This window comes from Streptomyces sp. DSM 15324 (assembly GCF_001514285.1).
Taxonomy (GTDB): domain Bacteria; phylum Actinomycetota; class Actinomycetes; order Streptomycetales; family Streptomycetaceae; genus Streptomyces.
On sequence record NZ_KQ949023.1, the window covers coordinates 1,284,125 to 1,340,457 of the forward strand.

50 protein-coding genes and 1 tRNA gene (2 of these 51 running past the window's edge) are annotated in these 56,333 nt (G+C 72.2%); 24 read left to right on the forward strand and 27 right to left on the reverse strand.

Features of this window, described 5'->3' with window-relative positions:
* The 6 genes from trpC to lgt form a co-directional block, all read left to right on the forward strand.
* Positions 1–806, forward strand: the 3' portion of a protein-coding gene (gene trpC / locus AQJ58_RS05650) for an indole-3-glycerol phosphate synthase TrpC (protein WP_067245299.1). The gene continues 4 nt to the left of window position 1, outside the view; 806 of the gene's 810 nt are visible here — the last part of the coding sequence; its start codon lies off the left edge, out of view; it ends in the stop codon at positions 804–806.
* A 33-nt stretch (positions 807–839) separates the two neighbouring features.
* The gene (gene trpM / locus AQJ58_RS45835) at positions 840–1,025 is read left to right on the forward strand and encodes a tryptophan biosynthesis modulator TrpM (RefSeq protein WP_420712137.1); all 186 of its coding nucleotides are present in this window, start codon (positions 840–842) and stop codon (positions 1,023–1,025) included.
* 78 nt (positions 1,026–1,103) lie between these two features.
* Positions 1,104–2,387, forward strand: a complete 1,284-nt coding sequence (gene trpB / locus AQJ58_RS05655) for a tryptophan synthase subunit beta (protein WP_067245302.1) — start codon at positions 1,104–1,106, stop codon at positions 2,385–2,387.
* Positions 2,384–3,202, forward strand: coding sequence for a tryptophan synthase subunit alpha (trpA, locus tag AQJ58_RS05660; RefSeq protein WP_067245305.1), 819 nt, complete (start codon positions 2,384–2,386; stop codon positions 3,200–3,202). The genes trpB and trpA overlap by 4 nt, the downstream gene beginning before the upstream one ends.
* A gap of 105 nt (positions 3,203–3,307) precedes the next feature.
* Entirely contained in the window at positions 3,308–4,084 is a 777-nt protein-coding gene (locus AQJ58_RS05665; protein ID WP_067245307.1) for a thioredoxin domain-containing protein, read from the forward strand.
* Positions 4,085–4,166: 82 nt separating this feature from the next.
* Entirely contained in the window at positions 4,167–5,153 is a 987-nt protein-coding gene (lgt, locus tag AQJ58_RS05670; RefSeq protein WP_079078703.1) for a prolipoprotein diacylglyceryl transferase, read from the forward strand.
* A gap of 72 nt (positions 5,154–5,225) precedes the next feature.
* On the opposite strand, the gene AQJ58_RS05675 is transcribed toward lgt, so the two are convergent.
* The 7 genes from AQJ58_RS05675 to AQJ58_RS05705 form a co-directional block, all read right to left on the reverse strand.
* Positions 5,226–6,056 (reverse strand): HpcH/HpaI aldolase/citrate lyase family protein, encoded by an 831-nt coding sequence (locus tag AQJ58_RS05675; RefSeq protein ID WP_067245311.1) that lies wholly within the window; start codon positions 6,054–6,056, stop codon positions 5,226–5,228.
* The gene (locus AQJ58_RS05680) at positions 6,053–7,261 is read right to left on the reverse strand and encodes a CaiB/BaiF CoA transferase family protein (RefSeq protein WP_067245312.1); all 1,209 of its coding nucleotides are present in this window, start codon (positions 7,259–7,261) and stop codon (positions 6,053–6,055) included. The genes AQJ58_RS05675 and AQJ58_RS05680 overlap by 4 nt, the downstream gene beginning before the upstream one ends.
* Positions 7,258–8,151, reverse strand: a complete 894-nt coding sequence (gene rbsK, locus AQJ58_RS05685; protein WP_067245313.1) for a ribokinase — start codon at positions 8,149–8,151, stop codon at positions 7,258–7,260. Before rbsK ends, AQJ58_RS05680 begins: the two co-directional genes overlap by 4 nt.
* A complete protein-coding gene (locus tag AQJ58_RS05690; RefSeq protein WP_067245315.1) occupies positions 8,148–9,521 on the reverse strand; it encodes an ADP-ribosylglycohydrolase family protein in 1,374 nt (457 codons plus the stop codon). The genes rbsK and AQJ58_RS05690 overlap by 4 nt, the downstream gene beginning before the upstream one ends.
* Positions 9,509–10,711: an ADP-ribosylglycohydrolase family protein gene (locus AQJ58_RS05695; protein ID WP_067245318.1), complete on the reverse strand. Its 1,203-nt coding sequence runs from the start codon at positions 10,709–10,711 to the stop codon at positions 9,509–9,511. The genes AQJ58_RS05690 and AQJ58_RS05695 overlap by 13 nt, the downstream gene beginning before the upstream one ends.
* An 8-nt stretch (positions 10,712–10,719) precedes the next feature.
* Positions 10,720–12,045, reverse strand: a complete 1,326-nt coding sequence (locus tag AQJ58_RS05700; RefSeq protein ID WP_079078705.1) for an ADP-ribosylglycohydrolase family protein — start codon at positions 12,043–12,045, stop codon at positions 10,720–10,722.
* A 443-nt stretch (positions 12,046–12,488) separates the two neighbouring features.
* Positions 12,489–13,535 carry an ADP-ribosylglycohydrolase family protein gene (locus AQJ58_RS05705; RefSeq protein WP_067245320.1) on the reverse strand — a complete coding sequence of 349 codons (1,047 nt, stop codon included), beginning with the start codon at positions 13,533–13,535 and terminating at the stop codon, positions 12,489–12,491.
* A gap of 319 nt (positions 13,536–13,854) precedes the next feature.
* Between AQJ58_RS05705 and AQJ58_RS05710 the strand changes: the two genes are divergently transcribed.
* The 3 genes from AQJ58_RS05710 to AQJ58_RS05720 all read left to right on the forward strand — a co-directional run bounded on the left by AQJ58_RS05710 (position 13,855) and on the right by AQJ58_RS05720 (position 21,004).
* Positions 13,855–14,586 (forward strand): VIT1/CCC1 transporter family protein, encoded by a 732-nt coding sequence (locus AQJ58_RS05710; protein WP_067245323.1) that lies wholly within the window; start codon positions 13,855–13,857, stop codon positions 14,584–14,586.
* A gap of 369 nt (positions 14,587–14,955) precedes the next feature.
* Positions 14,956–19,551, forward strand: coding sequence for a glutamate synthase large subunit (gltB, locus tag AQJ58_RS05715; protein ID WP_199844528.1), 4,596 nt, complete (start codon positions 14,956–14,958; stop codon positions 19,549–19,551).
* Positions 19,544–21,004 (forward strand): glutamate synthase subunit beta, encoded by a 1,461-nt coding sequence (locus tag AQJ58_RS05720; RefSeq protein ID WP_067245329.1) that lies wholly within the window; start codon positions 19,544–19,546, stop codon positions 21,002–21,004. Before gltB ends, AQJ58_RS05720 begins: the two co-directional genes overlap by 8 nt.
* A gap of 154 nt (positions 21,005–21,158) precedes the next feature.
* Here the strand turns inward: AQJ58_RS05720 and AQJ58_RS05725 are convergent, their stop codons facing one another.
* Positions 21,159–22,079, reverse strand: a complete 921-nt coding sequence (locus tag AQJ58_RS05725) for an ABC transporter ATP-binding protein (protein ID WP_420712131.1) — start codon at positions 22,077–22,079, stop codon at positions 21,159–21,161.
* Between AQJ58_RS05725 and AQJ58_RS05730 the strand changes: the two genes are divergently transcribed.
* Positions 21,973–22,641 carry an ABC transporter ATP-binding protein gene (locus tag AQJ58_RS05730; protein WP_420712138.1) on the forward strand — a complete coding sequence of 223 codons (669 nt, stop codon included), beginning with the start codon at positions 21,973–21,975 and terminating at the stop codon, positions 22,639–22,641. The two genes, AQJ58_RS05725 and AQJ58_RS05730, sit on opposite strands and share 107 nt — an antisense overlap.
* On the opposite strand, the gene AQJ58_RS05735 is transcribed toward AQJ58_RS05730, so the two are convergent.
* A complete protein-coding gene (locus AQJ58_RS05735) occupies positions 22,642–23,505 on the reverse strand; it encodes a rhomboid family intramembrane serine protease (RefSeq protein ID WP_067245331.1) in 864 nt (287 codons plus the stop codon).
* A gap of 77 nt (positions 23,506–23,582) precedes the next feature.
* Here AQJ58_RS05735 and AQJ58_RS05740 point away from each other — a divergent pair, with 77 nt between their 5' ends.
* Positions 23,583–24,305: a vWA domain-containing protein gene (locus AQJ58_RS05740; RefSeq protein WP_067245334.1), complete on the forward strand. Its 723-nt coding sequence runs from the start codon at positions 23,583–23,585 to the stop codon at positions 24,303–24,305.
* Between the two features lie 6 nt (positions 24,306–24,311).
* On the opposite strand, the gene AQJ58_RS05745 is transcribed toward AQJ58_RS05740, so the two are convergent.
* Positions 24,312–25,469 carry a GDSL-type esterase/lipase family protein gene (locus tag AQJ58_RS05745; protein WP_067245337.1) on the reverse strand — a complete coding sequence of 386 codons (1,158 nt, stop codon included), beginning with the start codon at positions 25,467–25,469 and terminating at the stop codon, positions 24,312–24,314.
* The gene (locus tag AQJ58_RS05750; RefSeq protein WP_067245340.1) at positions 25,466–26,035 is read right to left on the reverse strand and encodes a TetR/AcrR family transcriptional regulator; all 570 of its coding nucleotides are present in this window, start codon (positions 26,033–26,035) and stop codon (positions 25,466–25,468) included. The genes AQJ58_RS05745 and AQJ58_RS05750 overlap by 4 nt, the downstream gene beginning before the upstream one ends.
* 99 nt (positions 26,036–26,134) lie before the next feature.
* Between AQJ58_RS05750 and AQJ58_RS05755 the strand changes: the two genes are divergently transcribed.
* On the forward strand, positions 26,135–26,626 hold the full coding sequence (locus AQJ58_RS05755) for an FBP domain-containing protein (protein ID WP_067245342.1): 492 nt from the start codon (positions 26,135–26,137) through the stop codon (positions 26,624–26,626).
* Between the two features lie 3 nt (positions 26,627–26,629).
* Here the strand turns inward: AQJ58_RS05755 and AQJ58_RS05760 are convergent, their stop codons facing one another.
* Both AQJ58_RS05760 and AQJ58_RS05765 read right to left on the reverse strand, forming a co-directional pair.
* A complete protein-coding gene (locus tag AQJ58_RS05760; protein ID WP_067245344.1) occupies positions 26,630–27,577 on the reverse strand; it encodes an acyl-CoA dehydrogenase family protein in 948 nt (315 codons plus the stop codon).
* Complete coding sequence (locus tag AQJ58_RS05765) at positions 27,577–28,716, reverse strand: acyl-CoA dehydrogenase family protein (RefSeq protein WP_067245345.1); 1,140 nt, start codon at positions 28,714–28,716, stop codon at positions 27,577–27,579. The genes AQJ58_RS05760 and AQJ58_RS05765 overlap by 1 nt, the downstream gene beginning before the upstream one ends.
* A gap of 86 nt (positions 28,717–28,802) precedes the next feature.
* On the opposite strand from AQJ58_RS05765, the gene AQJ58_RS05770 reads away from it, so the two are divergent.
* The 3 genes from AQJ58_RS05770 to AQJ58_RS05780 are packed head-to-tail and all read left to right on the forward strand — an operon-like array spanning position 28,803 to position 31,393.
* On the forward strand, positions 28,803–29,591 hold the full coding sequence (locus tag AQJ58_RS05770; protein ID WP_067245348.1) for an SDR family oxidoreductase: 789 nt from the start codon (positions 28,803–28,805) through the stop codon (positions 29,589–29,591).
* 15 nt (positions 29,592–29,606) lie between these two features.
* Positions 29,607–30,218 (forward strand): TetR/AcrR family transcriptional regulator, encoded by a 612-nt coding sequence (locus AQJ58_RS05775; protein WP_067245350.1) that lies wholly within the window; start codon positions 29,607–29,609, stop codon positions 30,216–30,218.
* A gap of 17 nt (positions 30,219–30,235) precedes the next feature.
* The gene (locus tag AQJ58_RS05780) at positions 30,236–31,393 is read left to right on the forward strand and encodes an acetyl-CoA C-acetyltransferase (RefSeq protein WP_067245353.1); all 1,158 of its coding nucleotides are present in this window, start codon (positions 30,236–30,238) and stop codon (positions 31,391–31,393) included.
* Here the strand turns inward: AQJ58_RS05780 and AQJ58_RS05785 are convergent.
* Genes AQJ58_RS05785 through AQJ58_RS05800 form a run of 4 tightly spaced genes read right to left on the reverse strand, consistent with a single transcriptional unit; the run spans position 31,377 to position 34,716 of the window.
* Positions 31,377–32,426, reverse strand: coding sequence for an NAD(P)H-dependent flavin oxidoreductase (locus AQJ58_RS05785; RefSeq protein ID WP_067245356.1), 1,050 nt, complete (start codon positions 32,424–32,426; stop codon positions 31,377–31,379). The two genes, AQJ58_RS05780 and AQJ58_RS05785, sit on opposite strands and share 17 nt — an antisense overlap.
* Positions 32,426–33,139, reverse strand: a complete 714-nt coding sequence (locus AQJ58_RS05790; RefSeq protein ID WP_067245360.1) for a CoA-transferase subunit beta — start codon at positions 33,137–33,139, stop codon at positions 32,426–32,428. Before AQJ58_RS05790 ends, AQJ58_RS05785 begins: the two co-directional genes overlap by 1 nt.
* Positions 33,136–33,972 carry a CoA transferase subunit A gene (locus tag AQJ58_RS05795; RefSeq protein ID WP_067245365.1) on the reverse strand — a complete coding sequence of 279 codons (837 nt, stop codon included), beginning with the start codon at positions 33,970–33,972 and terminating at the stop codon, positions 33,136–33,138. Before AQJ58_RS05795 ends, AQJ58_RS05790 begins: the two co-directional genes overlap by 4 nt.
* Positions 33,973–34,716, reverse strand: a complete 744-nt coding sequence (locus AQJ58_RS05800; RefSeq protein WP_067245369.1) for an enoyl-CoA hydratase family protein — start codon at positions 34,714–34,716, stop codon at positions 33,973–33,975.
* A 54-nt stretch (positions 34,717–34,770) separates the two neighbouring features.
* Between AQJ58_RS05800 and AQJ58_RS05805 the strand changes: the two genes are divergently transcribed.
* Together AQJ58_RS05805 and AQJ58_RS05810 are read left to right on the forward strand one after the other, a co-directional pair.
* Complete coding sequence (locus AQJ58_RS05805; RefSeq protein ID WP_067245372.1) at positions 34,771–35,538, forward strand: SDR family oxidoreductase; 768 nt, start codon at positions 34,771–34,773, stop codon at positions 35,536–35,538.
* Position 35,539: 1 nt separating this feature from the next.
* Positions 35,540–36,445, forward strand: coding sequence for an SDR family oxidoreductase (locus tag AQJ58_RS05810; RefSeq protein ID WP_067245375.1), 906 nt, complete (start codon positions 35,540–35,542; stop codon positions 36,443–36,445).
* Between the two features lie 7 nt (positions 36,446–36,452).
* On the opposite strand, the gene AQJ58_RS05815 is transcribed toward AQJ58_RS05810, so the two are convergent.
* Positions 36,453–36,914, reverse strand: coding sequence for a MarR family winged helix-turn-helix transcriptional regulator (locus AQJ58_RS05815; protein WP_067245379.1), 462 nt, complete (start codon positions 36,912–36,914; stop codon positions 36,453–36,455).
* A gap of 119 nt (positions 36,915–37,033) precedes the next feature.
* Here AQJ58_RS05815 and AQJ58_RS05820 point away from each other — a divergent pair, with 119 nt between their 5' ends.
* On the forward strand, positions 37,034–38,467 hold the full coding sequence (locus AQJ58_RS05820) for an MFS transporter (protein ID WP_067245381.1): 1,434 nt from the start codon (positions 37,034–37,036) through the stop codon (positions 38,465–38,467).
* Positions 38,468–38,576: 109 nt separating this feature from the next.
* Here the strand turns inward: AQJ58_RS05820 and AQJ58_RS05825 are convergent, their stop codons facing one another.
* Complete coding sequence (locus AQJ58_RS05825) at positions 38,577–39,488, reverse strand: hypothetical protein (protein WP_067245383.1); 912 nt, start codon at positions 39,486–39,488, stop codon at positions 38,577–38,579.
* A gap of 85 nt (positions 39,489–39,573) precedes the next feature.
* On the opposite strand from AQJ58_RS05825, the gene AQJ58_RS05830 reads away from it, so the two are divergent.
* From AQJ58_RS05830 to AQJ58_RS05845, 4 genes are all read left to right on the forward strand, one after another.
* Complete coding sequence (locus tag AQJ58_RS05830) at positions 39,574–39,924, forward strand: chorismate mutase (protein ID WP_067245385.1); 351 nt, start codon at positions 39,574–39,576, stop codon at positions 39,922–39,924.
* A gap of 141 nt (positions 39,925–40,065) precedes the next feature.
* Entirely contained in the window at positions 40,066–42,549 is a 2,484-nt protein-coding gene (pepN, locus tag AQJ58_RS05835) for an aminopeptidase N (protein WP_067245845.1), read from the forward strand.
* Positions 42,550–42,680: 131 nt separating this feature from the next.
* Complete coding sequence (locus tag AQJ58_RS05840; protein WP_067245388.1) at positions 42,681–44,039, forward strand: pyridoxal phosphate-dependent decarboxylase family protein; 1,359 nt, start codon at positions 42,681–42,683, stop codon at positions 44,037–44,039.
* Positions 44,036–45,457, forward strand: coding sequence for a lysine N(6)-hydroxylase/L-ornithine N(5)-oxygenase family protein (locus AQJ58_RS05845; protein WP_067245391.1), 1,422 nt, complete (start codon positions 44,036–44,038; stop codon positions 45,455–45,457). Before AQJ58_RS05840 ends, AQJ58_RS05845 begins: the two co-directional genes overlap by 4 nt.
* Before the next feature lie 42 nt (positions 45,458–45,499).
* Here AQJ58_RS05845 and AQJ58_RS05850 read toward each other — a convergent pair whose 3' ends face one another.
* Positions 45,500–47,314: a bifunctional metallophosphatase/5'-nucleotidase gene (locus tag AQJ58_RS05850; RefSeq protein WP_067245394.1), complete on the reverse strand. Its 1,815-nt coding sequence runs from the start codon at positions 47,312–47,314 to the stop codon at positions 45,500–45,502.
* Between the two features lie 470 nt (positions 47,315–47,784).
* Between AQJ58_RS05850 and pyk the strand changes: the two genes are divergently transcribed.
* Positions 47,785–49,221 carry a pyruvate kinase gene (gene pyk, locus AQJ58_RS05855; RefSeq protein WP_067245396.1) on the forward strand — a complete coding sequence of 479 codons (1,437 nt, stop codon included), beginning with the start codon at positions 47,785–47,787 and terminating at the stop codon, positions 49,219–49,221.
* Positions 49,222–49,228: 7 nt separating this feature from the next.
* On the opposite strand, the gene AQJ58_RS05860 is transcribed toward pyk, so the two are convergent.
* Positions 49,229–49,984 (reverse strand): helix-turn-helix domain-containing protein, encoded by a 756-nt coding sequence (locus tag AQJ58_RS05860; protein ID WP_067245398.1) that lies wholly within the window; start codon positions 49,982–49,984, stop codon positions 49,229–49,231.
* A 105-nt stretch (positions 49,985–50,089) separates the two neighbouring features.
* Positions 50,090–50,162, reverse strand: a tRNA-Leu gene (locus AQJ58_RS05865).
* Between the two features lie 102 nt (positions 50,163–50,264).
* Between AQJ58_RS05865 and AQJ58_RS05870 the strand changes: the two genes are divergently transcribed.
* Positions 50,265–50,921 carry an ANTAR domain-containing response regulator gene (locus AQJ58_RS05870; RefSeq protein WP_067245400.1) on the forward strand — a complete coding sequence of 219 codons (657 nt, stop codon included), beginning with the start codon at positions 50,265–50,267 and terminating at the stop codon, positions 50,919–50,921.
* 109 nt (positions 50,922–51,030) lie between these two features.
* On the opposite strand, the gene AQJ58_RS05875 is transcribed toward AQJ58_RS05870, so the two are convergent.
* The 5 genes from AQJ58_RS05875 to AQJ58_RS05895 form a co-directional block, all read right to left on the reverse strand.
* The gene (locus AQJ58_RS05875) at positions 51,031–51,747 is read right to left on the reverse strand and encodes an ABC transporter ATP-binding protein (RefSeq protein ID WP_067245401.1); all 717 of its coding nucleotides are present in this window, start codon (positions 51,745–51,747) and stop codon (positions 51,031–51,033) included.
* Positions 51,744–52,670, reverse strand: coding sequence for an ABC transporter ATP-binding protein (locus AQJ58_RS05880; RefSeq protein WP_067245403.1), 927 nt, complete (start codon positions 52,668–52,670; stop codon positions 51,744–51,746). The genes AQJ58_RS05875 and AQJ58_RS05880 overlap by 4 nt, the downstream gene beginning before the upstream one ends.
* 5 nt (positions 52,671–52,675) lie before the next feature.
* Positions 52,676–54,499, reverse strand: a complete 1,824-nt coding sequence (locus tag AQJ58_RS05885) for a branched-chain amino acid ABC transporter permease (RefSeq protein WP_067245405.1) — start codon at positions 54,497–54,499, stop codon at positions 52,676–52,678.
* 5 nt (positions 54,500–54,504) lie between these two features.
* Positions 54,505–55,437 carry a branched-chain amino acid ABC transporter permease gene (locus AQJ58_RS05890; protein ID WP_067245408.1) on the reverse strand — a complete coding sequence of 311 codons (933 nt, stop codon included), beginning with the start codon at positions 55,435–55,437 and terminating at the stop codon, positions 54,505–54,507.
* Between the two features lie 112 nt (positions 55,438–55,549).
* Positions 55,550–56,333: the 3' portion of a branched-chain amino acid ABC transporter substrate-binding protein gene (locus AQJ58_RS05895; protein WP_067245410.1), read on the reverse strand. It continues 446 nt past the right edge of the window; 784 of the gene's 1,230 nt are visible here — the last part of the coding sequence; its start codon lies off the right edge, out of view; its stop codon occupies positions 55,550–55,552.

A 56,333-nucleotide genomic window follows, 5' to 3' on the forward strand; every position in this document is an offset into this window, starting at 1 on the left:
GTGTGCTCGACGAGATCATCGACGGAGTCCGTGCCGACCTCGCGGAGCGGCAGGCGCGCGTCAGCCTCGACGAGCTGAAGGAGCGCGCGGCCAAGGCGCCCGCCGCCAAGGACGGCGTCGCCGCGCTCAAGGGCGACGGCGTCAAGGTGATCTGCGAGGTGAAGCGCTCCAGCCCGTCCAAGGGCGCGCTGGCCGCCATCGCCGACCCGGCCGGCCTCGCCGCCGACTACGAGGCGGGCGGCGCGGCCGTCATCTCCGTCCTCACCGAGGAGCGCCGCTTCGGCGGGTCCCTCGCCGACCTGGACGCCGTCCGCGCGCGGGTGGACATCCCGGTCCTGCGCAAGGACTTCATCGTCACCTCGTACCAGCTCTGGGAGGCCCGGGCGCACGGCGCCGACCTCGCGCTGCTGATCGTGGCCGCCCTCGACCAGCCCGCCCTGGAGTCGCTGATCGAGCGCGCCGTCTCCATCGGCCTCACCCCGCTCGTCGAGGTGCACGACGAGGACGAGGTCGAGCGCGCGGTCGACGCGGGCGCCCGGATCATCGGCGTCAACGCGCGCAACCTGAAGACCCTGGAGGTCGACCGCTCCACCTTCGAGCGGGTCGCCCCCGAGATCCCCGACCACATCGTCAAGGTCGCCGAGTCCGGCGTCCGCGGCCCCCACGACCTGATCGCGTACGCCAACGCGGGCGCCGACGCGGTCCTGGTCGGGGAGTCCCTGGTGACCGGCCGCGACCCGAAGACGGCGGTGGCGGACCTGGTGGCGGCGGGCGAGCACCCCGCACTGCGCCACGGCCGGGGCTGATCACCCGCTAGGCTGACCCCGATGACTCCCACCATGACGACCGTGGACCGGTACGCCCGCCTCGCGCGCGGCTGCCGCCCGAGGGGCTGCCGAGCCCCGGCGAGGCGTGTCCACGGCCGCCGCGTGCGGTACGTCATCGGAGACGAACCGGGGCAGGTCAACGGACGTCGATGGCAGCGCCCCTCCAGGGGCGCGGGGAACTGCGCGACCAGCCACTGACGACCCGAGGCCGTCCGACCACCCCCGCCCCCACGGCGATTCGTGTTTCTCCACCCACACTCACCGTGAGGTATCCGCATGCCCAGCGACTTCTTCATTCCCGACCCCGAGGGGCAGGTCCCCACCGCCGAGGGCTACTTCGGCGCGTTCGGCGGCAAGTTCATCCCGGAGGCCCTCGTCGCCGCCGTGGACGAGGTGGCCGTCGAGTACGACAAGGCCAAGCACGACCCGGAGTTCGCCCGCGAACTCGACGACCTGCTGGTCCACTACACCGGCCGCCCCAGCTCGCTGACCGAGGTGCCCCGGTTCGCCGAGCACGCCGGCGGAGCGAGGATCTTCCTGAAGCGGGAGGACCTCAACCACACCGGCTCCCACAAGATCAACAACGTCCTCGGGCAGGCCCTGCTCACCAAGCGCATGGGCAAGACGAGGGTCATCGCCGAGACCGGCGCGGGCCAGCACGGCGTGGCCACCGCCACCGCCTGCGCCCTGTTCGGCCTCGAGTGCACGATCTACATGGGGGAGATCGACACCCGGCGCCAGGCCCTCAACGTCGCCCGTATGCGCATGCTCGGCGCCGAGGTCGTCGCGGTGAAGTCCGGCAGCCGCACCCTGAAGGACGCCATCAACGAGGCGTTCCGCGACTGGGTGGCCAACGTCGACCGCACCCACTACCTCTTCGGCACGGTCGCCGGTCCCCACCCCTTCCCGGCGATGGTCCGCGACTTCCACCGGGTCATCGGCGTCGAGGCCCGCCGCCAGCTGCTGGAGCGCGCCGGACGCCTCCCCGACGCGGCGATCGCCTGCGTCGGCGGCGGCTCCAACGCCATCGGCCTGTTCCACGCCTTCATCCCGGACGCCTCCGTCCGCCTGATCGGCTGCGAGCCGGCCGGCCACGGCGTGGAGACCGGCGAGCACGCGGCGACCCTCACCGCCGGCGAGCCCGGCATCCTGCACGGTTCGCGCTCCTACGTCCTCCAGGACGACGAGGGCCAGATCACCGAGCCGTACTCCATCTCGGCCGGCCTGGACTACCCGGGCATCGGCCCCGAGCACTCCTACCTCAAGGACAGCGGCCGCGGCGAGTACCGCGCGGTCACCGACGACGCCGCCATGCAGGCCCTGCGCCTGCTCTCGCGCACCGAGGGCATCATCCCGGCCATCGAGTCCGCGCACGCCCTCGCCGGCGCGCTGGAGGTCGGCAAGGAGCTGGGCGGGGACGGACTGATCGTCGTCAACCTGTCCGGCCGCGGCGACAAGGACATGGACACGGCCGCCCGCTACTTCGGGCTGTACGACACCGACGCCGAGGTCGCCGCCGACGCGGCCGACACCGCCGAGATCGAGGGGGACGCCCGGTGAGCGGGAACATCCAACTGCTGTCGGACACCCTCGCCGCCGCCAAGGCCGAGGGCCGTTCCGCGCTCATCGCCTACCTCCCGGCCGGGTTCCCGACCGTGGACGGCGGCATCGAGGCGATCAAGGCCGTCTTCGACGGCGGCGCGGACGTCGTCGAGGTCGGTCTGCCGCACAGCGACCCCGTCCTGGACGGCCCGGTCATCCAGACCGCCGACGACATCGCCCTGCGGGGCGGCGTCAGGATCGCGGACGTCATGCGCACGGTGAAGGAGGCCCACGAGGCCACCGGGAAGCCGGTGCTCGTCATGACGTACTGGAACCCCATCGACCGCTACGGCGTCGAGCGCTTCACCGCCGAACTCGCCGAGGCGGGCGGCGCCGGCTGCATCCTGCCCGACCTGCCGGTGCAGGAGGCGGGGCTGTGGAGGGAGCACGCCGAGAAGCACGGCCTCGCGACGGTGTTCGTCGTGGCGCCCAGCAGCAAGGACGAGCGGCTCGCGCGGATCACCGCGGCGGGCAGCGGCTTCGTCTACGCCGCCTCGCTGATGGGTGTCACCGGCACCCGTGAGTCGGTCGGCGCGCAGGCCCAGGACCTGGTCGAACGCACCCGGGCCACCGGCTCGGGCCTGCCGGTCTGCGTCGGCCTCGGCGTCTCCGACGCCCGCCAGGCCGCCGAGGTCGCGGGCTTCGCCGACGGGGTGATCGTCGGCTCGGCCTTCGTCAAGCGGATGCTGGACGCCCCCGACGACGCGGCCGGCGTCGAGGCCGTCCGCGCGCTCGCCGGTGAGCTGGCGAAGGGCGTGCGCGGACAGGCGTGACCGAGCGGGGCATGTGACAGAGCGGGACATTTCGCAGGGTTCACCCGTACGGGTGGACCTGGGACCGGGGAGGCGCAATGCGCCTCCCCGGTTCGTTCTGGGGGTGTGAGCGAGAAGAATCGTGAGGGAAAGCGCACCGCCCGGGAGCGGCTGGCGGTGGAGCGCGAGAAGCAGAAGGCCGCCGAGCGGCGGCGGCGCACACTGATCGTCGGCGCGAGCGTGGTCTGTGTGCTGGGCCTGGCCGCGGTGATCGGTGTCGTCGCGGCGAACTCCGGCAAGGACGAGGACAGTGCCAAGTCCGGCCCCGTCGTGGCGCCCTCGGGAGCCCAGGGCAAGGACGCCCTGGCGATCCCGGTCGGCAAGGACGACGCCAAGGCCACGCTCACGGTGTGGGAGGACTTCCGCTGCCCGGCCTGCAAGGCCTTCGAGACGGCGTACAGACCGACGATCCACGAACTGACCGGCGCCGGGAAGCTGCGCGTCGAGTACCACCTGGCCACCCTCATCGACGGCAACATGGGCGGCAGCGGCTCCCGCAACGCGGCCAACGCGGCGGCCTGCGCCCAGGACGCCGGGAAGTTCACGGCGTACCACGACGTGCTGTACGAGAACCAGCCGGTCGAAACGGACGACGCGTACAGCAAGAACGGCAAGCTGATCGAGCTGGCCGGAAAGGTCGACGGCCTCGACACGCCGGCGTTCCGCGCCTGTGTGGAGAAGGGCACGCACACCAGCTGGGTCGTGAAGTCCCACCAGGCCTTCCAGAGCGGCGGCTTCGGCGGCACGCCGACCGTGTTGTTCAACGGCAAGAACATCTACCAGGACCAGACGATGACACCGGCGAAGTTCAAGCGGATGGTGGAGGAGGCCAACCAGGGGTGAGCGTTTCTCACCGGTCCGTTATGGAGCCGTAGCCGGGCCGCCCGCCGTGTGCCCGGTGCGGCAGGGTAGCGTCGGACCTGCCATGGAACTTGCCTACATTCCCAGCCCGTCGCGCGGGGTGCTGTACCTCGGCCCCATTCCGCTGCGCGGCTACGCGTTCTGCATCATCATCGGCGTCTTCGTCGCGGTCTGGCTCGGCAACAAGCGCTGGCTCGCCCGGGGCGGGCGGGCCGGCACGGTGGCCGACATCGCGGTCTGGGCGGTGCCCTTCGGACTGGTCGGCGGCCGGCTCTACCACGTGATCACGGACTACGAGCTCTACTTCACCGAGGGCCGTGACTGGGTGGACTCCTTCAAGGTCTGGGAGGGCGGCCTCGGCATCTGGGGTGCGATCGCCCTGGGCGCGGTCGGCGCCTGGATCGGCTGCCGACGCCGGGGCATCGCCCTGCCCGCCTACGCCGACGCCATCGCTCCCGGCATCGCCCTCGCGCAGGCCATCGGCCGCTGGGGCAACTGGTTCAACCAGGAGCTCTACGGCAAGCCGACCGACCTGCCCTGGGCCCTGCACATCACGTCCTCCGTGGACGGCCGGGTGCCGGGGTACTACCACCCGACGTTCCTGTACGAGTCGCTGTGGTGCATCGGCGTCGCCCTCCTCGTCATCTGGGCGGACCGCCGCTTCACGCTGGGGCACGGCCGGGCGTTCGCGCTGTACGTCGCGGCGTACTGCGCGGGGCGCGGCTGGATCGAGTACATGCGCATCGACGACGCCCACCACATCCTGGGTGTCCGGCTCAACGTCTGGACCGCGATCGTCGTGGGCCTGCTCGCGGTGACGTACCTCGTGGTGTCGGCGAAGAAGCGGCCGGGGCGCGAAGAGATCGTGGAGCCCGGTGTCTCCGACGGCGAGGCCGGAGCCGACGGTGCGGCCGAGTCGGAGAACGAGCCGGAGGGCAAGGCCGGCGACAAGACCGAGGGCAAGACCGAGGCCGAAGAAAAGGCCGAGGAAAAGGCCGAGGACAAGGCCGGGGAAAAGGACGCGGCCGAGTCGGCGGGGAAGAAGAGCTGACGGCCGGTCCCACCGGTTCCACGACGACGAGGGCGCCCGGGTTTTCCGGGCGCCCTCGTCGTCGCACAGGGGCTAGATGCGGCCGGCCAGGGACAGGGTGCGCTGGGCCGCCGCCACCACCGCCGCGTCGATGAAGCGGCCGTCCGGCAGCGCCTGGGCGCCCTGTTCCGTCACCGCCGCCTTGACGATGGTCTCGGCCTCGTCCAGTTCCTGCTCGGTGGGCAGGTAGGCGCGCTCGATGATGGGGAGCTGGCGCGGGTGGATCGCGGCGCGCCCCAGGAAGCCGAGGGTGCGGCCGTGCGCGCAGGAGGCCGCGAGACCGTTGAGGTCCCGGGTGTCGGGGTGGACGGACTGCGGCGGCGGGGCGAGTCCCGCGGCGCGGGCGGCGACGACGACCCGGGAGCGGCACCAGTCGAGGCCCGCGTCGGCGCGGATGCCGAGGTCGGCCCGGAGGTCGGCCTCGCCGAGGGCGATGCCCCGCAGGGCCGGGTGCGCGCCGGCGATGGCGTAGGCGTGTTCGATGCCGAGGGCGCTCTCCAGCAGGGCGTACAGCGGGGGTGCGCCGCCGTCGGCCGGGGCGGTGTTCTCGGCGATACGGGCGATCTGGTGCGGGGCCGTCACCTTCGGCAGCCGCAGTCCCGCCACGCCGGGCAGCGCGGCCACCGCCTGGAGGTCGGCGGAGGCCAGCGGCCCGTCCAGGGCGTTCACCCGGACGTGCACCGGGACGGGCTGGGGTTCGGCGAGGCGTTCGGCGGTGGCCTTGCGGGCGTAGGCCTTGCGGTCGGGGGCGACCGCGTCCTCCAGGTCGATGATCACGACGTCGGCACCCGAGGCGAGGGCCTTGGTGACGGTGTGCGGGCGGTCCCCGGGGGCGTACAGCCAGGTCAGCGGGAACGGCGTCACAGCGCGCCCTCCGCTCGCAGCGCGGCCAGCTCGGCCGGGGTCAGGCCCAGCTGCGTGAGCACCTCGTCGGTGTCGGCGCCGTGCGGGCGGCCGGTCCAGCGGATCGCGCCTGGGGTCTCCGAGAGCCGGAACAGGACGTTCTGCATACGGATCCGGCCCAGTTCGGGGTCGTCCACGGCGATGACCGTGCCGAGGGCCTGGTACTGGGGGTCGTCCATCACGTCCCGTACGTCCTGGATCGGGGCGACGGCGGCCTCCGCCTTCTCGAAGGCGGCGAGCACCTCGGTGCGGGGGCGGGCCGCGATCCACGCGCCGACGGCCCGGTCGAGGACGTCGGCGTGCTCGGCCCGGCCGGCGCCCGTCGCGAACCACGGCTCGTCGATCAGCTCCGGGCGGCCGACCAGCCGCAGCACGCGCTCCGCGATCGACTGGGCCGAGGTGGAGACGGCGACCCAGGTGCCGTCGGCCGTGCGGTAGGTGTTGCGCGGGGCGTTGTTGGCGGAGCGGTTGCCGGTGCGCCGCTGGACGTATCCGAGCTGGTCGTACCAGAGGGGCTGCGGGCCGAGGACCGCCAGCATCGGCTCGATGATCGCCATGTCCACGACCTGGCCGTGCCCGGTGCGCTCCCGTGCGGCGAGGGCGGTCATGACGGCGTAGGCGGTGGCCAGGGCGGTGATGGAGTCGGCGAGGCCGAACGGCGGGAGTGTCGGCGGCGCGTCCGGCTCCCCGGTGATCGCGGCGAAGCCGCTCATCGCCTCGGCGAGGGTGCCGAAGCCGGGGCGGTGGGCGTACGGCCCGAACTGGCCGAAGGCGGTGACCCGGGCGAGGACCAGCCGGGGGTTGGCGGCGGACAGCTCCTCCCAGCCGAGGTCCCACTTCTCCAGGGTGCCCGGGCGGAAGTTCTCGATGATCACATCGGCGTCGGCGGCGAGCCGCAGCAGGGTGGCGCGGCCTCCGGGGGTGGAGAGGTTCAGGGTGATCGTGCGCTTGTTGCGGCCGAGGAGTTTCCACCACAGACCGATGCCGTCCTTGGCGGGGCCGTGGCCGCGGGACGGGTCGGGTTTCGCGGGGTGCTCCACCTTGACCACCTCCGCGCCGTAGTCGCCGAGCAGGGTGGCGGCGAGCGGGCCGGCGAAGAGGGTGGCGAGGTCGAGGACGCGCAGACCGTGCAGCGGCGGGAGGCTCCCGGTGGCGGTCCCGGTCACGACGCGTACTGCTTGTCGATCGCGGAGCGGTACGGCATCGACGCGGAGGCGCCCGGCCGCTGGACCGAGAGCGCGGCCGCCGCGGCCGCCCAGGCCAGGGCCTGACGGACGGGGCGTTCCTCGCCGAGGGCCACGGCGAGGGCGCCGACGAACGTGTCGCCCGCGCCGGTGGAGTCGACGGCGGCGACCTGCGGGGCGGGCACGGTGAGCGGCTCGGCGCCGCGTGCCGCGTGCAGGCAGCCGGCCGCGCCGAGGGTGATCACGACCTCCGGGACGAGCTCCAGCAGCGCGGTGGCGGCCTCGCGGGGGTCGGTGCGGCCGGTGAGCGCGGTCGCCTCGTGCTCGTTGGGGACCAGCAGGTCGGTGGCGGCGAGCAGTTCGGGCGGCAGCGGCTGGGCGGGGGCCGGGGTGAGGATCGTACGGACCCCGTGGGCGCGGGCCGCCCGGGCGCCCGCGACGACCGCGGGCAGCGGGATCTCCAACTGGAGCAGGAGGGCGTCGGCGGAGGCGATGAGGACCGCGTCGCCGGGGGCGAGATGGTCGACGGTGGCGTTGGCGCCGGGGACGACGACGATCGCGTTGCCGCCGTCGTCGTCGACGACGATGTGCGCGGTGCCGGAGGGGAACTCGACGGTGCGCAGGTGGTCGGTGTTCACACCCGAGTGTTCGAGGGTGGAGCGCAGCCGGGCGCCGAAGGAGTCGTTGCCGACCGCGCCGATCATCGAGACGGTGCCTCCGGCGTGCGCGGCGGCCAGCGCCTGGTTGGCGCCCTTGCCGCCGGGGATCGTACGGAACTCCCGTCCCGTCACGGTCTCCCCGCGCTGCGGGGCCTTCTCGACGTAGGTGACGAGATCCATGTTCGTGCTGCCGAGCACGACGATGTCGGTCATGGGCGGGATGCCTCCCGGTGGGTGAGGGACCAGGTCAGGTCGGCGAGGGCGTCGAAACCGATGCCGTCGAAGCCGGTGACGGAGGTGGCGAGGCGGTTCTTCAGGGGCGCCGTCCAGCGCGCGGGGAGGGCGGCGGGGTCGCCGGCGAGGAGGCCGGCGATGCTGCCCGCCGTCGCGCCGTTGGAGTCGGTGTCCAGGCCGCCGGACACCGCGCGGCAGATCGAGCCGGTGAAGTCGCCGTCGGCGTGGGTCAGGGCGGCTGCGATCAGGGCGGTGTTGGGGATCGCGTGGACCCAGTGCAGACCCTTGTGGGCGGTGTGGAGTTCGTCCACCACCGTGTCGAAGTCGCGGTGGGCCTGGGCGAGTTGGATCGCGTGCGTGACGGCCTTCGCGAGCCGGGAGCGGGGCGGGATTACCGTCAGGCCGGTGCGCAGACAGGCGTGGACGTCCGCGGTGCCGCCGGCGGCCGTGGCGAGGGCGGCCGCGGTGAACATGGCCGCGTAGACGCCGTTGGCCGTGTGGGTCAGGGTGGCGTCGCGGTGGGCCTGTTCCGCGGCGGCGGCCGGGTCGCCGGGGTTGGTCCAGCCGTGGACGTCCGCGCGGATGAGGGCGCCGATCCACTCGCGGAAAGGGTTGCGGTGGCGGGCGGTGTGCGGGGGTTCGACACCGCAGAGGAGGTTGCGGAAGGCGATGCGTTCGGCGGTGAAGGTGCGGCCGGGGGGCAACTCGTCGAGCCAGAGCGCCGCCACGTCGGTGGGGGTGAAGCGAGGGCCGTGGCGCTGGAGCAGGAGCAGGTTGAGAAGGGGGTAGTTGAGGTCGTCGTCCTCGGGCATGCCGTCGATGTTCTCGGCGAGGGAGGTGGCGGCGGAGCGGCGGTTCCAGGGGTGCTCGGCGAGGAGGTGCGGGGGGACTCCCTGGGCGGTGAAGTAGCCGGTGAGCGGCCAGTTCCCCGCCGACCTGGCGAGTTGGCGGATGGCGTCGAGGGGAAGTTTCTCCACGGGTTTGCCGAGGAGGCAGCCGACCGCCCGGCCGAGCCAGGAGGCCTCCAGGGCGGCCCGGGTGGGGGCGGGGCGGGCGGCCGTGGCCGGGCGGGGCCAGTCGCAGCTGTGCCGGACGGCGGTCAGGTCCGTCGGCTCGTCCTCGGCCAGCCTGCTCGGCAGGTCGGCGAGTTCGTCCAGCAGGTCCTCGGCCAGTTGGCGCAGGTAGCGGGACGGGCGCCGGGGGGAGGCTCCGGCCCGGTCGGGGGCCTCGGGGCCGCCCGCCGCCCGCCAGCGCGCGGCGACGGCCGACGGCTCGCGGCCGTCCTGGGCGGCCTGGCGCAGTTCGTGGCCCAGCAGGTCCTCCGGCTGGACCCAGGTCAGGCGGAGCATCCTCGGCCTCCGAGCAGGGTGGTGAAGGCCCTCTCGTGGGAGCGGCGGGCCCGGACGTCCTTCGCGAAGATCTCCCGGGCGACCCGGGCGAGGACGCGGGGCGGTTCCCGCAGGTCCAGCCGGCTCGCCTCCGCGACCTGCTTCGACCAGTCGTCGGGGACGGGGGAGCCGAGGGCGCCGGCGAGCGCGCCCGCCATGGTGGCGATGGAGTCGCAGTCCCGGCCGTAGTTGACCGCGCCGAGCACCGCGTGGCGGTAGTCGCCGTCGGCCACCAGCACCATGCCGAGGGCGACGGGGAGTTCCTCGATCGCGTGCAGACGGGAGGGGCGGCGGGCGCCCAGGGAGGGGGCGCGGTAGTCGGGGCCCACCGTGTCGTACGGGGCCACCGCCTCGCGCAGCGGGAGCAGCGCCGACTCGAAGTCCCGGTGCCGGGACGCCTCTTCGCAGACCTTCTCGATCGCGGTGCGCGTGCCGTCCTTGGCGAGGGCCAGGCAGGCGGTGACGACCGAGTCCGGGGTGGCGCCCGGGGCGCAGGCCGCCGCCACGGCCGCCGCGAAGACGCCCGCCGCCTCGCGGCCGTACGAGGACTGGTGCGCGCCCGCGATGTCCAGGGCCTCGGCGTACGCGCCCGCCGGGTTCGCCGCGTTGACCAGGCCGACCGGGGCCATGTACATCGCCGCCCCGCAGTTGACGATGTTGCCGGTGCCGGCCTCGCGGGGGTCCGCGTGGCCGTAGTGGAGCCTGGCCACCAGCCACTTCTCCGCCAGGAAGAGCCGGTGCAGGGGGAGGGTCTCGGCCTCCAGCTCCGGGATCCAGCGGGGGGTGGTCATCAGGTCCGGGACCAGGTGGTCGGTGATCGCGTAGGCGTCCAGGTGGTCGCGGACCCGGTCGTAGACCCTGATCAGGGCGTGGGTCATCAAGGTGTCGTCGGTGACGTGCCCGTCGCCCTTGTGGTACGGCGCGATCGGGCGGGCGGTGCGCCAGGCGTCGCCGTTCCAGGGGCCGACGACGCCGTGGACGCGGCCGCCGTGACGTTCCACGATCCGGTCGGGGGAGTAGCCCTCGACGGGGCCGCCCAGGGCGTCGCCGACCGCCGCGCCGACGAGCGCCCCGGTGATCCGTTCGTCCAGGTCGGCTTCCGGCAGGGCGCTTTCCGGGTCCCTGGCGGTTTCTGTTTCTTTGGGCGTCATGCCCCGAATCATCCTCCTGCTGGCGCCGGTTGTACGGCTTCCAGGAGTCCGGCGAGTTCCACCAGGTCGGTGCCCGTGAGGCGGGGGAGCGCGCAGCCGGAGAGGACACGGCAGGCGTCCCGCCAGGAGGCGGGGATCGCGTCCCTGCCGCCGAGGGCGCCCGCCAGCGCGCCCACGAGGGCGGGGGCGGAGTCGGCGACCCGGGACAGACAGGCCGCCGCCGGCACCGCTTCGCTGATCCGGCCCTGGGCGGCGCCCACCAGGGCCAGGGCCACCGGGACCGTCTCGGCGGCGGCGATGCCGTAGCTGTAGACGTGGTCGACGATCTCGTGTTCCAGGAGGGGGATCAGGGCGAAGGCGCTGTCGGCGCCCAGCGCGAGACGCAGGGCGTGGCGGGCGTTGCGGCCGATCTCGGTGTGCTCGGGGAGTTCGGCGAGGGCCGCGCTCGTGCAGGCCTCGGGGGGTGCGCCGGTCAGGGCGAGGGAGACGGCCGCGGCCATCGCGCGGGCGCCGTGCACGCCGTCGCCGTCCTGGGTGTAGCGGGCGTCGAACTCGGCCAGTTCGGCGGCGCGTCGGGGGTCGCCGGGGTGGGCGACGGCGAGGACGCAGGCGCGCATGCAGGCGGCGTCGTCGAAGTAGTGCGGGTTGTCGTGGCCGGTGGCGGGCGGCCGCAGACCGGCGGCGAGGTTGCCGAGGCCGGCGCGGACGGAGATGCGGGCGCGCAGCGGGAGGACGGCGGACTCGATCTCGGGGGCGCGGTCGGCCGCGGCGGCGACCTCGCAGGCGAGGGCGTTCCAGGTGAGGTCGATGGCGGCGCGCATCCGGCGTTCCCGGCTGAGGTCGCCGAGGGCGGTGTCGTCGCCGGCGCGCAGGACCGCCTCCGCGGCGAAGGCGGCCCATTCGGCGTCGTCGGAGGGGCCGAGGCGGAGGGGTTCGGGGGGCTGGTTGAGGGCGATGGGGACCGGGAGGGTGGTCGTCGCGTTGTGCTCGGCGAAGGTGTCGAGTTCGCGGGTGAGGCGGCGGGTCCAGTCGGGCATGCGGGCGGCGCGGTGGCGGGCGGCGGGCCAGCCGGCGGCGTCGCCTGCGGCCAGGCCGAGCAGGAGGCCGTGGACACGGGCCTCGGCTTCGCCGTCGGCCCGCCGTCTCCCACCCGCACGACCCGTGCGGCTCTCGTCGCCGGGTGCGGACGTCGCCGCGGTCTCCGCGCCGTCGGTCGACGGGTCGGCGGCGTCGGCCGCCGCCCGGGACCCTGTGGGCCCCGGCGGGGCGCCCCCGCCGCCGGCCCCCGCGGCCGCGCCCGGCTCCGCGACGACCACCCACGGCCCGACCGCCACCGTCTCGGTCGCCGCTGCTGCCGACGCCCCGCTCCCTGCCCTCGCAGTGGTCGCCGTCAGGCCTGCTCCCGTCCGCGTCGCCGCCCGCGTCCGGCCGGCCGCTCTGCCCGGTGCCGGGGGCAGGCCCGTCCCGGCCGACGCTGATCCTGTCGGCGCCGCCGAGTCCGTCCGGGGCCTCGCCGCTGTCTCCGTATCCGTATCCGTATCCGTATCCGTATCCGTCTCGGTCTTCGTCGCCTTCTCGGTCTCGGTCCCAGGTCGTGCGGGGGTCTCGGTCCGGGGCTCGGTCCCGACCCCTGTCTCGGTCCGGGCCTCCGCCCCGGCCCCAGCCCCCTTCCCCGGCCCCGTCCCCGCCCCCGCTGTCCCCGCGCCCTCCGTCGGTGGTTCGGTGTCGCCCGGGGGCCTTGCGGGTGGGGTGTCTTCGGTCCAGGGGGTCGGTGGGGTCATGTCGTCGCCTCCGATGCGGTGGGCTCGTGGATGCGGTGGAGGAGGTCGGTGACCGACTCCGGGGCCACCAGGTCCGCTCCCCATTTGCCGCCGTCGTCCGGGACGAGGAGTTCCGCCACGTCGAGGATGTGGTGGCCGGCCATGGCGGGCAGGCACGTGCCGCGGGCCGGGCCGATGGCCGCCGCCCAGGTGGTGGGGATCGCCGCGACGCCCCGGGTGGCGCCGGCGAGGGCGCCGGCCACCGCCGCCGTGGTGTCGGCGTCGCGGCCCATGTTGACGGCCGTCAGCACCGCTTCCGGGAAGTCGCCGTCCGCCGCCGCGTACGCGCCGAAGGCGAGGGCGACGGCCTCGGGGGCGAGGTCGGTCCAGGGGTAGCCGCCGATGACGACGGCGGAGCGCACCGCGCGCTCGCCCCGGTGCGCCACGGCCACCGCGCGGCGCAGGGAGCGGGCCGTCCAGGAGTCCTCGGGGACGACGGCGAGGGCGGCGGCGACCACCGCGGTCGTCGGCGCGCCCGCCATCGCCGCCGCCACGCCCGCGGCGACCGCCTGGCCGCCGTAGATGCCCTCGCCGTCGTGGCTCACCGAGCCGTCGACGGCGACGAGGCGGGCGGCCTCGGCGGGGCGGCCCGCCGCGAAGACGCCGAAGGGGGCCGCGCGCATGGCCAGCCCGTCGCTCCAGGCGTGGCGGTGCTGGGCGGAGATCGGGGCGGCCAGGCCCCGGCGCAGGTTCTCCAGCGTGCCGCGCTCGCTGAAGCCGGCGCCCCGGAAGGGGCCCTCGTCGCGGTCGGCGATCCACGCGTGCCAGGCGCTCTCGACGTGGGCCTGGGTCAGGGCCGAGCCGTGCCGGGCCAGCAGCAGTCCCGAGAAGATCGTGTACTCGGTGTCGTCCGTGCCGGCCGGCCGGTCGGTGACGTAACCCGTGATGCGGCCCCAGCGGGCCCGGATCTCGGAGGGCTTCAGGTTCTCGGCCGGCGCCCCGAGGGCGTCTCCGACGGCGAGGCCGAGCAGGGCGCCGCGGGCTCGTTCACGGATGGCTGGCATGCAGGGCCTCTCCGCCGCAGGCTCCGCACGGGCGCGGAACCGTTTGCGGATGTGTCCCACCATCGGCGGTTGACCCGAGCCTAGGATCCCCTCATATCACCCGGTCGACATTTGTGCGCGCTCCCGATCGAATGAGCGGTCGCTGGTAAAAGCGCAGGTTAGCCGAGCCTCTCCTTGCTGGCGAAGAGGAATGCGGGGGCGTACTTTGGCGTTGTCAGAAATTAGAATCTGTCCAAAGTTAGCTTTGGCTCACCTTGCTTTGGCTCACCTTGCTCCGGCTTCCGCTCACCTCGCTCCGCTCACCTTCCTGGGGGATTTCATGGCCGTCATCGACATCGAGGCACCGCTCCACGAGGCGCACCGCGACAACCACACGCACCGGGATGTGAACGGCGGCTGGCTGCGCCCCGCCGTCTTCGGCGCGATGGACGGCCTGGTCTCCAACCTCGCCCTCATGACCGGTGTCGCCGGCGGGGCCGTCGGTCAGCAGACCGTCGTACTGACCGGGCTGGCCGGGCTCGCCGCCGGCGCCTTCTCCATGGCCGCCGGCGAGTACACCTCCGTCGCCTCGCAGCGCGAACTCGTCGAGGCCGAGCTGGACGTCGAGCGCCGGGAGCTGCGCAAGCACCCCCAGGACGAGGAGGCGGAGCTCGCCGCCCTGTACGAGGCCCGGGGCGTTGACGCCGACCTCGCCCGCCAGGTCGCCGCGCAGCTCTCCCGCGATCCCGAGCAGGCCCTGGAGATCCACGCCCGCGAGGAGCTGGGCATCGACCCCTCGGACCTGCCCTCGCCGCTGGTCGCCGCGGTGTCCAGCTTCGGCTCCTTCGCGCTGGGCGCGCTGCTGCCCGTCCTGCCGTATCTGCTCGGTGCGAGCACCCTGTGGCCGGCCGTCCTGCTGGCGCTCTTCGGACTCTTCGCCTGCGGGGCGGTCGTGGCCCGGGTGACGGCCCGTACCTGGTGGTACAGCGGACTGCGGCAGCTCGCGCTCGGTGGCGCCGCGGCCGGTGTGACGTACGCCCTGGGCAGTTTGTTCGGAACGGCCGTAGGATAGTTCGACTGCTACTTATGCGTTGGGCCGCATAAGTAGCCGTTACTGACTGGTTTCGCGAGCTTAACCAGCGGGCATGAGCCGTAAGCGCTGTGGGCAATGACGCCTGCGGCGCACTCGCGGGGTGAACGACGTCGCTCTCCCCGCCCCCGGTCGACGGACACCGACCTGTCCGGTTCGATCCCCCCACTTTCCAGCCACGCGCACGGTACCCCCGCCGCAGGCCCGTGGCGTCCGCATGTTGGAACGGAGTATCCGGTTCCCGAGAACCGCTCCATCATGTAACCTGCACGAAATTTTGCGCACACGCAGAGGGCCAACGTCGTCCCTCGGCACGCAGACATGCCACTTGAGACGACGACGGGAGAGCCGATGCGTACGCCGCGCCAGCCGTCCCAGCATTCCGCGAATGGCCAGAACTGGTCCTTCATGGATGCTCGCCCTGCTGCGCAGGGTATGTACGACCCCCGCAACGAGCGCGACGCCTGTGGCGTCGGCTTCGTGGCCACCCTCACCGGTGAGGCGAGCCACACGCTGGTCGAGCAGGCGCTGACCGTTCTGCGCAACCTCGAGCACCGCGGCGCCACCGGCTCCGAGCCGGACTCCGGCGACGGCGCGGGCATCCTCACCCAGGTCCCCGACGCGTTCCTGCGCGAGGTCACCGGGTTCGAGCTGCCCGAGGCCGGTTCCTACGCCGTCGGCATCGCCTTCCTGCCCGAGCAGGGCACCCAGGAGATCGTCTCGCAGATCGAGACGATCGCCGCCGACGAGGGCCTGACCGTCCTCGGCTGGCGCGAGGTCCCCGTCGCCCCCGAACTGCTCGGCGCCACCGCCCGCTCGACGATGCCGGTCTTCCGGCAGATCTTCGTCACGGACGGCGCCAGCCGGGGCATCGCCCTCGACCGCAAGGCGTTCGTGCTCCGCAAGCGCGCCGAGCGCGAGGCCGGCGTGTACTTCCCGTCGCTCTCCGCCCGCACGATCGTCTACAAGGGCATGCTGACCACCGGCCAGCTCGAGCCCTTCTTCCCGGACCTGTCCGACCGCCGCTTCGCCTCGGCCGTCTCGCTCGTCCACTCGCGCTTCTCCACGAACACCTTCCCGTCGTGGCCGCTCGCGCACCCGTACCGCTTCGTCGCGCACAACGGTGAGATCAACACCGTCAAGGGCAACCGCAACTGGATGCGCGCCCGTGAGTCGCAGCTGGTCTCCGACCTGTTCGGCCCGCAGGAGAAGCTGGAGCGGATCTTCCCGATCGCCACGCCGGAAGCCTCCGACTCCGCCACCTTCGACGAGGTGCTGGAACTGCTCCACCTCGGTGGCCGCTCGCTGCCGCACTCCGTGCTGATGATGATCCCGGAGGCGTGGGAGAACCACGACTCCATGGACCCGGCCCGGCGCGCCTTCTACCAGTTCCACTCCACGATGATGGAGCCCTGGGACGGCCCGGCCTGTGTCACCTTCACCGACGGCACCCAGGTCGGCGCGGTCCTCGACCGCAACGGTCTGCGCCCCGGCCGCTACTGGGTCACCGACGACGGCCTCGTCGTCCTCGGCTCCGAGGTCGGCGTCCTCGACATCGACCCCGCCAAGGTCGTCCGCAAGGGCCGCCTGCAGCCCGGCAGGATGTTCCTCGTCGACACCGCCGAGCACCGCATCATCGAGGACGACGAGATCAAGGCGCAGCTCGCCGCCGAGGCCCCGTACGCCGAGTGGCTGGAGGCCGGCGAGATCGAGCTGGGCGACCTGCCCGAGCGTGAGCACATCGTGCACACCCACGCCTCGGTCACCCGCCGCCAGCAGACCTTCGGCTACACCGAGGAGGAGCTGCGCGTCATCCTCGCGCCGATGGCCAAGGCCGGCGCCGAGCCGATCGGCTCGATGGGCACCGACTCGCCGATCGCCGCGCTGTCCTCCCGCCCGCGCCTGCTCTTCGACTACTTCACCCAGCTGTTCGCCCAGGTCACCAACCCGCCGCTGGACGCGATCCGCGAGGAACTGGTCACCTCCCTGCGCTCGTCGCTGGGCCCCGAGGGCAACCTGCTGGAGCCGACGGCCGCCTCCTGCCGGTCGGTCACCCTGCCCTTCCCGGTGATCGACAACGACGAGCTGGCCAAGCTCATCCACATCAACGCCGACGGCGACATGCCCGGCTTCAAGGCCGCGACGCTCTCCGGCCTGTACCGGGTGCACGGCGGCGGTGACGCCCTCGCCGCGCGCATCGACGAGATCTGCGCCGAGGCCGACGCCGCCATCGACAACGGCGCCCGGCTGATCGTCCTGTCGGACCGCCACTCGGACGCCGAGCACGCCCCGATCCCCTCGCTGCTGCTCACCGCGGCCGTCCACCACCACCTCATCCGCACCAAGCAGCGCACCGAGGTGGGCCTGCTGGTGGAGGCCGGTGACGTCCGCGAGGTCCACCACGTGGCCCTGCTGATCGGTTTCGGCGCCGCCGCCGTCAACCCCTACCTGGCGATGGAGTCCGTCGAGGACCTGGTCCGCGCCGGCACCTTCCTGTCGGACATCGAGCCCGAGAAGGCCATCCGCAACCTGATCTACGCCCTCGGCAAGGGCGTCCTGAAGGTCATGTCCAAGATGGGCATCTCCACCGTCGCCTCCTACCGCGGCGCCCAGGTCTTCGAGGCCGTCGGCCTCGACGACGCCTTCGTGGAGAAGTACTTCAACGGCACCGCCACCAAGATCGGCGGCGTCGGCATCGACGTCGTCGCCAAGGAGGTCGCCGCCCGCCACGCCAAGGCCTACCCGGCCTCCGGCATCGCTCCCGCGCACCGCGCGCTGGAGATCGGCGGCGAGTACCAGTGGCGCCGCGAGGGCGAGCCGCACCTGTTCGACCCGGAGACGGTCTTCCGCCTCCAGCACTCCACCCGCTCGGGCAGCTTCGAGATCTTCAAGAAGTACACCGACCGGGTGAACGAGCAGTCCGAGCGCCTGATGACGCTCCGCGGCCTGTTCGGCTTCTCCTCCGACCGCCCCTCGATCCCCGTCGACGAGGTCGAGCCGGTCTCCGAGATCGTCAAGCGCTTCTCCACCGGCGCCATGTCGTACGGCTCCATCTCCAAGGAGGCGCACGAGACCCTCGCCATCGCCATGAACCAGCTGGGCGGCAAGTCCAACACCGGTGAGGGCGGCGAGGACCCGGAGCGCCTGTACGACCCGGCGCGCCGCTCCGCGATCAAGCAGGTGGCCTCCGGCCGCTTCGGTGTCACCAGCGAGTACCTGGTCAACGCGGACGACATCCAGATCAAGATGGCCCAGGGCGCCAAGCCCGGCGAGGGCGGCCAGCTGCCCGGCCACAAGGTCTACCCGTGGGTCGCCAAGACCCGGCACTCCACCCCGGGCGTCGGTCTGATCTCCCCGCCGCCGCACCACGACATCTACTCCATCGAAGACCTCGCCCAGCTGATCCACGACCTGAAGAACGCGAACCCGCAGGCGCGGATCCACGTGAAGCTGGTCTCCGAGGTCGGCGTCGGCACGGTCGCGGCGGGTGTGTCCAAGGCGCACGCGGACGTGGTGCTGATCTCCGGCCACGACGGCGGCACCGGTGCCTCCCCGCTGACCTCGCTGAAGCACGCGGGCGGCCCCTGGGAGCTCGGCCTCGCCGAGACCCAGCAGACCCTGCTGCTCAACGGTCTGCGCGACCGGATCGTCGTCCAGACCGACGGTCAGCTCAAGACCGGCCGTGACGTCGTCATCGCCGCGCTGCTCGGCGCCGAGGAGTTCGGTTTCGCGACCGCGCCGCTCGTCGTCTCCGGCTGCGTCATGATGCGCGTCTGCCACCTGGACACCTGCCCGGTCGGCATCGCCACCCAGAACCCGGTGCTGCGCGACCGCTTCGCCGGCAAGGCCGAGTACGTGGTGAACTTCTTCAGGTTCATCGCGCAGGAGGTCCGCGAGCTGCTGGCCGAGCTGGGCTTCCGCTCCATCGAGGAGGCCGTCGGCCACGCCGAGGTCCTCGACGTGCAGCGCGCCGTCGAGCACTGGAAGGCGCAGGGCCTCGACCTCGCCCCGCTGTTCTACGTGCCCGAGCTGCCCGAGGGCGCGGTGCTCCACCACGCCGTCGCCCAGGACCACGGCCTGGAGAAGGCGCTCGACAACGAGCTGATCAAGCTCGCCGCCGACGCGCTCGCCGCCTCCGACGCCACCGAGGCCCAGCCGGTGCGCGCCCAGATCAAGGTCCGCAACATCAACCGCACGGTCGGCACCATGCTCGGCCACGAGGTGACGAAGAAGTTCGGTGGCGCGGGCCTGCCCGACGACACCATCGACATCACCTTCACCGGCAGCGCGGGCCAGTCCTTCGGCGCCTTCCTCCCGCGCGGTGTCACCCTGCGCCTGGAGGGCGACGCCAACGACTACGTCGGCAAGGGCCTCTCCGGCGGCCGCGTCGTCGTCCGCCCCGACCGGGGCGCCGACCACCTCGCCGAGTACTCCACCATCGCGGGCAACACCATCGCCTACGGGGCCACCGGCGGCGAGCTGTTCCTGCGCGGCCGCACCGGTGAGCGCTTCTGCGTCCGCAACTCCGGCGCGCTGGTCGTCTCCGAGGGCGTGGGCGACCACGGCTGCGAGTACATGACCGGCGGTCACGCGGTGGTCCTCGGCGAGACGGGCCGCAACTTCGCGGCCGGTATGTCCGGCGGTGTCGCCTACGTGATCGACCTCGACCGCGACAACGTCAACGTCGGCAACCTGGACGCCGTCGAGGCCCTGGACGCCGCGGACGAGCAGTGGCTGCACGACGTGGTGCGCCGCCACGCCGAGGAGACCGGCTCCACGGTCGCCGAGAAGCTCCTCGCGGACTGGGACGCGTCCGTGGCCCGCTTCAGCAAGATCATCCCCAGCACGTACAAGGCAGTGCTCGCCGCCAAGGACGCCGCCGAGCAGGCGGGACTCTCCGAGTCCGAGATCACCGAGAAGATGATGGAGGCGGCGATCAATGGCTGACCCGAAGGGCTTTCTGAACCACGGCCGCGAGGTCGCCAAGTCCCGTCCCGTCGACGTGCGCCTCAAGGACTGGAACGAGGTCTACGTCCCCGGCTCCCTGCTGCCGATCATCAGCAAGCAGGCCAGCCGGTGCATGGACTGCGGCATCCCGTTCTGCCACAACGGCTGTCCGCTCGGGAACCTCATCCCCGAGTGGAACGACTACGCCTACCGCGAGGACTGGTCGGCCGCGTCGGAGCGCCTGCACGCCACGAACAACTTCCCCGAGTTCACCGGCCGCCTCTGCCCGGCGCCCTGTGAGTCGGCGTGCGTGCTCGGCATCAACCAGCCGGCCGTGACCATCAAGAACGTCGAGGTCTCGATCATCGACAAGGCGTGGGACGCGGGCACCGTCGCCCCGCAGGCCCCCGAGCGCCTGTCCGGCAAGACCGTCGCCGTCATCGGCTCGGGCCCGGCGGGCCTGGCCGCCGCCCAGCAGCTGACCCGGGCCGGCCACACCGTCGCCGTCTACGAGCGCGCGGACCGCGTCGGAGGCCTCCTCCGCTACGGCATCCCCGAGTTCAAGATGGAGAAGCGGCACATCAACCGCCGTATCGAGCAGATGCGCGCCGAGGGCACCCGCTTCCGCACCGGCATCGAGATCGGCCGCGACCTCAAGGCGACCGACCTGAAGAAGCGGTACGACGCGGTCGTCATCGCCGCCGGCGCCACCACCGCCCGTGACCTCCCGGTCCCCGGCCGTGAGCTCAAGGGCGTCCACCAGGCGATGGAGTACCTGCCGCTGGCCAACAAGGTCCAGGAGGGCGACTACGTCACCTCCCCGATCACGGCCGAGGGCAAGCACGTCGTCGTCATCGGCGGCGGCGACACCGGCGCCGACTGCGTGGGCACCGCCCACCGCCAGGGCGCCGCCTCCGTCACCCAGCTGGAGATCATGCCCCGGCCGGGCGAGGACCGGGCGCCGCACCAGCCCTGGCCGACGTTCCCGATGCTCTACAAGGTCACGTCCGCGCACGAGGAGGGCGGCGAGCGGGTCTACTCCGTCTCCACCACCCACTTCGAGGGCGACGAGGACGGCAACGTCCAGTGGCTGCACCTGGTCGAGGTCGAGTTCGTCGAGGGTCGGCTCACCCAGAAGCCGGGCACCGAGCGCAAGATCCCCGCGCAGCTGGTCACCCTCGCCATGGGCTTCACCGGCACCGACCGCGAGAACGGCCTGGTCGAGCAGTTCGGCCTGGAGCTCGACGAGCGCGGCAACGTCGCCCGCGACGCCGACTTCCAGACCAACGTGCCGGGCGTCTTCGTCGCCGGTGACGCGGGCCGCGGTCAGTCGCTCATCGTGTGGGCGATCGCCGAGGGCCGCTCCGCCGCCCGCGGCTGCGACCGTTTCCTGACCGGCGCCAGCGACCTGCCGGCCCCGATCCGCCCGACGGACCGCTCCCTGATGGTCTGACGGAACGGCCCGACGGCCTGACGGTCACCCCACCGGCCCCGGTGCGACACCGGCGCCCACCCACGTGACGTACAACGGCGTACGGAACACAGGCCGGCGCCTGCCTCACTGTCCCCGACCGGACGACCTGGCAGGCGCCGCCGCATGTCCCCGCTCAGCGGTTCCCGTCCGGCCACACCTGGATGTGGTCCTCCTCCAGCTCCAGCAGCACCCGGTCCGCCATGTCCAGCGCGGCCGTGTACTCGGCGGGCAGCTGCAGCCGCCCCGCCCGGTCGAGCATCGCGTACTCCCGCGCCACCAGGGCCTCCCGGCCCTCCGCGTCGACCTCCGTGCGCCGCAGCACCTCCGTCGAGGTGCGGCCGTCCCGGATCGCGACCGTGCGCCGGACCTCGTCGGCCACCGCCTGGTCGTGGGTGACCACGACGATCGTCGTGCCCAGTTGCTCGTTGGCCCGCCGGAACGCGGCGAACACCTGCTGCCCGGTCGCCGAGTCCAGCTCACCGGTGGGCTCGTCGGCGAGCAGCACCGCGGGCGCGTTGGCGAGCGCGACGGCGATCGCGACCCGCTGCTGCTGCCCCCCGGACAACTGCCGTGGATACCGGTCGGCACAGTCGGCGACCCCGAGCAGCGCCAGCAGCTCCGCCGCCCGCCCGCCCCGCTTCCCGCGCCGCACCCCCGCCAGCTGCATCGGCAGCGTCACGTTCTGCGCGGCCGTCAGATACGGCAGCAGGTTGCGCGCGGTCTGCTGCCACACGAAGCCCACCACCTCACGCCGGTACCGCAGCCGCGCCTTCGCGTCCATCGCCAGCAGATCGCGGCCCGCCACCCGCGCCGAGCCCGCGGTGGGGACGTCCAGGCCCGCGAGGATGTTCATCAGCGTCGACTTGCCGCTGCCGGACGCCCCGACCAGCGCCATCAGCTCGCCCTCCCGGACCAGCAGATCGAGCCCCTGGAGCGCCTGCACCTCCATCGCGTCCCCGCCGCCGCGCCCGGAGGACGGCACGGGCGCCGCCGCCGTCCACGCGCTGCGCGGGGCGTCCTTCGCCGTCCGGCGCGGCGAACTGGTCGCCCTCAAGGGCCGCTCCGGCTCCGGCAAGACCACCCTGCTGCATCTGATCGGCGGCCTCGACTCCCCGCAGCGCGGCCGGATCGTCCTCGACGGCACCGATCTGTCGGAGCTCGGTGAGAGCGGGCTGCTGGAGCTGCGCCGCGACCGGATCGGCTTCGTCTTCCAGTCCTTCGGGCTCATCCCCATCCTCACCGCCGCCGAGAACGTGGGGGTGCCGCTGCGCCTGCGCCGGGCCGAGCCGCGCGAACGCGAGGAGCGGGTGGCCCTGCTGCTGGCCCTGGTGGGTCTCGCCGGCCACGCGACACAGCGGCCGGGCGAGCTGTCCGGCGGCCAGCAGCAGCGGGTCGCCATCGCCCGCGCCCTCGCCAACCGGCCCGCCCTGCTGCTCGCCGACGAGCCGACCGGCCAGCTCGACGCCGCCACCGGCCTCGCGGTGATGGAACTGCTGCGGGCCGTGGTGCGCAGCGAGGGCGTCACGGCCCTCGTCGCCACCCACGACCCGCAACTCCTCGGCCTCGCCGACCGGGTGCTGGAGCTCGGCGACGGCGAGGTCGTCGAGCGCCCCTGATCAGCTGAGCTGCTGGACCTTCGCCCACGCGCACACCAGCAGCAGCACCAGCAGCACCCCGCAGGCCCCCGCCTGGATCCATGGCCGCCGCCGGTCCCGGGGCGCGTGGGCGAAGGCCAGGGCCACCGCACCGCCCGTCAGCAGACCCCCGAGGTGGGCCTGCCAGGCGGTCAGGCCCGCCGAGATCACCAGCCACAGCAGCAGGCCCGCCATGAACCGGTTGACCTGGCTCATGTCGGCGCCGAGGCGGCGCGCCAGGACGTAGTAGGCGGCACCGACGCCGAAGATCGCGCCGGAGGCGCCGACCGTGACGACCATGGGGGCCATCAGCAGCACCAGCACCGAACCGCCGAGCGCCGACAGCAGATAGAGGGCGAGGTAGCGGATCCGCCCGAGCTGCGACTCCACCACCCGGCCCAGGTTCCACAGCGACACCATGTTCATCACGATGTGCAGGATCCCGAACGTGCCCTGGGTGGGCGGCTGGTGCAGGAACGCGCCGGTGAGCAGCCGGTACCACTCGCCGTGCGCGACGCCCCAGGGGACGTAGCCCGGCGGAACGGTGCCGAGCACGGCGAACCGGTCGACGACGCCGTCGTCCACCGCCTCGGCGAGGTACGCCAGCACGTTGAGCCCGATCAGCACGTACGTCACCAGCGGCACCGCCGACACCCGGCCGCCGACGACGGTACGGGCCCGGCGCACCGACCGCGCGCCCTCCCGTACGCAGTCGGGGCACTGGTGGCCCACGGCCGCCTCCCGCATGCAGTCCGGGCAGATGAACCTCTCGCAGCGGGTGCAGCTGACGCGGGACTCCACCTGGGGATGGCGGTAGCAGGTGGTGATGGTGGACTCGGACTCCACGGACCGGCTCCTCTGGGCGCTTCTCGGCAAGAGCGAACAAAATAGCGAACGCCGCAGGGTGTGGCAGGGTGGGGGCCATGGTCGCGATCAGTCTGAGCAAGGTCCAGGAGACCGCTCCCGCGCTGGTGAACCTCTACAAGAGCGCCGGGGTGTCCCTCGCGAAGCACGGTCTCGACGGCCAACGGGCCGCCGTCTACCTGGTGGTGGACTACTCGGGGTCGATGCGGCCGTACTACCAGGACGGCAGTGTGCAGGCGCTGGCCGACCGGGTGCTGGGCCTGTCCGCGCACCTCGACGACGACGGCCGGGTCCCGGTGGTGTTCTTCTCCACCGACGTCGACGCCGTCACCGACATCGAACTCGGTTCCCACCAGGGCCGGGTGGAGCGGATCGCGGCCGGGCTCGGGCACATGGGGAAGACCAGCTACCACCTGGCGATGGACGCGGTCATCGACCACTACCTCGACAGCGGCGCGCGCGAGCCCGCCCTCGTCGTCTTCCAGACCGACGGCGGCCCGATCAACAAGCTCGCCGCCGAACGCTACCTCTGCAAGGCGGCCCGGCTGCCGCTGTTCTGGCAGTTCGTCGGCTTCGGCGACCGGGGCAGCAAGCAGTTCGACTTCCTGCGCAGGCTCGACGAACTCCCCGTCCCCGGCAAGCGGGTGGTCGACAACGCCGGGTTCTTCCACGCCGGCCCGGATCCGCGCCGGGTCTCCGACGCGGAGCTGTACGACCGGCTGGTCGGCGAGTTCCCGACGTGGCTGGCGGCGGCACGGGCGGCGGGGATCGTCCGGCCGTAGCGCCCGCTACCAGATCGGCAGCCGTTCGGCGAAGCGCTCTCCCATGCGGCGGTGGGTCGCCGCGTCCGGGTGGACGCCGTCGGGGAGGGGGAGTTCGGCGGCGTCGGCCTCGCCGTAGAGGTCGCGGCCGTCGACGTAGTGGAGGTGCGGGTCGTCGGCCGCGCGCTCCTCGACCAGGCGGGCGAGGGTGTCGCGGACGACGCGCAGGGTCAGCTTCCCGAACGCCACCTCGGCGGGGTCGCCCATCGGCTGGAACCACGGCTGCCCCGAGGCGGCCGCGCCGAAGTCCAGGGCGGTGGGGCCCGGGGTGTCCTCGTGCATGGGGCACAGGATCGGTGACACGACCACCAGCGGGACGGTCGGCCGGCCCTCGCGGATCGTGTCGAGGAAGCCGTGGACCGCGGGGCCGAAGGCGCGCAGCCGCATCAGATCGGTGTTGACCAGGTTGATGCCGATCTTGACGCTGATCAGGTCGGCGGGCGTGTCGCGCAGGGCGCGGGCGGTGAACGGGTCGAGCAGGGCGCTGCCGCCCAGGCCGAGGTTGATCAGCTCCATCCCGGCGCGTCTCGCCGCGAGCGCCGGCCAGATGCCCGTCGGGCTCGCGGCGTCGGAGCCGTGGCTGATCGAACTGCCGTGGTGCAGCCACACCTTGCGGCCCGTGGGCCGGGCCGGTCCGACCGGGGCGTCGGTGCGCAGTGAGAGGAGTTCGGTGGTCTCGTTGTGCGGCAGCCAGATCTCGATGTCCTTCGTCCCGGCCGGCAGCCCGGCGAAGCGGACGGTGCCCGGCTCGCCGGGGCGCAGGTCGCTGGTGCCGGCCGCCAGGTCGACGGTCAGGGTGTGGCCGCCGCCGCTCACGCTCCCCCGTCCGGCCGGGCGGCCGTCGACGACGAGGTCGTAGACACCGTCCGGCCGGGGCGGCGCGCCCGCGTAGACCCGCCGGGTGGGCAGCGCGCGAAGTTCCACGGCGGTGGCGGCGCTGCGGAAGACCAGCCGTACGCCCGAGGGCTGGGACTCGGCCATGAGCAGCTGCGCGTCGGAGCACTGGGCGCGGGCCCGGGCCGGCAGCCGGTGCGGCAGCACGCCGTGCTCGGTGCGCTCGACGTCCAGGGCGCCGCGCAGCAGGTCCGCGGTGATCGGCGTGGTGGTCCACGCGGGCCCGGTCATACGGCGGGCCAGGTGCGCAGCAGCGCGTCGAGGGCGTCGAGGACCCGGGTCCAGGTCTCGTCCGTGTCCGGTGCGCTGTGGCTGAAGCCGCCGCCCAGCTCCAGGCTGACGTAGCCGTGGAAGACGCTGCCCAGGAGGCGCACCGCATGGGTGCGGTCCGGTTCCGCGAGGTCGTAGCCGCGCAGGATCGCCCGGGTCATCTGCGCGTGCCGGACACCCGCGCTCGCGGCCGCCGTCTCCGTGTCGAGCCGGAGCTGGGCGGCGGCGTAGCGGCCGGGGTGCTCATGGGCGTAGTCGCGGTAGACGTTGCCCAGGGCGCTCAGGGCGTCCTTGCCGGCTCGTCCGGCCAGCGCCTCGGAGGCCCGGTCGGCGAGCTCCTCCAGGGCGAGCAGGGCGATACGGGTCCGCAGGTCCTGGGAGTTGCGCACATGGGAGTACAGACTCGCCACCTTGACGTCGAACCGTCGGGCCAGCGCCGAGACGGTCACCTCGTCGAAGCCGACCTCGTCGGCCAGCTCGGCGCCCGCCCGCACCAGGCGTTCCGTGGTCAGCCCGACCCGCACCATGCCGTCTCTCCCCTCACCCGGAGCACGCCTGCCCGGAACAAGCCGCCTTAATCAAGTATGCATTTGCCTAAAAGCTTTAGGCAAATTACCGTCACCTTTATGAAGCCCCTGACCGAGCAGCAGATCCGCGCCGCCTTCGTGAACTGCACCAAGGGCGAGGCCACGCGCCTCGCCGTCCCGCGCGACCTGGCCGAGCGGCCCTGGGGCGACCTGGACTACCTCGGCTGGCGCGACCCCCAGGCCCCCGACCGCGCCCACCTGGTCGTCGAGCTCGACGGGCGGCCGACGGCCCTCGCCCTGCGCGCCGCCGCGGGCGCCGTCGGGCAGGCCCGGCGCAGCATGTGCTCGATGTGCCTGACCACCCACTCCGGCGGCGTCGCCCTGATGGTCGCCCCCAGGGCGGGCCTCGCGGGCCGGCAGGGCAACTCCGTGGGCGCCTACCTCTGCGCCGACCTCGCCTGCTCGCTCTATGTGCGCGGACTGCGCGACGCCGGCATCGGCGCCCGGCTGCCCGAGACGCTCACCCTGGAGGAGAAGATCCGGCGGACGGTCGCGAACCTCGCCGCGTTCGTCGCCAAGGTGACCGGCTGAGGGTCATCCGCGCGCGGCGAGCACATCGGCCCTGCACTCCTGCGGCGTCCCCCACGCCGACCGCAGCGCCCGCGCCTTGGTCAGCCAGAGCGACAGGTCGTACTCCTGGGTGTACCCGATCGCGCCGTGGAGCTGGAGCGCCGTGCGCGCACAGGTGTACGCCGCCTCGCAGGCACCCAGCTTCGCCGCCGCCACGTCCGCGGGCGCCATGGTCACGGCGGCGCCCAGCACCAGCGGCCGGGCGAACTCCAGCGCGATGCGCGCGTCCGCCAGCCGGTGCTTGACCGCCTGGAACGAACCCACCGCGACCCCGAACTGCGTGCGCCGCCGCACGTACCCCACCGTCCGGTCCAGCAGCGCGAGACCGACCCCGAGCGCCTGGGCGGCGGTGGTGAGGCGGGCCAGCAGCAGGGCCTTGGGCGGCGGCCCGGAGGCGAGCAGCTCTCCGCCCGGCCACAGCCGGGTCAGCCGCCGCGCCGGGTCCAGGGAGGGCCGTACGGGGTCGTGACCGGGGGCCAGGCGCACCCCGTCGGGCGCGACGGACAGCCGTACGTCCGCCAGGTCGCCGTCGAGCGCGTACGCCCCCGCACACGCCACCGTCGCCACCGACCGGCCCGCCGCCAGCGCCGGCAACAGCCGCTTCGCGGGCCCCGGTTCACGGATCAGGGCGGCCGCGGTCACCGTCTCCACCAGCGGACCCGGCACCGCGTGCCGCCCCAGCTCCACGAACGCCACGGCCAGGTCGACCGGCCGACACCCCAGCCCCTCATACTCCTCCGGGACCGCCAGCGCGAACACCCCCGCGTCGGCCAGCCGCGACCACAGCGCCCGCCCGCCCGTGTGGTCCCCCCGGCTCCACTCCCGCACCGTCCGCGGCGTGCCGGCCGCCGTCAGCAGCGCGTCCAGGGACGCGGCGAACGCCCGCTGCTCGGTCTCGAGGAGGAAGCGCATCAGCGGCGTCCCTTCGGCAGGCCGAGCAGCCGCTCGGCGACGATGTCGCGCTGGATCTCGTTGGTGCCCGCGTAGATCGGACCGGCGAGCGAGAACACGTACCGCTCGGCCCACTCGGTGTCCGCCCGCTCGCCGTCCCCGGCCAGCAGGTCGAGCGCCGTCTCGTGCAGCGCGATGTCGTACTCGGACCAGAAGACCTTGTTCAGGCTGGACTCCGGGCCGAGCGGCTCGCCCGCCAGGAAGCGGGAGGCGGCCGCATAGGTGAACAGCTGGTGGGCGCGGGCCCCGACGAGCGCGTCCGCGACCCGCGCGGCCGACTCCGCGGGGCTGCCCCGGGCCCGCCACAGGTCGTACAGGCGGTCGGCGGAGGCGAGGAAGCGGCCGGGGGAGCGCAGGGTGAGCCCCCGTTCGTTCGCCGCCGTCGACATCGCGATCCGCCAGCCCTGCCCGGGCGCCCCGATCACGTCCTCGTCCGGCACGAACACCTCGTCCAGGAACAGCTCCGCGAACGCCGGCTTGCCGTCGAGACGGCCGATCGGACGCACCGTCACCCCGGGCGCGCGCAGGTCGAACATCACGTAGCTGAGCCCCTGGTGGGGCCTCGGGGCGTCCGGTTCGCTGCGGAACAGGCCGAAGGCGCGATCCGCGAACGCCGCGCGCGACGACCAGGTCTTCTGGCCGCTCAGCAGCCAGCCGCCGGCCGTGCGGACCGCCCGTGAGCGCAGCGCGGCCAGGTCCGATCCGGCCTCCGGCTCCGACCAGGCCTGCGCCCACACCGTCTCGCCACGGGCCATCGGCGGCAGCACCCGGTCGCACTGCTCCGGTGTGCCGTGCTCCAGCAGGGTCGGCCCCAGCAGGCTGATCCCGTTCTGGTTGACGCGCCCCGGGGCGTCCGCCGCGTAGTACTCCTCCTCGAACAGCAGCCAGCGGATCAGCCCGCACCCCCGGCCGCCGTACCGCACGGGCCAGTCCACCACCGACCAGCCGTCCGCGGCGAGTTCGGCCTCCCACGCGCGGTGCGCGGCGAACCCCTCGGCCGTCTCCAGGGACGGCGGCGCGACGGCGGGCACATGCGCGTCCAGCCAGGCGCGGGCCTCGGCGCGGAAGGCCTCCTCCTCCCGGGTGAGGGTGAGGTCCATGAGCGGCCCTCCTTTTCCTCGGGCGGCCGGTCTTTCCGTGGGCGGCCGACTTTTCTAACAAGTGTTTGGTAGGTTAGCGTGGCGGTATGACAGACGTCGAGACTCCGGCGTACGTACCCGGCCACGGACTGCTCGCGGGCCGCACCGCCGTCATCACCGCGGCGGCCGGCGCGGGCATCGGCGGCGCCACCGCCCGGCGCTTCCTGGAGGAGGGCGCCCGCGTCGTCATCAGCGACGCCCACACCCGGCGCCTGAAGGAGTACGAGGCCGAACTCGCCCGGGAGTTCGGCGCCGCCTCGGTCACCGCCACCCCCTGTGACGTCACCGACGACAGCCAGGTCCGGGCCCTGTTCGAAACAGCCGTGCGGACGCACGGAGGGCTCGACGTCGTCGTCAACAACGCCGGCCTCGGCGGCACCGCACCCCTCGTCGACATGACCGACGACCAGTGGACCCGCGTCCTGGACGTCACGCTGAACGGCACCTTCCGCTGCACCCGGGCCGCGCTCCGCCTGATGCGCGGCCCCGGACGCGGCGTGATCGTCAACAACGCCTCCGTGGTCGGCTGGCGCGCCCAGGCCGGACAGGCCCACTACGCCGCCGCCAAGGCCGGGGTGATGGCCCTGACCCGCTGCGCGGCGATCGAGGCCGCCGCCTACGGCGTCCGCGTCAACGCCGTCGCACCGAGCCTCGCCATGCATCCCCACCTGGTGAAGGTGACCACGCCCGAACTCCTGGCGGAGCTGACCGCACGCGAGGCCTTCGGCCGGTACGCCGAACCCTGGGAGGTCGCCAACGTGATCGTGTTCCTCGCGTCCGGCTACTCCTCGTACCTGACGGGCGAGACCGTCTCCGTCAGCAGCCAGCACGCGTAGGACGACAATGGGCCCGTGCCGACCAAGAAGAAGCCCCAGGTGACCGCCGCGCCCGCCCGGCGCCGCGAACTCCTCGACACCGCCGCCGAGGTCTTCGCCGAACAGGGCTACAACGCCACCACCGTCCGCAAGATCGCCGACCACGCGGGCATGCTCGCCGGCAGCCTCTACTACCACTTCGACTCCAAGGAATCGATGCTGGAGGAGATCCTGCGCACGTTCCTCGACGAGCTGTGGGCCGGCTACGACACCGTCCTCGACGCCGGCCTCGGCCCCCGCGAGACGCTGGAGGCCCTCGTCACCGAGTCGTTCCGGGAGATCGACCGGCACCGCGCCGCCGTCGCCATCTACCAGAAGGAGAGCCGACAGCTCCTCGCCCAGGAACGGTTCGCGTTCCTCGCCGAGTCCCAGCGCAGATTCGAGAAGGCGTGGCTCGCCACGCTGGAACGCGGGGTCGGCCTGAAGGTCTTCCGCGCCGACCTCGACGTCCGTCTCACCTACCGGTTCGTCCGCGACACCGTCTGGGTCGCCGCCTCCTGGTACCGGCCCGGCGGACAGCACAGTCCCGAGGAGATCGCCCGGCAGTACCTGTCGATGGTGCTGGACGGGATCGCCGTACGCACGTAACCCATTGGGGAGTTGCCATGGCCGAGGCCTACATCGTCGAAGCGGTCCGTACGCCCGTCGGGCGGCGCGGGGGAGGACTCAGCGCGGTCCACCCGGCCGATCTGGGCGCACACGTGCTGAAGGAACTCGTCGCCCGCGCCGCCGTCGACCCGGCCGCCGTCGAGGACGTGATCCTCGGCTGCCTGGACGCCGTGGGACCGCAGGCCGGGGACATCGCCCGCACCTGCTGGCTGGCCGCCGGACTGCCCGAGGAGGTGCCCGGCGTCACCGTGGACCGCCAGTGCGGCTCCTCCCAGCAGGCCGTCCACTTCGCCGCGCAGGCCGTGCTCTCCGGCACCCAGGACCTGGTCGTCGCGGGCGGCGTGCAGAACATGTCGCAGATCCCCATCGCCTTCGCCACCCGCCAGGCCGCCGAGCCCCTCGGCTTCACCCAGGGCCCCTTCGCGGGCAGCGAGGGCTGGCGCGCCCGCTACGGCGAGCGGCCCGTCAACCAGTTCGCCGGCGCCGAGATGATCGCCGCCAAGTGGGGCATCAGCCGCCGGGACCAGGAGGAGTTCGCCCTGCGCTCCCACCGGCGGGCGGTACGGGCCATCGACGAGGGCCGCTTCGCCCGGGAGACCGTCGCCCTCGGCGACGTGACGGCCGACGAGGGGCCGCGCCGGGATACCTCCCTGGAGAAGATGGCCGCCCTCAAGCCCGTCATCGACGGCGGCACCGTCACCGCCGCCTGCTCCTCCCAGGTCTCCGACGGCGCCGCCGCCCTGCTCCTCGCCTCCGAGCGCGCGGTCCGCGAACACGGCCTCACCCCCCGCGCGCGCGTGCACCACCTCTCCGTACGCGGCGAGGACCCCATCCGCATGCTGACCGCGCCGATCCCGGCGACGGCGTACGCGTTCAAGAAGACCGGGCTGACCATCGACGACATCGACCTCGTCGAGATCAACGAGGCCTTCGCCCCCGTCGTCCTCGCCTGGCTGAAGGAGACCGGCGCCGACCCGGACAAGGTCAACGTCAACGGCGGCGCCATCGCCCTCGGCCACCCCCTCGGCGCCACCGGCACCAAGCTGATGACGACCCTGCTGCACGAACTGGAGCGCACGGGCGGGAGGTACGGCCTGCAGACGATGTGCGAGGGCGGCGGACAGGCGAACGTGACGATCATCGAGAGGCTCTGAGCCCCTCCAGGACCTCCTCCGCCTCCTTCACGATCCGCTCCACCAGCCCCGCGCACGACGGCAGGTCGTCGATCACCCCGGCGACCTGCCCGGCGGCCATCACGCCGAGGTCCGTGCGGCCGTCCACCATCGCCGACCTCAGCAGCATCGGGGTGTTGGCGGCCAGCAGGACCTGGCTCAAGGACAGGTCCTTGCCGTGGCGCAGGGCGAGACCGTCCCGGACCATGCCCGGCCAGGACAGTCCCGACAGCTTGCGGAACGCCGCCGCCCGCCGCACCGCGTGCAGCAGACGGCTAAGGCGGCCCGAGCGCTCCAGGGCGTCCACCAGGTCCGTGCGGAGCATGCGGTGCGGAAGGCCGTCCACCGCGCGGGTGACCGTGACGTCCCGCACCGAGGCCGCCAGATAGCGGGCCTTCACCGGATCCGGCACCGTCGAGTCCGACGTCAGCAGGAAACGCGTGCCCATCGCCACGCCCGCCGCCCCGTAGGCCAGCGCCGCGACCAGCCCCCGTCCGTCGAAGAAGCCGCCCGCCGCCACCACCGGGATGTCCACCGCGTCGACCACCTGCGGCAGCAGCACGGTCGTCGCCACCTCGCCGGTGTGCCCGCCGCCCTCCCCGCCCTGCACCAGCACCGCGTCCGCCCCCCACGCCGCGACCTTCTCGGCGTGCCGGCGCGCCCCCACGGAGGGCATCACGACGACCCCGGCCTCCTTCAGCTCGGCGATCAGCTCCCGGGAGGGCGCCAGCGCGAAGGACGCCACCCGCACCCCCTCGTCGACGACGATGCGCACCCGGTCCCCGGCGTCCCCCGCGTCCGCCCGCAGATTCACCCCGAACGGCGCGTCCGTACGGGACTTGACCTCCCGCACCGCCTCCCGCAGCCCGTCCACGGTCATCGTCGCCGAACCGAGCACGCCCAGCGCGCCCGCCTCCGCCACCGCCGACACCAGCCGGGGACCCGCCACCCAGCCCATCCCGGTCTGCACGAGGGGATGCCGCACCCCGACCAGCCGCGTCAGCGCCGTCTCCATTACAGGGGCACCTCCCGCGCCCGGGTGTTCCCCGGATCCAGCACCTCACGGATCAGCCGCAGCTCGGCGGCGGTCGGCTCACGGGTGCACGGCACGTCGTCCGCGACCACGAGCGCGAACCCCGTCGCCTCCCGGACCTCCTCCACCGTCACCCCCGGATGCACCGAGGCCAGCCGCATCGCGTGGTCGGGCGTGGCGAAGTCGAAGACGCCCAGGTCGGAGACGACCCGGGGGATGCGGTGGTGGCGCGCGCCGGCCGCCCGGTCGTACCCGACCCCGCACACCATGTCGACCCGCTCGACGAACACCCGCCGGGAGTGCCGGGGGACCCAGTAACTGGTCGGGTTGTTCAGGGTGTTGACCGGCGCCCCGCGCACCCCGAGGAGCTGGCGCACCGGCCGCGCCCAGTCGCCGATGCAGGAGATGTTCTGGTTGCCGTACCGGTCGATCTGGCTCGCGCCCATCATCACGTGCCGCCGCCCGCCGGTGACCAGCTCCAGATGCTGCCGGTACGGCAGCCAGCCCTCGGCGGTGCCGTCCGGGCGGACGAGCGTCGCCTCGCCGTCGGTGAGCAGCAGGTCCGGCGCGAAGGTGAGCCGGGCCAGCCGGGCCCCCACCGAGGGGATCAGCCCCATCGGGCTCGCCAGGATCTCGCCGCCGCCCCGCCAGGCCTCGGCGCAGGCGATCACGCAGTACTCGGCGCGCGTGGTCATGCGTCCTCCTCGACGGCCGCCCGGTACGCCGCCTCGTCCCCGGCCAGGTACCGGGCCGCGAACTCCGCCCACGGCGTGCTCGCGTACCGCTTCTGGAACGCCTCGTCCCGGCCGTAGTCGGGCGCGCAGGACGTGAAGTGCGCGCCGCCGGGCACCTCCACCACCCCCGTCACCACGTGCCGCTTGATCAGCAGCGTCTGCGGCGGCGCCGCCTTCGTCAGCTCGGCCGTGTCGACGATCCGCTCGCAGGACAGGTACGCGGTGTCCGCCGCCGCGCAGAACAGGTCGTCGAAGTAGGGGTCCGGGCCCAGGTACTGCCCGTTGCCCAGCCGGTCGGCCCGGTTGACGTGCACCAGGGCCGCGTCCAGCCGCAGGGCGGGCATCGCGACGAACGTCTCCCCGTCGTCGTACGGCGAGGTCACCGTCCGCAGCGAGGGGTTGACCCGCATCACGTCCGAACCGATCCCCGCCCGCACCGGCAGGAACGGCAGCCGGTTGGCGGCGGCCCGCAGCCCCCACAGGAACATCGCCTCGTCCACCTCCATGAGTTCGAACGCACCGCGCTCACGGGCCGCGCGGTAGTGCGGTTCGAGGGGGATGGAGTCGAGGGTGGCGAACGCGGCGACCAGCTTGCGGATCCGGCCGGCCGCCGCCAGCATGCCGACGTCCGGGCCGCCGTACGACACCACGGTCAGATCGGTCACCCCGGACCGCAGCAGGGCCCGCACCAGGGCCATCGGCTTGCGGCGCGAGCCCCAGCCGCCGATGCCGAGGGTCATGCCGCTCTCCAGCCGGGAGACCGCCTCCTCGGCCGTCATCGTCTTGTCGCTCACCTACCCGCGCTCCTTCCCGAACGTGTCCCGGACCCGGTCGGCCACCCCCGAGACGCTCGCCTCGAACGTGAACCCCTGCTCGAAGCGGTAGCTGCGCCGCACGTCGACCGGGTCGATGCCGTTGAGGGCCGCCTTCGCCAGCCGCAGCAGCTCCCCGTCCTTGGCGGCGATCTCCCTCGCCACCTCCAGCGCGGCCGCGCGCAGCCCCTGGCGCCGGACCACCCGCCACACCGAGCCGTGCGCGAGCAGCTCGGCCGCGGTGACCGTGCGCGAGGTGAAGTACAGGGCGCGCATCAGGTGCTGGGGGACCAGCCGGGCCAGATGGGTCGCCGCGCCGAGCGCGCCCCGGTCCAGCTCCGGCAGCCCGAACACCGCGTCCTCGCTCGCCACGACCAGGTCGGCGTTGCCGGCGAGTCCGACGCCGCCGCCCAGACAGAAGCCGTGCACCGCCGCGACCACCGGGACCTCGCACTCGTACACCGCCGCGAACGCCTCGAAGCAGCCGCGGTTGACGCCCACGAGCGCGCCCGGCCCCTGCTTCTGCAGCTCCTTGATGTCCACGCCCGCGTTGAACCCCCGCCCCTCGGCGGCCAGCACCACACACCGGGTGCCCCGGTCGCGGCCGGCCGCGCGCACCGCGTCGGCCAGCGCGAACCAGCCGCTCACCGGCAGCGCGTTGACCGGTGGGACGTCGACGGTGACCACGGAAATCCCCTTTTCGGGGGACGAGGTGGAGACACCCATGGAAGCATCAGCTACCTTTCCACCAAACGTTTGTTAGGTGAAAGGTAGCAGCGAATGGAGCTGGACGGGAAGGTCGCCGTCGTCACGGGCGGCACCCGGGGCGTGGGCGCCGGCATCGCGCGCTCCTTCGCGCGCGCGGGCGCCGAGGTGCTGGTCGTCGCCCGCCGCCCCCCGGAAGTCCCGCTGCCCAGGACCGAGTTCACGGCCCTGGACGTGCGGGATGCGCACGCCGTACGGGAGTTCTTCGCCGGGCTGCCCCGGTGCGACGTGCTGGTCAACAACGCGGGCGGCGCGCCCTACCGCCCGCTCGCCGACGCCCCGGCCGAACGCCACGCGCGCGTGGTCGAACTCAACCTGCTCGCCCCGCTGACCGTGTCCCTCGCCGCCCACGCGCACCTGAGGCGGGCCGGCGGCGCGGTGGTGATGATCGGCAGTGTCAGCGGCAGCCGCCCCTCGCCGGGCTCCGCGGCCTACGGCGCCGCCAAGGCCGGCCTGGAGCACCTCGCCCGCTCGATGGCCGTCGAGTGGGCCCCGCAGGTGCGGGTCAACACCCTGGTGGTCGGCATGGTCCACACCGAACTGGCGCACCTGCACTACGGCGGCCCCGACGGCGTCGCGGGCGTCTCGCGCACGGTCCCGCTCGGCCGGCTCGCCCAGCCCGCCGACGTGGGCGCGGCGGCCGTCTTCCTCGCCTCCGACGCGGCCGCGTACATCAGCGGGGCGAGTCTGCTCGTGCACGGGGGAGGGGAGCGCCCCGCGTTCCTCGACGCCGCGACGGCCAACAAGGACAGCCACGGCAACCAGGACAGGAAGGAGGCCTGAGATGGCAGCACTCTGCGACGGCCGGGTGGTCGTCGTCACCGGCGCGGGACGCGGCCTCGGGCGGGCGCACGCGCGCGCGTTCGCGGCCGAGGGCGCCCGCGTCGTCGTCAACGACCTGGGCGTCGGCCCGGACGGCGCGCCCGGACCCGGCAGCCCGGCCGGACAGGTGGTGGCGGAGATCCGCGCGGCGGGCGGCGAGGCGGTCGCCCACGGCGGCGACATCGCCACGTCCGAGGGCGCCGCCTCCCTGATCGCCACCGCCCTTCAGACGTACGGCCGGCTCGACACCCTCGTCAACAACGCGGGCTTCCTGCGCGACCGGATGCTGGTCAACCTGGACGAGGACGACTTCGACGCCGTCCTGCGCGTCCACCTCAAGGGCCACTTCCTGCCGCTGCGGCACGCCGCCGCGCACTGGCGCGCCGAGGCCAAAGCGGGGCGCGCTCCCGTCGCCCGGATCGTCAACACCGGCAGCGGGGCGGGGCTGCTGGGCTCGGTCGGGCAGGGCAACTACAGCGCGGCGAAGGCCGGGATCGTCGGTCTGACCCTGGTCGCCGCCGCCGAACTCGCCCGCTACGGCGTCCAGGTCAACGCGATCGCGCCGGCCGCCCGCACCCGGATGACGGAACGGACCTTCGCCGAGACCATGGCGGCCCCCGCGTCCGGCTTCGACGCCATGGCCCCGGAGAACGTCTCGCCGCTCGTGGTCTGGCTGGGCTCCGCCGCGAGCGCGGGGGTCACCGGCCGGGTCTTCGAGGCGGAGGCCGGCCGGATCACCGTGATGGAGGGCTGGCGTCCGGGTCCCACGGCGGACAAGGGGGCGCGCTGGAGCCCGGCGGAGGCGGGGGAGGCCGTGCAGAAGCTGCTGGCGGCGGCCGAGCCGCCCGGCGCCGTGTACGGGGCGTAGCGCGGACTCAGCCGGTGAGCCGGGCCGTCGCCCGGCTCTGGGCCTCCGTCATCACCTCCAGGAACCGGTTCACCGTCTCCAGCTCCTGCGCGTCGAACTCCTCGCACGCCCGGACGATGTCACGGGCCCACTCCTCGAAGAACACCGCGAGCTCGGCGAGCTTGGCCTCGTTGAGCTCGACGAGCACGCGCCGCTTGTCCGTGGGGTGCCTGACCCGGCGGACGAACCCCTTGGCCTCGAGGCGGTCCAGCATGCCGGTGACGGAGGCCGGGGCCAGACCGGTGTGCTCGGCCAGGTCCTTCGCGGTGAGCGGGCCCCGTCGCTGGAGGACGTCGAGGGTCTTCTCCTCCGTGGCGTTCAGTCCCTGCTTCGCCGCGATCGCCGAGTGGAACATCACCGTGACCGTGCTGTGCTGCCGGCCCACGGTCATCAGGCGTTCCAGGGCGGCGGCCCGTCGTTCGTCGGTCATGGGGCCAGGCTAACAAATATTTCGTTCGGACGAACTAACGACTTGCGCGGACAGAGCTGTCGGTGCAAGTCTTTCGTTAGGTCGAACGAAATAAATCGCACCCCGAACGGGAGACAGCCATGACCGCCCCTCTCACCGCACCCCCCACCCTCGCGCCCGAGCCCCACCCGCACCGCTGGGCCGCCGCCGCCGTCATGATGGTCGCCGCCCTGATGGACCTCGTCGACACCACCATCGTCAACGTCGCGATCCCCTCCATCGCCCGCGACCTGCACGCCTCCGACGGCGCCCTGCAGTGGACCGTCTCCGCCTACCTCCTCGGCTTCGCCGCCGCCCTGATCGTCTCCGGCCACCTCGGCGACCGCTACGGACGCCGCACCCTCTTCCTCGTCGGCACCGCCGGCTTCGGCCTGGCCAGCCTCGCCTGCGGGATCGCCCAGACCCCCGGCCAGCTGATCGCCGCCCGCGCCGTCCAGGGCGTCCTCGCCGCCGTCCTCGTCCCCCAGGTCATCGGCTCCTTCCGCACCCTCTTCCAAGGCCGCGAACGCGGCGCCGCCTTCGGGATGTACGGCGCCGTCGCGGGCTTCGCCTCCGCCGTCGGACTGCTGCTCGGCGGCGTGCTCACCGACGCCGACCTCTTCGGCTGGGGCTGGCGCTCGGTGTTCCTCGTGAACGTCCCCGTCGCCCTGCTCACCCTCGTCGCCGGCGCACTCCTCGTCCCCGCCACCCGCGAACGCTCCGCGGGCCGCCCCGACGCCCTCGGCAGCCTCGTCCTGGCCGCCGCCCTCGTCGCCATCGTGCTGCCCCTCGTCCAGGGACGCGAGAACGGCTGGCCGCTGTGGGGCTGGATCTGCCTGACCGCCGGCGTGCTCACCGTCACCGGCCTCGGCGTGTTCCAGGCCCGGCGGCACCCCACCACCACCGTGCCCCTCCTCCCGGCCCGCGCCTTCCGGCTCCCCGCCTTCTCCGTCGGCGTCCTGGTCCAACTCCTCTTCTCCGTCGGCATGCAGGGCTTCTTCCTCGTCTTCGCCGTCTGGCTCCAGTCCGGCGAGGGCTACACCCCGATGCAGGCCGGCCTGCTCACCGTCGCCTTCTCCGCGGGCGGCTTCCTCACCGCCCCCGCCGCCGACACCCTCGCCGTACGCCACGGACGGCTCGTCCTGGCCGCCGGAGCCCTGCTCATGGCCGGGGGCTTCGGCTGGGTGTGGGCCGCCGTCGACCGCGCCGCCGACACCCACACCGGCGCCTGGCCCCTCGCCCCCGGCCTGGCCGTCGCCGGCGCCGGCCTCGGCTTCCTGGTCGTGCCCCTCGTCAACGTCGTCCTGTCCGCCGTACCCGCCGACCTCGCCGGCGGCGCCTCCGGCATCTTCTCCACCGCCCAGCAGTTCGGCGGCGCCCTCGGCGCGGCGATCCTCGGCACCGTGTTCTTCGGCCACACCGACCACGGGCTCACCGAGGCACTGGGCACCGCGATGCCCTGGGTGACCGGCGGATTCGTGATCTGCGCGGCCCTGTGCACGGCACTGCCCCGCACGGCGATCTCCGGCACCTGACCGGCCCGCACCACCCCTAGGAGGGCGTGTTTCGAAAGTCCCGTCTGCCCGGCGGCAGACGCCGCCGGGCCTGCCCTTCGGGCAGACGACGCTACTTTCGAAACGCGCCCTACGTGTCGCACTCCAGGACCGTCCGGCACAGCCCGCACCGCGCCCGGACCCGACCCCTCACGGGCACCCTGATCCGCTGATGACAGGTGGGGCAGGGAAACGTCACCCGCAACGGCCCCCGCGGATCCGGCGCGAACGCGTACGGCGGATCCGCGGCCGACCCCGGCCGGCGCTCCTCGCCCTGCCCACGGCCCTGCGCGTGCCGCCGGTCCCGGGCGTACCGGCGGCGCCCCGCCCACCCCGCCGCCGTCAGCGGCGGCTGCCGCTCGTCGCCCAGCGCCCGCTCACGACCCCGCACATACGCCGCATATGCCTCGGCACTGGTGAACCACGCCGACGGATCCTCCCCGAACACCAGCGACCGCTTCGCCAGCACGTACCCGAACTCCTCCGGGGTCAGATACCCCAGCTTCTGCGACGACGCCCCGTCCTCCCGGTAGGCGTCCAGCAGCAGCCAGCCCGCCCCCAGATACGTCGTCGCCGTGTCCGTGAGGATCTCGTTGGCCCGCGTCCCCGGGAACGACAGATCAAGCCGGTGCAGATACACATGCATGATCTCGTGCGCCAGCGCCGCCCCGATGTCCCGCCGATGCGTCCGGAAACGGTCGTTCAACTCGACGAAATACTCCGGCCCCGCCGCCAGCTCCACACTCGCCGCGTGCTCCATCTCCCGGAACGCCACCACCATCCGCGCGTCCGGCAGCCGATAATGCCGCACCAGCTCCCGCGCCACCCGCTGCGTCCCCAGATGCAGATCGTCGCCGTCGCAGAACGCCACGTCCACCGGCGGCACACTCACCGCGAACTGGTGGATCGTGTCGTACGACAACCTCCTGTACAACGCCGTGACGGCGTCCCGCACCGTCTCCAGATGCGGAAAACCGTGCTCGACCGGACCACCGTTGGCCACGCCCGCACCCCCAAGACGCCTGCACCCGATTCCACTGTACGGGCAGCACGGTGGCCCACACCGGCATGCCCTAGGGTGATCGCCCATGACCACCCGCGACACCCCCGCAACCGGCACCGCAGACATCGACCCCGCCGTCCGCGCCGAACTCGACCGGCTGCGTGACAGCATCGACAACATCGACGCGGCCGTCGTCCACATGCTCGCCGAACGCTTCAAAGCCACCCAGCAGGTCGGCCACCTCAAGGCCCGCCACCAGCTGCCCGCCGCCGACCCCGGCCGCGAGGCCCGCCAGATCGAGCGGCTGCGCACCCTCGCCGAGAACGCCAAGCTCGACCCCGCGTTCGCCGAGAAGTTCCTCAACTTCATCATCGCCGAGGTGATCCGCCACCACGAGCGCATCGCCGAGGACACCGCGGCCCCCACGGCCGACTGACCGGCCCGCCCCGCCGACGGGATCCGGCCGGGCCCCGCCCCACCACGGGCGATGCCCGGCGCCTCCGGCGCGAGAAGGGACATTGGGCGCGTAACGATCCGCCCCTGTGCCCGGCCTGCGGCATCAGGCAGCATGTCGTTCATGTCCGTACTGACGCGCGACGAAGCGCTGAGCCGTGCCCGGCTCCTCGACGTCCACCGCTACACCATCGAGCTCGACCTGACCACCGGCGACGAGACCTTCGGCTCCCGCACCGCCATCAGGTTCACCGCGCACACCGATGGGGACACCTTCGTCGAGATCAAGCCCGCCGACCTGCGCTCGGTCACCCTCGACGGACAGCCCCTCGACCCCGACAGCCTCGACGGCAACCGGATCGCCCTCAAAGGCCTCGGCGCCGGCGCACACGAACTGCACGTCGACGCCCGCATGCACTACTCCCGCACCGGCGAGGGCATGCACCGGTTCACCGACCCCAGCGACGGTGAGACCTACCTCTACACCCAGCTCTTCATGGACGACGTCCAACGCGTCTTCGCCGCCTTCGACCAGCCCGACCTCAAGGCCGTCTTCGACCTCACCGTCCACGCCCCCGAAGGCTGGACCGTCCTCGCCAACGGCATCACCGAACACCTCGGCGACGGCCAGTGGCGCGCCGCCACCACCCCCCTCATCTCCACCTACCTCGTCGCCGTCGCCGCCGGCCCCTGGCACTCCGTACGCACCGAACACCGCGGCCTGCCCTTCGGCCTGCACTGCCGCCGCTCGCTCGCCCCCTACCTCGACGCCGACGCCGACGAACTCCTCGACATCACCCGCGCCTGCTTCGACCGCTACCACGAGAAGTTCGAGGAGCCCTACCCCTTCGACTCCTACGACCAGGCCTTCGTCCCCGAGTTCAACGCCGGCGCCATGGAGAACCCCGGACTCGTCACCTTCCGCGACGAGTTCGTCTACCGCTCCGCCGTCACCGACACCGAACGCCAGACCCGCGCCATGGTCGTCGCCCACGAGATGGCCCACATGTGGTTCGGCGACCTCGTCACCCTCCGCTGGTGGGACGACATCTGGCTCAACGAGTCCTTCGCCGAGTACATGGGCTACCAGACCCTCACCGAAGCCACCCGCTTCACCGACACCTGGACCGACTTCGGCGTCGTCCGCAAAGCCTGGGGCTACGACGCCGACCAACGCCCCACCACCCACCCCGTCGCCCCCGAGGACGTCCCCGACACCGCCTCCGCCCTCCTCAACTTCGACGGCATCTCCTACGCCAAGGGCGCCTCCGCCCTGCGCCAACTCGTCACCTGGCTCGGCGAGAAGGACTTCCTCGCCGGCATCAACACCCACTTCGCCCGCCACCGGTTCGCCAACGCCACCCTCGCCGACTTCCTCGACTCCCTCGCCGCCGGCACCGACCGCGACGTCCACGCCTGGGCCGACGCCTGGCTGCGCACCACCGGCGTCGACACCCTCACCCCCCTCGTCACCGGCGACAACGGCGACCACCACCTCACCGTCGAACGCACCGGCAGCCGCCCCCACCGCATCGCCGTCGGCCTCTACGACCTCGACCTCCCCGGCGACGAAGGCCGCCTCACCCGCCGCCGGCGCCTCGAACTCGACGTCCCCCAGGACGCGCCCCTCCCCCTCGGCAAACGCCCCACCCTGCTCCTGCTCAACGACGGCGACCTCACCTACGCCAAGATCCGCTTCGACACCCACTCCTTCCAGGGCGTCACCGCCAGCCTCTGCGGACTGCCCGACCCGCTCACCCGCGCCGTCGTCTGGAACGCCCTGCGCGACGCCGTCCGCGACGGCGAACTCGCCCCCACCGCCTACCTCGACGCCGCGCGCACCCACCTCCCGCACGAGAGGGACCTCGCCCTCGTCCAAGGCGTCCTCGCCTTCGCCGCCACCCAGATCGCCGGCCGCTACCTCGCCCCCGCCGACCGCCCCACCGCCCTGGCCACCCTCTCCGCCCTGTGCCGCGACCTCATCCGCCGCACCGAGGACGGCGACCACCCCGGCCTGCGCCTCATCGCCGTACGCCACTTCATCAACGTCGCCGCCCAGCCCGACACCATCGCCGCCTGGCTCGCCGACGGCACCGTCCCCGGCGGCCCCGAACTCGACCCCGACCTGCGCTGGCGCGTCCTCGCCCGGCTCGCCGTCCTCGGCGCCACCGACGAACACGCCATCGCCGCCGAGCTCGAACACGACCCCTCCGCCACCGGCCGCGAAGGCGCCGCCCGCTGCCGCGCCGCACTCCCCGACGAGGACACCAAAGCCAGGGCCTGGCACGCCATGTTCACCTCCGACGACCTCTCCAACTACCTCTTCACCGCCACCGCCCAGGGCTTCTGGCAACCCGAACAGGCCGACCTCGTCCGCCCCTACGTCGCCCGCTACTACGAGGACGCCGTCGCCGTCGCCGCCCGCCGCGGCCCCGCCATCGCCGACGCCGCCGGCCACTGGGCCTTCCCCGCCCACGCCGTCGACCCCGAGACCCTCACCCTCGGCGAGACCTGCCTGCGCGACACCCACCCCATCCCCGCCCTGCGCCGCAAACTCACCGACCAACTCGACGACCTGCGCCGGGCCTTGAAGGTACGCACCGCCTAGCCCGGCCCACCCCGCCACGACCCCGACGATCGGTACCCCCTTTCGGGTACCGATCGTTGCTCTTTCCGGGCGTGTCCCGGCACCGGCGTACAAGGTGGAAACCCCCGCCACGCGCCCGCCCGGAGGACCCCATGAGCACCCCGCCGCTCGCCTCAGGCCCCGAAGCCACCGACGCACTCCGGCCGCTCCTCACCACCGTCCTCGACGCCCTCGACGCCGGCCGCACCGCACGCGGCGGCCCCCTCCCGGCCGGCGGCCCCGACGCGGTCACCGCCCGCCTGACCGCCGCCGTCGGCGACGTACTCCCCGAACACGGCGACCCAGGAGCCCTCCCCACCCTCGTCCGCGCCCTCGCCGAAGGCTCCGCCGACCCCGCACACCCCCTGTGCGCCGCCCATCTCCACTGCCCGCCCCTCGCCGTCGCCACCGCCGCCGACCTCGCCGTCTCCGCCCTCAATCCCTCCCTCGACTCCTGGGACCAGGCCCCGGCCGCCTCCACCCTCGAAACACTCGTCACCCGCGCCCTCGCCCGGCTCGCCGGCCTCACCGACGCCCTCGTCACCACCGGCGGCACCGAGTCCAACCAACTCGCCCTCCTCCTCGCCCGCGAGACCCTCGGCCCCGGCGTCCGCCTCCTGTGCGGCACCAACGCCCACCACTCCCTGACCCGCGCCGCCTGGCTCCTCGGCCTGCCCGCACCCGTCCGCGTCCCCGCCCCCGCCGGCACCCTCGACCCCGCCGCCCTCGACACAGCCCTCACCGCCGTCCCCGGTCCCCACCTCGTCGCCGTCACCGCGGGCACCACCGACGCCGGACTCATCGACCCCCTCCCCGAGCTGGCGGCCGTCTGCGCCGCCCACGGCGCCCGGCTCCACATCGACGCCGCCTACGGAGGCGGCCTCCTCTTCAGCGACCGCCACCGCCCCCGGCTCGCCGGACTCGACGCCGCCCACACCGTCACCCTCGACCTGCACAAACTCGGCTGGCAACCCGTCGCCGCCGGACTCCTCGCCGTCCGCGACCCCGCCGACCTCACCGCCCTGCACCAGCACGCCGACTACCTCAACGCCGACGACGACACCGAAGCCGGCCTCCCCGACCTCCTCGGCCGCTCCCTGCGCACCACCCGCCGACCCGACGTCCTCAAGATCGCCGTCACCCTCAAGACCCTCGGCCGCCACGGCCTCGGCACCCTCGTCGACCAGGTCTGCGACCACGCCCACGCCTTCGCCGCCCTCGTCCGCGACCACCCCGGCCTCGAACTCCGCGCCCCACCCACCATCAGCACCGTCCTCTACCGCCCCACCGGCGCCACCGACACCGCCGTCGCCCGGATACGCCGCCGCCTCCTCACCGACGGCCACGCCGTCCTCGGCCGCGCCCGCCTCGACGGCCGCCTCTGGCTCAAGACCACCCTCCTCAACCCCCACACCCGCCCCCACGACCTCACCGCCCTCCTGCACCTGCCGGAAGGAAACACCCCCGCATGAACACCCCCCCACCCCCCGAGACCGACACCCCCCGCGACCTCGTCGGCATCGGCATCGGCCCCAGCAACCTCTCCCTCGCCGCCCTCGCCCACCCCCTCGCCGAACTCGACGCCGTCTTCTACGAACAACGCCCCCGCTTCGACTGGCACCCCGGCCTGCTCATCGACGGCGCCCGCGTACAGGTCCCCTTCCTCGCCGACCTCGTCACTCTCGCCGACCCCACCAGCCCCTGGAGCTTCCTCAACTACCTCAGGACCCACCACCGCCTCTACCCCTTCTACGTCGCCGAGCGGTTCCACATCCAGCGCGCCGAATACGACACCTACTGCCGCTGGGTCGCCGACCACCTCCCCGGACTCCACTTCCGCCACCAGGTGGACGCCGTCCGCTGGAACCCCGAACGCGACGTCTTCGAAGTCGACTACACCCAGCTCGACACCGAAGGAGAAGCCGAGGCCCTCGGCCGCACCCACACCAGGAACGTCGTCCTCGGCATCGGCACCGAGCCCCACGTCCCCGACCCCCTGCGCCCCCTCGTCGACGCCCCCGGCGTCCCCGTCCTGCACGCCGGCGACTACCTCACCCACCGCGACACCCTCCTCGCGGCCGGCCACGTCACCGTCGTCGGATCAGGACAGTCCGGCGCCGAGATCTTCCTCGACCTCCTGCGCCACCGACCCGCCGGCCGCGAACGACTCCACTGGATCGGCCGCACCGAGGCCTTCGCCCCCATGGAGTACTCCAAGCTCGGCCTCGAACACTTCACCCCCGACTACACCCGCTACTTCCACGCCCTCACCGAACCCGTCCGCGACCGCCTCGTCGGCGCACAGTGGCAACTCCACAAGGGCATCGACGCCGCCACCCTCGCCGCCATCCACGACGAGCTCTACCACCGCACGCTCGACGGCGGCTGGCCCGACGCCGTCCTCACTCCCGGCGTCCAGGTCCGCACCGCCGGCCGCATCGCCAGCACCAGAATCGAACTCCACCTCGAACACACCCAGCAGAACACCCGCTCCCGCCTCACCACCGACGCCGTCGTCCTCGCCACCGGCCACCGCGAACGCCCCCTCGACCGCATCCTCGCCGGCCTCGACCCCTACCTGCGCCGCGACAGCGCCGGACGCCCCCGCATCGACCCGCAGTTCCGCCTCGTCCTCGACCCCTCCATCACCGCCACCGGCTGCCACCTCTACGTCCAGAACGCCGAACGCCACACCCACGGCGTCGGCGCCCCCGACCTCGGCCTCGCCGCCTGGCGCAGCGCCACCGTCCTCAACACCCTCACCGGCAAGGACAACTACCCCCTGCCCACCCGCACCGCCTTCACCACCTTCGGCCTCGAACAACGACAGCCCCAGATCCCGCCCGCACGCCGGCCCCACACACTGACCCCCCTGCGCGACGGAATCTGAGGCCACCCCCCAGCCCGGCCGACCCCCAGCCCGGCCGACCCCCTAGAACACCGGCGTACCGTCCCGCGTGAGCTTCCAGTCCACCGACGCGAACTCCTTCGGATCCAGCACACCCTTCGCGGTCACCCACTCCGCGATCCGCGTCCGGATCTCCGTCGACTCCGACCACAGCTCGGGGGCGGAGGCCACATGCGGGAACGCCCCACCGCCGTTCGCCCGGTAGTTGTTCACCGCGAACACGAACCGCTGGGCGTCGTCCAGCGGCGCACCGTTGTACGTCACGTTCCTGATCCGCGACCCCGCCGCCTGCGCGATGTCGATGTCGTACGACAGCCCCGACACATAGTCGTAGTTGTAGTCCGGCCGGTTGTTCGCGTTGGTCAGCTTGTCGACGTCCACGACCGCACCCGCGGCCGTCTGCACGAAGTACTCCGCCGAGTACTCCAGGTACGCCTTGACCTGCGCACCCGTCAGCAACTTCGCCACCAGCGTGTTGTCGTACACATACAGGCTCGACAGATCCCGGATCGTCACGGCGCCCGCCGGGATCTCCGACGTCCGCGAGAACGGCGACGCCTGCGAGATCACCGGCAGCGACGCGTACGACGTCCCCGCCAGCGCCGCCTTGACCACATCCTCCTGCACCTTGGTGATCAGGTCGATGATCGGAGCGTCCTTGTACCGCGCCTCGACCGTCGTCAGCGTCTCCGTCGCCGAACCGACCACCTGGTTGACGTACCTCACGACCTTCGCGTGCTCGTCCGAGAGCAGCTTGGTGATCTTCGGGTCGTCGGCCACGGTGTTGGAGTTCAGCACCTTCGACGCCACCGACTCGACCGTCCACCGCCCCTTCTCGAACACCAGCTCGATGTCGAACACCGACAGCCGCTCCGCATACGCCAGCGGCTCCGACAGGACGACCGTCTTCCCGGTCTTCTCGTTCGTGACCCTCAGCTCGGGGATCTCCACGTGCGCGTGGCCCACCAACACCGCGTCGATGTCCGGCACCTGCTGCGCCACCAGCGCCGCCGAGTTCTCCACGTACGGCAGCTGGTCACCGTACGACGACGTCCCGGAGGACCCGGAGTGCGCCGACACGACCACCACGTCCGCACCCATCGCCTTCAGCCTCGGCACCCACTTCGCCGCCTGCTCCTCCAGCCCCGGGAACGCCAGCTTGCCCTGCACGTACGCCTTGTCCCAGATGGCGATACCGGGGTTCGTGAGCCCCAGGATCGCGACCTTGACGGGGGGCGCGCCCTTCACGCAGAACGTCCGGATGACATACGGCTGGAAGGCCGGCCGCAGCGTCTTCGCGTCCACCGCGTTCGCGCCCAGCAGCGGGAACCGCAGCTGCGACTCGAACTTCCGCAGCGTCTCGATGCCGTAGTTGAACTCGTGGTTGCCCAGCGCCGCCGCGTCGTACCCGATCGCGTTCATCGCCTGCGCCATCGGGTGCACCGGACCACCCTTGGCGGTGATCGGGTCCACCTTCGCGTAGTAGTACGTCAGCGGCGTGCCCTGGATCGTGTCGCCCGCGTCCAGCAGCAGCACGTTCTCCCGCCCCTTCTCGGCGCGGATCCGGTTCACCAGCGTCGAGATGCGGGCGAGCCCCTGCGCGTTGCCCGCCTTGTCCGTGTACTCCGCGTTCTTGAAGTAGTCCCAGTTGAAGACGTGCCCGTGCAGGTCCGTCGTCCCCAGCACCGTCAGGGCGTACCGCTTCGGCTGCTTGACGGGCCTGCCCGGCACCTTGGCCTCCGCGGCCTGCGCCGCCGGAGCCGCAGCCGCCCCCGCGATGGCCACCCCCGCCCCGGTCACGGCGGACTTCTTCAGAAACTTCCGGCGGTTCAACGGCATCTCGCGAGCTCCTAGGGGAAATGGTCAATGACGCGCGTAGACAAACGCGCGTAGATTCTGACCCGTCCATGACCGGCCGCAACAGGTCCCGGAGGTTTCGATCTGGTGACCACCCGGGTCAACTCCGGCCAGGCAAAAGGGAAACGCGTGACATGGTGGGGCGTATGACCTCACTACGGATTCCCCCGTTCGGCACCCCTGGGCGCGACGGCCGGCACCCCTGGGCGCGACGGCCGGCACCCCTGGGCGCGACGGCCGGCGCCCTGACCCCCCGGGGCGGGCTTCGGCCGCCCCGTGAATTCACCCATTCACCCATTCACCCTTTCGGGGAATGCGGGCGCGAAATCGATATGCTCATAAGAGCGGCACCCCGCACAATTCAACAGTTGTCAACTACCCTTCACTCAACGGTTGTTGCCCGGTCATGTCGCCCCAATTCGCTACTGCCCGGTAAGTCATAGGCTCGACTCATGCGCCGAGCCAAAATCGTCTGCACCCTGGGCCCCGCCACCGACTCCTACGACCAGATCAAAGCCCTGGTCGACGCAGGAATGGACGTCGCCCGCCTCAACCTCAGCCACGGCGGCCACGCCGAACACGAGGAGCGCTACCACCGCGTCCGCAAGGCCGCCGACGAGACCGGCCGCAGCGTCGGCGTCCTCGCCGATCTTCAAGGCCCGAAGATCCGCCTCGGCCACTTTGCCGAAGGACCTGTACTCCTCGAACGCGACGACACCTTCACGATCACCGTCGAGGACGGCGTCGCGGGCGACGGCAAGCGCTGCGGCACCACCTACGCCGGCCTCGCCGAGGACGTGACCCCGGGCGAGCGCATCCTCGTCGACGACGGCAAGGTCTGCCTGGAGGTCACCGACGTCGTGGGCGCGGAGGTCCACACCCGGGTCGTCGAAGGCGGCGTCATCTCCGACCACAAGGGCCTCAACCTCCCCGGCGTCGCCGTCTCGGTCCCCGCCCTGTCCAAGAAGGACGAGGAAGACCTGCGCTGGGCGCTCCGCACGGGCTGCGACGTGATCGCCCTGTCCTTCGTCCGCAGCGGCCGCGACATCCTCGACGTCCACCGCATCATGGACGAAGAGGGCCGCCGCCTCCCCGTCATCGCGAAGGTGGAGAAACCCCAGGCGGTGGAGGCCATCGACGACATCGTCGCCGCCTTCGACGGAATCATGGTCGCGCGCGGCGACCTGGGCGTCGAAATGCCCCTCGAACAGGTCCCGATCGTCCAGAAACGCGCGATCAAGCTGGCGAAGCGCAACGCCAAGCCGGTGATCGTCGCGACCCAGATGCTCGACTCGATGATCGACAACTCTCGCCCGACGAGGGCGGAGGCGAGCGACGTGGCCAACGCGATCATCGATGGCACGGACGCCGTGATGCTGTCGGGCGAGACCAGCGTCGGGAAGTACGCCATCCAGACCGTCCGCACGATGGCAAAGATCGTCGCGGCGGCCGAGGAGGACATCCTGGCCAAGGGCCTCCCGCCCCTCACCGAACGCAACAAACCCCGCACCCAGGGCGGCGCGGTCGCCCGCGCCGCGGCCGAGATCGGCGACTTCCTGAACGCCGAGCTCCTGGTCGCCTTCACCCAGACCGGCGACACGGCCCGCCGCCTCTCCCGCTACCGCTCCCCGATCCCCCTGCTGGCCTTCACCCCGGAACAGTCCACCCGCTCCCAGCTCAGCCTGACGTGGGGCGCGGAGACCTTCCTGGTCCCACCGGTGGGCTCCACGGACGCGATGGTCGCCCAGGTGGACGAGCTGCTGCTGCGGTACGGCCGCTGCCGGAAGGGCGACGTCATCGTGATCACGGCCGGCTCCCCGCCGGGAGTCTCGGGCGCGACGAACCTGGTCCGCGTCCACCACGTGGGGGAGGACGACAGCCCGAAGTAGGGACCGCTCAGTGCTTGGGGCCCACGTGGGCGTCGAGGAGGGCGACGGAGGCTTTGCGGGCGACGGAGATGTTGAACGGTGTTCCGTCGCGGGTGCAGAAGGTCCATTCGACGCCCAGCTGGTCGAGCGTGTCGGTGTAGAGCCGCCGAATGTCGTCCGAGACGTTGGCGAAGAAGTAGCGTGGGTATTCATACCGCTTGCGTTCGCCGGCGACCAAGCGGGTCGTCCAGTTGGTGATGCGACAGCCGTCGGAGTGGATGAGCCCTCGGACGAACTCCCAGGGGTGCGCGTCGACGACGGCCCGCTGCCAGGCTTCGAGGGTGATCGGGCGCTCGTGTTTCTTACCGGGGCCGTGTTGAGGGAAGAGGCGCGGCCAGTGTGGTGAGTAGGAGGTCACTGCTACGCAGCCCTGCCGTTGGAGCACGTACACACCGATGCCGGGGCGGACTTTCCTGATGGCTTCGTAGCACAGCTCGATGAGTCCAGGCCAGGCGTCCGCGCAGACGATGCGCAGGTAGTAGCCGCTGCGTGGATGTGGGCTGATGCATCCGTCGCCGAGGTACAGCCCGAGCAGGTATGAGTACGCGTATGTGTCGGCAGGCGGCCCAGGGTCTTGAGGTGCGATACGGAGCATGGGCTCCAGGCGGTCCTGCCAGGAGCGGATCGCGGCGCGGGAGATACCCGTCTGCTTGCTTACTGAATTCAGGCTTCGGCCCTGCGCCACGAGGGAGAGGGCTTGCTTGCGTGTGCTGACGTCGTACATGTGGCCACTCTGTGAGAGTGCTCGCGGCGACACACAGGAAAAAGCGGATGTTCACGAGAATGGGAACATCCGCTTTTCGTCTCAACCTTGGAAATGAAGGAAAAGTGCCCCGGGTGGGATTCGAACCCACGCTGTCGGTGGTTTGAGCACCGTGTCTCTCCCGCTGGACTACCGGGGCTTCCTCTAAAACAAAGGCAGGCAACCACCCGCCGCGCACCCACCTTACCGCAGCTAGGTACGCTCTTGTCAGCAGTACCCCTGCCCTGAACGAGGAGCCCCCGTGACCGCCCCCGAGTCGCCCCAGCCCGTAGACGTGCCCGATGACGACAAGTCGCACGTGCCTCCGCTGACGACCCGTGTCGTCATCGCCGAGGACGAGGCCCTGATCCGGCTCGATCTCAAAGAGATGCTGGAGGAGGAGGGCTACAGCGTCGTCGGCGAGGCCGGTGACGGTGAGCAGGCCATCGAGCTGGCCCGCGAGCACCAGCCCGACCTGGTCATCCTCGATGTGAAGATGCCCAAGATGGACGGCATCTCCGCCGCCGAGAAGATCGCCGAGGAGCGCATCGCCCCGGTGCTGATGCTCACGGCCTTCTCGCAGCGCGACCTGGTCGAGCGGGCCCGGGATGCCGGTGCCATGGCGTACCTCGTGAAGCCCTTCAGCAAGAGTGATGTCGTCCCGGCCATCGAGATGGCTGTTTCGCGGTTCAACGAGCTGAAGGAGCTGGAGAAGGAGGTCGCCGACCTCACGCTCCGCCTGGAGACCCGCAAGCTGGTCGACCGGGCGAAGTCGGTTCTCCAGACGGAGTACGGGCTGACCGAGCCTGCCGCGTTCCGCTGGATCCAGAAGACGTCGATGGACCGGCGGATGTCGATGCAGCAGGTCGCCGAGGCCGTCATCCAGGACGCCGCGGAGAAGAAGGCCAACAAGGGCTGACGCCCGGCCCGCAGACCACGAGGCCCGCAGACGGAGAGGCCCGCACACGACAAGGCCCGCGCCCGGAGAAGGGGCGCGGGCCTTGTCGTAGGCGCAAAACCTCGGGACGTCAGTCCTCGCCGAGGTAGGCCTTGCGGACCGACTCGTCGTGGAGCAGGTCCCGGCCGGTGCCGGAGAGGACGATGTTGCCGACCTCCATGACGTGACCCTGGTCCGCGAGGGACAGGGCCGCCTGGGCGTTCTGCTCGATGAGCAGGATCGTCATGCCCTGGGACTTCAGCTCGGCGATGGTGGCCATGATCTTCTGCATCATGATGGGGGAGAGGCCCATGGAGGGCTCGTCCAGCATGAGCAGTTTCGGCTGGGACATCAGGGCGCGGCCCATGGCGAGCATCTGCTGCTCGCCGCCGGACAGGGTGCCCGCGGCCTGCTTGCGGCGCTCTCCCAGGATGGGGAAGAGGTCGTAGGCGCGCTGGATGTCCTTCTCGATGCCCGCCTTGTCGCTGCGGAGGAAGGCGCCGAGGCGGAGGTTGTCCTCGATCGTCATGCGGGGGAAGATGTGCCGCCCCTCGGGGGAGTGGGCGAGTCCCAGCGAGACGATGTCGTGGGCGGGGACCTTCTTCAGCGACTTGCCGTTGAACTTGATCTGGCCGCCGACGGGCTTGAGCAGGCCCGACAGGGTGCGCAGGGTGGTGGTCTTGCCGGCGCCGTTGGTGCCGATGAGGGTGACGACCTCGCCGGCCTCGACCTTGAAGGAGATGCCCTTGACGGCTTCGATCTTGCCGTAGGCGACCCGGAGGTCCTCGACTTCGAGCAGTGCGGTCATCGGTCGTTCTCCTTGCCGGGCGCGGCGTCCGTCGTGGTGTCGGCGTCCGTCGGGGCGGCGTCGGCCGGGGCGGCGCTGGCCTCGGCGGCTTCGACTTCGGTGATCTCTTCGTCGCCGGGGGCGTTCTCGAAGGGTTCGCCGAGGTAGGCGGCGACGACGCGCTCGTCGCCCTGGACGGTGGCGCTGTCGCCCTCGACGAGCTTCTCGCCCTGGACCAGGACGGCCACGCGGTCGCAGAGGTTGAAGATGAAGCGCATGTCGTGCTCGATGACGAGGACGGCGATGCCCTTGTCGCGGATGGCGAAGACGAGTTCTTCTGTCGCTCGCGTCTCCTGGGGGTTCATGCCGGCGGTCGGCTCGTCGAGCAGGAGGAGTCCGGGCTCGCTGGCGAGCGCTCGTGCGATCTCCAGTTTGCGCTGCTCGCCGTAGGGCAGGTTGCGGGCGAGGTGTTCGGCCTTCTTCTCCAGTCCGACGAACGCGAGGAGTTCCATGGCGCGTTCGCGGGAGGCGGCTTCGGCCTTGTGGAAGCCGGGGCCGCGCAGCACGGCCGACCAGAAACCTTCCTTCGTCCGCGTGTGCCGGCCGACCAGCACGTTCTCCAGGACCGTCATGTTGGCGAACAGACGGATGTTCTGGAAGGTGCGGGCGATGCCGGCGGCGGTGACCTTGAAGGACTTGGGCGGCAGGACGGTGCCCTTGTAGCGGACCTCGCCCTCGGTGGGGATGTAGAGGCCGGTGAGGCAGTTGAAGAAGGTGGTCTTGCCGGCGCCGTTGGGGCCGATCAGGCCGACGATCTCGCCGCTGTTGACGGTGAGGTTGACGTCGCGGACGGCGGTGAGGCCGCCGAAGCGCATGGTGACGCCGCGTGCGTCGAGGACCGTCTCGCCGGTGGGGGCGACCGTGGTGGTGGTGTCGGTGGTCATGGTGGTCAGGCCCCTGCCTTCGTGAGGACGGTGGGCGCTTCCGCTTCCTCGTGGAACTCGAGCTGGCGGCGGCGGTTGGGGATCATGCCCTCCGGCCGGAAGCGCATCAGCAGGATGAGTGCGAGGCCGAAGGCGAAGAGCTGGTAGTCGCCCAGGAACTGCAGCTTGTTGGGGATGAGGAAGAGCAGCGAGGCGCCGATGAGGGGGCCGCCGATGGTGCCCATGCCGCCGAGGACGACCGCGGCGAGGAGGAAGGCGGAGTTGGGCGGGATGGGGCCGGCGAAGAGGTACTGCTCGGGGGTGACGGTGTAGGTGACGTGTGCCTGGACGGTGCCGGCGAGGCCGGCGAGGGAGGCGCCGACGGCGAAGGCGATGAGCTTGACGCGGAAGCCGTTGATGCCCATGGCGAGGGCGGCGGTCTCGTCCTCGCGGATGGCGACCCAGGCGCGGCCGATGCGGGAGTCGCCGCTGCGCCGGAAGACCAGGACGACGATGGCGGTGATGATGAGCATCAGGAAGAAGTAGTTGGCGAAGCGGCCGATGTCGACGCCGAGGATGTTGTGGACGACTCCGAAGTCGAACCCGAGGATGTTGAGGTTCGGGATCGAGGAGATGCCGTTGGATCCGTTGGTGATGTCGGGGCCGGAGGTGCCGTCGAGGTTGTTGGCGGTGATGCGGAAGATCTCACCGAAGCCGAGGGTGACGATGGCGAGGTAGTCGCCGCGCAGCCGCAGGGTGGGGGCGCCGATGAGGACGCCGAAGACCAGGGAGGCGGCGCAGCCGACGAGTGCGGCGGCCCAGAAGGGGAAGTGCACGTCGAAGGGGGAGCTCGGGGAGCCGGAGACCATGGCGGCGGCGTAGGCGCCGACGCCGAGGAAGGCGACGTAACCGAGGTCGAGGAGGCCGGCGAGGCCGACGACGATGTTCAGGCCGAGGGCGACGGTGGCGAAGATGAGGATGTAGACGCCGAGGGTCGCGTACTGGTCGTCGGTCTGGGTGAAGGGGAACGCCGCGGCTGCGACGAACGCGCCGCAGATGGTGATGTTCTGGTGGCGGGCGGTGATCTGGCTGGCCTGGGCGACGAGGCCGGCCTTGCCGACGGCGGCGAAACCGAGGCCGGCGGTGATCAGGAAGCCGATGAAGAGTTCGTCGTACTCGGTGCCGATGCCGTAGGTGAAGACGGTGAGGGCGAGGGCGAGGACGGCGACGATGATCAGGATCTCGGCGTAGGCGGGCAGGGCCGGGGCGGGGCGCGCGGTGGCGGAGCCGAAGGCGGCCTTGACGGTCTGCCACTTGTGGCCGAGCTTGTGCTTGGTGTGCTCCCACGACGTGTCGTCGGGGTCGATGGGGTCGGGCTCGGGGTGCTCGAACGGCAGGGCCAGGGCGCCGAGGAGGGCGGCGAGGCTGGCTACGGCGACGACGTAGCCGCCGGGTTCGAGGTTGACGACTCCGCCGAGGTCGGCGCTGATCGCGATGACGGTGTACCAGGCGGTCGCGAAGGTGGCGAGCGCGGCGAACTTGATCGCGCCGTCGGCGCCGGCGGGGGTGAGCCAGCCGAGGCCCTTGATGCCGTAGGAGGCGAGGGCGAAGAGGGTGGTGAGGGCGGCGCCGATGAGGACGAGGACCTGGAGGCCGCCGGGGTAGCCGTAGACGGTGAGGTCGCCGGGGAAGGCGGAGGTCCAGGTCCAGGCGAGGAAGGTGGAGATGATGGTGAGGACGGCGCCGCCGGTGGCGAGGGCGCGGGCGGCGGCCTCGGGGATGCCGATGAGGCCGGCTCGTGCGGGCGTGGTGTCGCCGAATGCCTCGGGGGTGGTGGTCTGTGTCGTCATCGGTGTCACGCCCTGTCCGCGACGCGCTCGCCGAGCAGGCCCTGGGGCCGGAACAGGAGCACGAGGATGAGGAGTACGAAGGCCCAGACGTCGGCCCAGGAGTTGCTGCCGAACTTGTCCATGCCGGGGATGTCGGCGATGTAGGCGGTGGCCAGGGTCTCGGCGATGCCGAGGACGACGCCGCCGATCATGGCGCCGTAGATGTTGCCGATGCCGCCGAGGACGGCCGCGGTGAAGGCCTTGAGGCCGAGCAGGAAGCCCATGGTGAAGGAGATCTGGCCGTACTTCAGGCCGTAGGCGACGGCTCCGACGGCGGCGAAGGTGGCACCGAGGGCGAACGCGATCACGATGATGCGGTCGGTGTTGACGCCCATGAGCTTGGCGGTGTCGGGGTCCTGGGCGGTGGCCTGCATGCCGCGTCCGGTGCGGGTCTTCATGACGAAGTAGGCGAGGAAGCCCATGCTGAGGGGGGCGGCGATGAGCAGGAAGATGTCACCGGTCTGGATGGTGACGCTGCCGAGCTCGAAGGGGCCGCCGTCGATCTGGGGGAAGACGCGGGCGGACTTGGCCTCGGGGTACCAGGCCCAGACGGCCTGCTGGAGGGCGAGGGAGAGGCCGATGGCGGTGATGAGCGGTGCGAGGCGTGGTGCGGTGCGGAGGGGACGGTAGGCGAACCGTTCCGCTCCCACGGCGACGGTGACGGAGACCATGACCGCGCCCACCAGCATCAGGGGCAGCGCGATGGCCATCGAGGTGCCGTCGGGCAGGATGTACACGTAGACCGTGAGAGCGCCGAACGCTCCGGTCATGAAGATCTCGCCGTGGGCGAAGTTGATGAGCTGGACAATGCCATAGACCATTGTGTAGCCGATGGCGACAAGGCCGTACATGGATCCCAGTAGCAGGCCGTTGACCAGCTGCTGCGGCAGTTCGTTCACCGCATGTCCTCCGAGACGGTTCGGATAATTCGACGGGTGGGGCCGGATGCGAGTCCGCGCGGGGCGCCAGTGGAACAGCGCCCCGCGCGGCTCAGGAGTGGTGCGGGTGAGGTCAGCCGGCGTAGGTGCCGGACTTGACGGCCTTCCAGGCACCGTTCTCGACGGCGTAGACGGTGAGCTGCTTGTTGGTGGCGTCACCGAACTCGTCGAAGGAGACCTTGCCGGTCACACCGTCGAAGGAGACGTTCTGGGTGGCGGCGGTGATCTTCGCGCGGGCGTCGTCCGGGAGCTTGCCGTTGTTGTCGTCGACGACCTTCTTGACGGCCTCGATGATGGACCAGGCGGAGTCGTAGGCGTAGCCGCCGTAGGCGCCGTACGCCTCCTTGTAGCCGCCGGCCTTGTAGTTGGCCACGAACTCCTTGGCGGAGTCGAGCTGCTCGACGGGGGCGCCGACGGAGGTGGCGAGGTCGCCGGTGGCGGTGGCGCCGGCCAGCTTGATGAAGTCGTCGGCGTAGATGCCGTCGCCGCCGACCAGCGGGATCTTGGCACCGGCGGCCTTGATCTGCTTGCTGAGCGGGCCGGCCTGGGGGTACTCGCCGCCGTAGTAGACGACCTCGGCGCCGGAGTTCTTCACCTTGGTGGCGACCGCGGAGAAGTCCTTGGAGTCGGGGTTGATGTGCTCGGTGCCGACGACGGTGCCGCCGAGCTTCTTGAACTCCTCGGTGAAGGTGCCCGCGAGGCCGGCGCCGTAGGTCTTCTTGTCGTCGATGACGAAGACCTTCTTCTTCTTGGCGTCGTTGAAGACGTACTGGGCGGCGAACGGGCCCTGGATGGCGTCCGTGGTCGCGGTGCGGAAGTACGACGCGTAGGGGCGCTTCTTGGTCTTCGCCCAGTCG

What these genes read in the sequence shown, in the direction of transcription:
- pyk (WP_067245396.1), top strand. Translation starts at nt 47,785, where the DNA reads ATGCGCCGAGCCAAAATCGTCTGCACCCTGGGCCCCGCCACCGACTCC.
- AQJ58_RS05845 (WP_067245391.1), top strand. Translation starts at nt 44,036, where the DNA reads ATGAACACCCCCCCACCCCCCGAGACCGACACCCCCCGCGACCTCGTC.
- AQJ58_RS05860 (WP_067245398.1), bottom strand. Translation starts at nt 49,984, where the DNA reads ATGTACGACGTCAGCACACGCAAGCAAGCCCTCTCCCTCGTGGCGCAG.
- AQJ58_RS05790 (WP_067245360.1), bottom strand. Translation starts at nt 33,139, where the DNA reads ATGACCACGCGCGCCGAGTACTGCGTGATCGCCTGCGCCGAGGCCTGG.
- AQJ58_RS05780 (WP_067245353.1), top strand. Translation starts at nt 30,236, where the DNA reads ATGGCCGAGGCCTACATCGTCGAAGCGGTCCGTACGCCCGTCGGGCGG.
- AQJ58_RS05785 (WP_067245356.1), bottom strand. Translation starts at nt 32,426, where the DNA reads ATGGAGACGGCGCTGACGCGGCTGGTCGGGGTGCGGCATCCCCTCGTG.
- AQJ58_RS05815 (WP_067245379.1), bottom strand. Translation starts at nt 36,914, where the DNA reads ATGACCGACGAACGACGGGCCGCCGCCCTGGAACGCCTGATGACCGTG.
- trpB (WP_067245302.1), top strand. Translation starts at nt 1,104, where the DNA reads ATGCCCAGCGACTTCTTCATTCCCGACCCCGAGGGGCAGGTCCCCACC.
- AQJ58_RS05875 (WP_067245401.1), bottom strand. Translation starts at nt 51,747, where the DNA reads ATGACCGCACTGCTCGAAGTCGAGGACCTCCGGGTCGCCTACGGCAAG.
- AQJ58_RS05810 (WP_067245375.1), top strand. Translation starts at nt 35,540, where the DNA reads ATGGCAGCACTCTGCGACGGCCGGGTGGTCGTCGTCACCGGCGCGGGA.
- AQJ58_RS05760 (WP_067245344.1), bottom strand. Translation starts at nt 27,577, where the DNA reads ATGCGCTTCCTCCTCGAGACCGAGCAGCGGGCGTTCGCCGCGTCCCTG.
- AQJ58_RS05770 (WP_067245348.1), top strand. Translation starts at nt 28,803, where the DNA reads ATGACAGACGTCGAGACTCCGGCGTACGTACCCGGCCACGGACTGCTC.
- trpM (WP_420712137.1), top strand. Translation starts at nt 840, where the DNA reads ATGACGACCGTGGACCGGTACGCCCGCCTCGCGCGCGGCTGCCGCCCG.
- AQJ58_RS05850 (WP_067245394.1), bottom strand. Translation starts at nt 47,314, where the DNA reads ATGCCGTTGAACCGCCGGAAGTTTCTGAAGAAGTCCGCCGTGACCGGG.
- AQJ58_RS05800 (WP_067245369.1), bottom strand. Translation starts at nt 34,716, where the DNA reads ATGGGTGTCTCCACCTCGTCCCCCGAAAAGGGGATTTCCGTGGTCACC.
- AQJ58_RS05745 (WP_067245337.1), bottom strand. Translation starts at nt 25,469, where the DNA reads ATGACCGGGCCCGCGTGGACCACCACGCCGATCACCGCGGACCTGCTG.
- AQJ58_RS05720 (WP_067245329.1), top strand. Translation starts at nt 19,544, where the DNA reads ATGGCTGACCCGAAGGGCTTTCTGAACCACGGCCGCGAGGTCGCCAAG.
- AQJ58_RS05840 (WP_067245388.1), top strand. Translation starts at nt 42,681, where the DNA reads ATGAGCACCCCGCCGCTCGCCTCAGGCCCCGAAGCCACCGACGCACTC.
- AQJ58_RS05805 (WP_067245372.1), top strand. Translation starts at nt 34,771, where the DNA reads ATGGAGCTGGACGGGAAGGTCGCCGTCGTCACGGGCGGCACCCGGGGC.
- AQJ58_RS05750 (WP_067245340.1), bottom strand. Translation starts at nt 26,035, where the DNA reads ATGGTGCGGGTCGGGCTGACCACGGAACGCCTGGTGCGGGCGGGCGCC.
- AQJ58_RS05710 (WP_067245323.1), top strand. Translation starts at nt 13,855, where the DNA reads ATGGCCGTCATCGACATCGAGGCACCGCTCCACGAGGCGCACCGCGAC.
- AQJ58_RS05765 (WP_067245345.1), bottom strand. Translation starts at nt 28,716, where the DNA reads ATGGACCTCACCCTCACCCGGGAGGAGGAGGCCTTCCGCGCCGAGGCC.
- AQJ58_RS05740 (WP_067245334.1), top strand. Translation starts at nt 23,583, where the DNA reads ATGGTCGCGATCAGTCTGAGCAAGGTCCAGGAGACCGCTCCCGCGCTG.
- AQJ58_RS05755 (WP_067245342.1), top strand. Translation starts at nt 26,135, where the DNA reads ATGAAGCCCCTGACCGAGCAGCAGATCCGCGCCGCCTTCGTGAACTGC.
- AQJ58_RS05705 (WP_067245320.1), bottom strand. Translation starts at nt 13,535, where the DNA reads ATGCCAGCCATCCGTGAACGAGCCCGCGGCGCCCTGCTCGGCCTCGCC.
- AQJ58_RS05880 (WP_067245403.1), bottom strand. Translation starts at nt 52,670, where the DNA reads ATGACCACCGACACCACCACCACGGTCGCCCCCACCGGCGAGACGGTC.
- pepN (WP_067245845.1), top strand. Translation starts at nt 40,066, where the DNA reads ATGTCCGTACTGACGCGCGACGAAGCGCTGAGCCGTGCCCGGCTCCTC.
- AQJ58_RS05830 (WP_067245385.1), top strand. Translation starts at nt 39,574, where the DNA reads ATGACCACCCGCGACACCCCCGCAACCGGCACCGCAGACATCGACCCC.
- AQJ58_RS05885 (WP_067245405.1), bottom strand. Translation starts at nt 54,499, where the DNA reads ATGACGACACAGACCACCACCCCCGAGGCATTCGGCGACACCACGCCC.
- gltB (WP_199844528.1), top strand. Translation starts at nt 14,956, where the DNA reads ATGCGTACGCCGCGCCAGCCGTCCCAGCATTCCGCGAATGGCCAGAAC.
- AQJ58_RS05690 (WP_067245315.1), bottom strand. Translation starts at nt 9,521, where the DNA reads ATGCTCCGCCTGACCTGGGTCCAGCCGGAGGACCTGCTGGGCCACGAA.
- AQJ58_RS05695 (WP_067245318.1), bottom strand. Translation starts at nt 10,711, where the DNA reads ATGACGCCCAAAGAAACAGAAACCGCCAGGGACCCGGAAAGCGCCCTG.
- lgt (WP_079078703.1), top strand. Translation starts at nt 4,167, where the DNA reads ATGGAACTTGCCTACATTCCCAGCCCGTCGCGCGGGGTGCTGTACCTC.
- rbsK (WP_067245313.1), bottom strand. Translation starts at nt 8,151, where the DNA reads ATGACCGACATCGTCGTGCTCGGCAGCACGAACATGGATCTCGTCACC.
- AQJ58_RS05820 (WP_067245381.1), top strand. Translation starts at nt 37,034, where the DNA reads ATGACCGCCCCTCTCACCGCACCCCCCACCCTCGCGCCCGAGCCCCAC.